At 64.5% G+C, this 57318-nt stretch carries 53 protein-coding genes and 1 pseudogene (1 of these 54 only partly in view); 34 read left to right on the forward strand and 20 right to left on the reverse strand.

What is annotated here, in order from left to right; translation table 11 throughout:
- Positions 1-218: 218 nt before the first annotated feature.
- Entirely contained in the window at positions 219-812 is a 594-nt protein-coding gene (locus AB4Y80_RS10735; RefSeq protein WP_442214111.1) for a YdeI/OmpD-associated family protein, read from the reverse strand.
- A gap of 141 nt (positions 813-953) precedes the next feature.
- Between AB4Y80_RS10735 and AB4Y80_RS10740 the strand changes: the two genes are divergently transcribed.
- Together AB4Y80_RS10740 and AB4Y80_RS10745 are read left to right on the forward strand one after the other, a co-directional pair.
- Positions 954-1493, forward strand: coding sequence for an NUDIX hydrolase family protein (locus AB4Y80_RS10740; RefSeq protein ID WP_442214112.1), 540 nt, complete (start codon positions 954-956; stop codon positions 1491-1493).
- Between the two features lie 68 nt (positions 1494-1561).
- The gene (locus AB4Y80_RS10745) at positions 1562-2275 is read left to right on the forward strand and encodes an SRPBCC family protein (RefSeq protein ID WP_442214113.1); all 714 of its coding nucleotides are present in this window, start codon (positions 1562-1564) and stop codon (positions 2273-2275) included.
- Positions 2276-2372: 97 nt separating this feature from the next.
- Here AB4Y80_RS10745 and mctP read toward each other — a convergent pair whose 3' ends face one another.
- Positions 2373-4073, reverse strand: a complete 1701-nt coding sequence (gene mctP / locus AB4Y80_RS10750) for a monocarboxylate uptake permease MctP (RefSeq protein WP_442214114.1) — start codon at positions 4071-4073, stop codon at positions 2373-2375.
- Positions 4070-4384: a DUF3311 domain-containing protein gene (locus tag AB4Y80_RS10755; protein WP_442214116.1), complete on the reverse strand. Its 315-nt coding sequence runs from the start codon at positions 4382-4384 to the stop codon at positions 4070-4072. Before AB4Y80_RS10755 ends, mctP begins: the two co-directional genes overlap by 4 nt.
- Positions 4385-4601: 217 nt before the next feature.
- On the opposite strand from AB4Y80_RS10755, the gene tgt reads away from it, so the two are divergent.
- Complete coding sequence (tgt, locus tag AB4Y80_RS10760) at positions 4602-5951, forward strand: tRNA guanosine(34) transglycosylase Tgt (protein ID WP_442214117.1); 1350 nt, start codon at positions 4602-4604, stop codon at positions 5949-5951.
- Between the two features lie 152 nt (positions 5952-6103).
- Here tgt and AB4Y80_RS10765 read toward each other — a convergent pair whose 3' ends face one another.
- The 5 genes from AB4Y80_RS10765 to AB4Y80_RS10785 form a co-directional block, all read right to left on the reverse strand.
- Complete coding sequence (locus AB4Y80_RS10765; protein ID WP_442214118.1) at positions 6104-6538, reverse strand: DoxX family protein; 435 nt, start codon at positions 6536-6538, stop codon at positions 6104-6106.
- Between the two features lie 149 nt (positions 6539-6687).
- Positions 6688-7404 carry a queuosine precursor transporter gene (locus AB4Y80_RS10770; protein WP_442214175.1) on the reverse strand — a complete coding sequence of 239 codons (717 nt, stop codon included), beginning with the start codon at positions 7402-7404 and terminating at the stop codon, positions 6688-6690.
- A 409-nt stretch (positions 7405-7813) separates the two neighbouring features.
- A complete protein-coding gene (locus tag AB4Y80_RS10775; RefSeq protein ID WP_442214119.1) occupies positions 7814-8434 on the reverse strand; it encodes a hypothetical protein in 621 nt (206 codons plus the stop codon).
- Between the two features lie 147 nt (positions 8435-8581).
- Complete coding sequence (gene kynA / locus AB4Y80_RS10780) at positions 8582-9436, reverse strand: tryptophan 2,3-dioxygenase (protein WP_442214120.1); 855 nt, start codon at positions 9434-9436, stop codon at positions 8582-8584.
- Positions 9437-9464: 28 nt separating this feature from the next.
- Positions 9465-10220, reverse strand: a complete 756-nt coding sequence (locus AB4Y80_RS10785; RefSeq protein WP_442214121.1) for an alpha/beta hydrolase — start codon at positions 10218-10220, stop codon at positions 9465-9467.
- Between the two features lie 127 nt (positions 10221-10347).
- Between AB4Y80_RS10785 and AB4Y80_RS10790 the strand changes: the two genes are divergently transcribed.
- Positions 10348-11274, forward strand: coding sequence for an NADP-dependent oxidoreductase (locus tag AB4Y80_RS10790; protein ID WP_442214122.1), 927 nt, complete (start codon positions 10348-10350; stop codon positions 11272-11274).
- A 95-nt stretch (positions 11275-11369) separates the two neighbouring features.
- Here the strand turns inward: AB4Y80_RS10790 and AB4Y80_RS10795 are convergent, their stop codons facing one another.
- Genes AB4Y80_RS10795 through AB4Y80_RS10805 form a run of 3 tightly spaced genes read right to left on the reverse strand, consistent with a single transcriptional unit; the run spans position 11370 to position 13749 of the window.
- On the reverse strand, positions 11370-12281 hold the full coding sequence (locus AB4Y80_RS10795) for a ketopantoate reductase family protein (RefSeq protein WP_442214123.1): 912 nt from the start codon (positions 12279-12281) through the stop codon (positions 11370-11372).
- On the reverse strand, positions 12278-12775 hold the full coding sequence (locus AB4Y80_RS10800) for a DUF2127 domain-containing protein (RefSeq protein WP_442214124.1): 498 nt from the start codon (positions 12773-12775) through the stop codon (positions 12278-12280). Before AB4Y80_RS10800 ends, AB4Y80_RS10795 begins: the two co-directional genes overlap by 4 nt.
- Positions 12776-12822: 47 nt before the next feature.
- Positions 12823-13749: a LysR family transcriptional regulator gene (locus tag AB4Y80_RS10805; RefSeq protein WP_442214125.1), complete on the reverse strand. Its 927-nt coding sequence runs from the start codon at positions 13747-13749 to the stop codon at positions 12823-12825.
- A gap of 167 nt (positions 13750-13916) precedes the next feature.
- Here AB4Y80_RS10805 and AB4Y80_RS10810 point away from each other — a divergent pair, with 167 nt between their 5' ends.
- Positions 13917-15302, forward strand: a complete 1386-nt coding sequence (locus AB4Y80_RS10810) for an MFS transporter (RefSeq protein WP_442214126.1) — start codon at positions 13917-13919, stop codon at positions 15300-15302.
- A gap of 138 nt (positions 15303-15440) precedes the next feature.
- On the opposite strand, the gene AB4Y80_RS10815 is transcribed toward AB4Y80_RS10810, so the two are convergent.
- Together AB4Y80_RS10815 and AB4Y80_RS10820 are read right to left on the reverse strand one after the other, a co-directional pair.
- The gene (locus AB4Y80_RS10815) at positions 15441-15815 is read right to left on the reverse strand and encodes a hypothetical protein (protein WP_442214127.1); all 375 of its coding nucleotides are present in this window, start codon (positions 15813-15815) and stop codon (positions 15441-15443) included.
- Positions 15816-15909: 94 nt separating this feature from the next.
- Entirely contained in the window at positions 15910-17859 is a 1950-nt protein-coding gene (locus AB4Y80_RS10820) for a primary-amine oxidase (protein WP_442214128.1), read from the reverse strand.
- Positions 17860-18001: 142 nt separating this feature from the next.
- On the opposite strand from AB4Y80_RS10820, the gene AB4Y80_RS10825 reads away from it, so the two are divergent.
- The 17 genes from AB4Y80_RS10825 (at position 18002) to AB4Y80_RS10905 (ending at position 38778) form a co-directional block, all read left to right on the forward strand.
- The gene (locus tag AB4Y80_RS10825; protein WP_442214129.1) at positions 18002-18592 is read left to right on the forward strand and encodes a TetR/AcrR family transcriptional regulator; all 591 of its coding nucleotides are present in this window, start codon (positions 18002-18004) and stop codon (positions 18590-18592) included.
- 241 nt (positions 18593-18833) lie between these two features.
- The gene (locus tag AB4Y80_RS10830) at positions 18834-19841 is read left to right on the forward strand and encodes a helix-turn-helix domain-containing protein (protein WP_442214130.1); all 1008 of its coding nucleotides are present in this window, start codon (positions 18834-18836) and stop codon (positions 19839-19841) included.
- A gap of 147 nt (positions 19842-19988) precedes the next feature.
- Entirely contained in the window at positions 19989-21398 is a 1410-nt protein-coding gene (locus tag AB4Y80_RS10835; RefSeq protein ID WP_442214132.1) for an aldehyde dehydrogenase family protein, read from the forward strand.
- Between the two features lie 272 nt (positions 21399-21670).
- Positions 21671-22678: a sugar ABC transporter substrate-binding protein gene (locus tag AB4Y80_RS10840; RefSeq protein WP_442214133.1), complete on the forward strand. Its 1008-nt coding sequence runs from the start codon at positions 21671-21673 to the stop codon at positions 22676-22678.
- Positions 22679-22711: 33 nt separating this feature from the next.
- Positions 22712-24226: a sugar ABC transporter ATP-binding protein gene (locus AB4Y80_RS10845; RefSeq protein ID WP_442214134.1), complete on the forward strand. Its 1515-nt coding sequence runs from the start codon at positions 22712-22714 to the stop codon at positions 24224-24226.
- Positions 24223-25263: an ABC transporter permease gene (locus tag AB4Y80_RS10850; protein ID WP_442214135.1), complete on the forward strand. Its 1041-nt coding sequence runs from the start codon at positions 24223-24225 to the stop codon at positions 25261-25263. The genes AB4Y80_RS10845 and AB4Y80_RS10850 overlap by 4 nt, the downstream gene beginning before the upstream one ends.
- Before the next feature lie 109 nt (positions 25264-25372).
- The gene (locus tag AB4Y80_RS10855) at positions 25373-26875 is read left to right on the forward strand and encodes an APC family permease (RefSeq protein ID WP_442214136.1); all 1503 of its coding nucleotides are present in this window, start codon (positions 25373-25375) and stop codon (positions 26873-26875) included.
- Between the two features lie 294 nt (positions 26876-27169).
- Complete coding sequence (locus AB4Y80_RS10860) at positions 27170-28885, forward strand: amidohydrolase (RefSeq protein ID WP_442214138.1); 1716 nt, start codon at positions 27170-27172, stop codon at positions 28883-28885.
- 427 nt (positions 28886-29312) lie between these two features.
- Positions 29313-30047 (forward strand): IclR family transcriptional regulator, encoded by a 735-nt coding sequence (locus tag AB4Y80_RS10865; protein ID WP_442214139.1) that lies wholly within the window; start codon positions 29313-29315, stop codon positions 30045-30047.
- A 237-nt stretch (positions 30048-30284) separates the two neighbouring features.
- Positions 30285-31757 (forward strand): fumarylacetoacetate hydrolase family protein, encoded by a 1473-nt coding sequence (locus AB4Y80_RS10870; protein ID WP_442214141.1) that lies wholly within the window; start codon positions 30285-30287, stop codon positions 31755-31757.
- Positions 31754-32485 (forward strand): GntR family transcriptional regulator, encoded by a 732-nt coding sequence (locus AB4Y80_RS10875; protein ID WP_442214142.1) that lies wholly within the window; start codon positions 31754-31756, stop codon positions 32483-32485. Before AB4Y80_RS10870 ends, AB4Y80_RS10875 begins: the two co-directional genes overlap by 4 nt.
- Before the next feature lie 28 nt (positions 32486-32513).
- Positions 32514-34019, forward strand: coding sequence for a 5-carboxymethyl-2-hydroxymuconate semialdehyde dehydrogenase (gene hpaE / locus AB4Y80_RS10880; RefSeq protein WP_442214143.1), 1506 nt, complete (start codon positions 32514-32516; stop codon positions 34017-34019).
- 25 nt (positions 34020-34044) lie between these two features.
- The gene (gene hpaD, locus AB4Y80_RS10885) at positions 34045-35118 is read left to right on the forward strand and encodes a 3,4-dihydroxyphenylacetate 2,3-dioxygenase (RefSeq protein ID WP_442214144.1); all 1074 of its coding nucleotides are present in this window, start codon (positions 34045-34047) and stop codon (positions 35116-35118) included.
- 116 nt (positions 35119-35234) lie between these two features.
- Complete coding sequence (gene hpaH / locus AB4Y80_RS10890; protein WP_442214145.1) at positions 35235-36020, forward strand: 2-oxo-hept-4-ene-1,7-dioate hydratase; 786 nt, start codon at positions 35235-35237, stop codon at positions 36018-36020.
- A complete protein-coding gene (locus AB4Y80_RS10895; RefSeq protein ID WP_442214146.1) occupies positions 36005-36814 on the forward strand; it encodes an HpcH/HpaI aldolase family protein in 810 nt (269 codons plus the stop codon). Before hpaH ends, AB4Y80_RS10895 begins: the two co-directional genes overlap by 16 nt.
- A 79-nt stretch (positions 36815-36893) precedes the next feature.
- Entirely contained in the window at positions 36894-38372 is a 1479-nt protein-coding gene (locus AB4Y80_RS10900) for an NAD-dependent succinate-semialdehyde dehydrogenase (RefSeq protein WP_442214147.1), read from the forward strand.
- A gap of 115 nt (positions 38373-38487) precedes the next feature.
- The gene (locus tag AB4Y80_RS10905) at positions 38488-38778 is read left to right on the forward strand and encodes an antibiotic biosynthesis monooxygenase family protein (RefSeq protein ID WP_442214148.1); all 291 of its coding nucleotides are present in this window, start codon (positions 38488-38490) and stop codon (positions 38776-38778) included.
- 72 nt (positions 38779-38850) lie between these two features.
- Here the strand turns inward: AB4Y80_RS10905 and AB4Y80_RS10910 are convergent, their stop codons facing one another.
- Positions 38851-40743 (reverse strand): FAD-binding monooxygenase, encoded by a 1893-nt coding sequence (locus tag AB4Y80_RS10910; RefSeq protein WP_442214149.1) that lies wholly within the window; start codon positions 40741-40743, stop codon positions 38851-38853.
- Positions 40744-41366: 623 nt separating this feature from the next.
- Here AB4Y80_RS10910 and AB4Y80_RS10915 point away from each other — a divergent pair.
- From AB4Y80_RS10915 to AB4Y80_RS10955, 9 genes are all read left to right on the forward strand, one after another.
- A complete protein-coding gene (locus AB4Y80_RS10915; RefSeq protein WP_442214150.1) occupies positions 41367-42533 on the forward strand; it encodes an LLM class flavin-dependent oxidoreductase in 1167 nt (388 codons plus the stop codon).
- Positions 42534-42563: 30 nt separating this feature from the next.
- A complete protein-coding gene (locus AB4Y80_RS10920; protein WP_442214151.1) occupies positions 42564-43052 on the forward strand; it encodes a VOC family protein in 489 nt (162 codons plus the stop codon).
- A 23-nt stretch (positions 43053-43075) separates the two neighbouring features.
- The gene (locus tag AB4Y80_RS10925; RefSeq protein WP_442214152.1) at positions 43076-43840 is read left to right on the forward strand and encodes an enoyl-CoA hydratase/isomerase family protein; all 765 of its coding nucleotides are present in this window, start codon (positions 43076-43078) and stop codon (positions 43838-43840) included.
- Positions 43841-43863: 23 nt separating this feature from the next.
- A complete protein-coding gene (locus tag AB4Y80_RS10930) occupies positions 43864-45447 on the forward strand; it encodes a class I adenylate-forming enzyme family protein (protein WP_442214153.1) in 1584 nt (527 codons plus the stop codon).
- A complete protein-coding gene (locus AB4Y80_RS10935; RefSeq protein WP_442214154.1) occupies positions 45444-46841 on the forward strand; it encodes an amidase in 1398 nt (465 codons plus the stop codon). The genes AB4Y80_RS10930 and AB4Y80_RS10935 overlap by 4 nt, the downstream gene beginning before the upstream one ends.
- A gap of 13 nt (positions 46842-46854) precedes the next feature.
- Positions 46855-47211: a VOC family protein gene (locus tag AB4Y80_RS10940; RefSeq protein WP_442214155.1), complete on the forward strand. Its 357-nt coding sequence runs from the start codon at positions 46855-46857 to the stop codon at positions 47209-47211.
- Positions 47212-47224: 13 nt separating this feature from the next.
- Entirely contained in the window at positions 47225-48727 is a 1503-nt protein-coding gene (locus tag AB4Y80_RS10945) for an aldehyde dehydrogenase family protein (RefSeq protein WP_442214156.1), read from the forward strand.
- Positions 48728-48814: 87 nt separating this feature from the next.
- Positions 48815-49426 (forward strand): TetR/AcrR family transcriptional regulator, encoded by a 612-nt coding sequence (locus tag AB4Y80_RS10950; protein WP_442214157.1) that lies wholly within the window; start codon positions 48815-48817, stop codon positions 49424-49426.
- Positions 49427-49483: 57 nt separating this feature from the next.
- Positions 49484-49900 carry a RidA family protein gene (locus AB4Y80_RS10955; protein WP_442214158.1) on the forward strand — a complete coding sequence of 139 codons (417 nt, stop codon included), beginning with the start codon at positions 49484-49486 and terminating at the stop codon, positions 49898-49900.
- A gap of 344 nt (positions 49901-50244) precedes the next feature.
- Here AB4Y80_RS10955 and AB4Y80_RS10960 read toward each other — a convergent pair.
- The 6 genes and pseudogenes from AB4Y80_RS10960 to AB4Y80_RS10985 form a co-directional block, all read right to left on the reverse strand.
- Positions 50245-50466 (reverse strand): annotated as a pseudogene (locus AB4Y80_RS10960) (IS481 family transposase); the annotation flags it as partial.
- Positions 50467-50634: 168 nt separating this feature from the next.
- Positions 50635-51360 carry an ABC transporter ATP-binding protein gene (locus AB4Y80_RS10965; RefSeq protein ID WP_442214159.1) on the reverse strand — a complete coding sequence of 242 codons (726 nt, stop codon included), beginning with the start codon at positions 51358-51360 and terminating at the stop codon, positions 50635-50637.
- Positions 51360-52121, reverse strand: a complete 762-nt coding sequence (locus AB4Y80_RS10970) for an ABC transporter ATP-binding protein (RefSeq protein ID WP_442214160.1) — start codon at positions 52119-52121, stop codon at positions 51360-51362. Before AB4Y80_RS10970 ends, AB4Y80_RS10965 begins: the two co-directional genes overlap by 1 nt.
- Positions 52118-53176: a branched-chain amino acid ABC transporter permease gene (locus AB4Y80_RS10975; protein WP_442214161.1), complete on the reverse strand. Its 1059-nt coding sequence runs from the start codon at positions 53174-53176 to the stop codon at positions 52118-52120. The genes AB4Y80_RS10970 and AB4Y80_RS10975 overlap by 4 nt, the downstream gene beginning before the upstream one ends.
- Positions 53173-54021: a branched-chain amino acid ABC transporter permease gene (locus AB4Y80_RS10980; RefSeq protein WP_442214162.1), complete on the reverse strand. Its 849-nt coding sequence runs from the start codon at positions 54019-54021 to the stop codon at positions 53173-53175. The genes AB4Y80_RS10975 and AB4Y80_RS10980 overlap by 4 nt, the downstream gene beginning before the upstream one ends.
- A gap of 38 nt (positions 54022-54059) precedes the next feature.
- The gene (locus AB4Y80_RS10985; protein ID WP_442214163.1) at positions 54060-55229 is read right to left on the reverse strand and encodes an ABC transporter substrate-binding protein; all 1170 of its coding nucleotides are present in this window, start codon (positions 55227-55229) and stop codon (positions 54060-54062) included.
- 393 nt (positions 55230-55622) lie between these two features.
- Between AB4Y80_RS10985 and AB4Y80_RS10990 the strand changes: the two genes are divergently transcribed.
- The 3 genes in view from AB4Y80_RS10990 to AB4Y80_RS11000 are tightly spaced (at most 41 nt apart) and all read left to right on the forward strand, a layout consistent with a single transcriptional unit that may run on beyond the window.
- Positions 55623-55952 (forward strand): NIPSNAP family protein, encoded by a 330-nt coding sequence (locus tag AB4Y80_RS10990; RefSeq protein WP_442214164.1) that lies wholly within the window; start codon positions 55623-55625, stop codon positions 55950-55952.
- 35 nt (positions 55953-55987) lie between these two features.
- Positions 55988-57088, forward strand: coding sequence for a flavin reductase (locus tag AB4Y80_RS10995; protein ID WP_442214165.1), 1101 nt, complete (start codon positions 55988-55990; stop codon positions 57086-57088).
- A 41-nt stretch (positions 57089-57129) separates the two neighbouring features.
- Positions 57130-57318, forward strand: the beginning of a protein-coding gene (locus AB4Y80_RS11000; RefSeq protein ID WP_442214167.1) for a CynX/NimT family MFS transporter. The gene runs 951 nt beyond the window's last position; the window shows 189 of its 1140 coding nt (coding positions 1-189); it begins with the start codon at positions 57130-57132; its stop codon lies beyond the right edge, outside the window.

Here is a 57318-nt window from a genome sequence, read left to right on the forward strand (position 1 = left end):
CCAAAAAGGGGCCACCCCACAACCACAAGCCGTGGTGCGGCCCCAACTCACGATCCAGCACCGATTCCAACGCGAGGCCAGCGATCCCGCCCCCAGCAGCAGCACCAATCCCGCGCCCACCCAAAATCAAAACGCAACAGGCTCATTTCGCCCATTTTTCGACATCTATTGCGGGTCAGATCCCGGGGTATTGCGGGTCAGCTCCCGGGTATTGCGGGTCAGCTGCCGGGGCGGCGCTTTTGCGGATACGGGGTCTGGCCCGCGGCCAGCATGTCCACGAAGCGGGCGATCTTCGCGGCCCGGGCCGCCGGCGTCTTTACCGTGGTGGTGCGGTAGATCAGGGCGTAACGGTTGACGGCGGTGAGCACGTCGAACATGGCCTGGGCCCGCGGGTTGGCCGCGACGGCGTCGGCCAGGTCCTGGGGCAGCCGGGCGTCGGCCTGGCCCGCGTAGGCCGCCTCCCAGCGGCCGTCCGCCCGGGCCGCGTCCACGGCGGCCTGCCCGGCCGGCATGACCCTGCCCGCGGCGGTCAGCCGGGCAATGTTGTCCACATTGTTCTGGGACCACTTGCTGGTCCGCGTGCGGGGCGTGAACCGCTGGAGGTAGCTGCCGTCGTCGCGCCGGCCGACGACGCCGTCGATCCAGCCAAAGCACAGCGCTTCATCCAGGGCTTGGGCATAGTCCAGGGCCGTGACCGTGCCGCCCTTCTTGTGCAGCACCAGCCGGACCCCGGGGCTGGTGGCGTGGTTGGCGGCCAGCCAGGCACGCCACGCCGCCGCGTCGGGGAGCAGGAGCTCGGGGAGTTCAACCATGGGGCAACACTAATCCCCCGCCGCGCCGACCAACAGGACGTTCCCGGCGTTGCCGCGCGTGCGCAACGACGCCGGCCGCTGCCGCGGCAATGCGTGCGCCGGGAAACACGGGCCGGGGCGTTCATGGGGTACAACTTGTATATGAGCGTCCGCACTCCCGATCCCTATCCCGGCTGGCTGTCCGACGAGGACCTGTACGAGGCCCGGAACCGGCTTCCCATGGTCTACGTCGAAGTCGTGCCCGTCCGGCTCGACCCCCTTGGCTACGTGAACGAGGTGGGCCTGTTGCTGCAGGCCGACGAGGAAGGCAGCATGGTCCGCACCCTTGTCTCCGGGCGGGTGCTGTACCGGGAAACCATTCGCGCCGCACTGGTCCGGCATGTGGAGAAGGACCTGGGGCCGCTGGCGTTCCCGCAGCTGCCCATCAGTCCCGTGCCGTTCACGGTGGCCGAGTACCTGCCCTCGCCCTCGCAAACCGGGTTCACCGACGAGCGCCAGCACGCCGTCGCCCTGGCGTACGTGATCCCGGTGACCGGGGAATGCGAGCCCCGCCAGGACGCCCTGGAACTGACGTGGATGACGCCGGAGGAAGTGCTCAGCCCCGGCGTGCAGGCGGAATTCGTCGGCGGCCGCGGCGCCCTGGTCCGCCAGGCCATCGCCTACGCCGGGCTCGGGCGCTAAAGTACGGCGCAGCCACGCCGGGCGCCCCGCCCTAGCCCGTTGCGGGAAACCCGCGTAGATTACGTTTCATGGACAAGAATCAACTCTCGGTCCTCGTCAACGCCGACGCCGAACAGGTGTGGCTCATGTTGCGCGAACCGGCCAGGATTGCCCAGTGGCACGGCTGGCAAACGGAGGGGCTGGACGCTGAAATTCATCAAATCTACGACGACGTCACGGAAAGCCCCGACCACCTCCGCCTGGAGATGAACCAGGGCGACGTCTTCACCCTGGAGCCCCGCCCGGACGGGACGCTGCTGACCCTGACCCGCGGACAGGCCACCGGGGAATGGGCCAAGTACGACGCCGACATCACCGAGGGGTGGAGCGTCTTCATCCAGCAGTTGAAGTTTGCACTGGAACGCCACCCGCACACGCCGCGGCGGACGATCTTCGTGGACGGCACCAGCGCCAACCACGTGAACTTGTGGGACGCCCTCGGCATTGACACCGGCTGGCTCCCGGATCCCGGCGAGCCGTACGAACTCACCCTCACCACCGGCGCCACCTTAAAAGGCAAGGTGTGGTACCGCGGGAGCACCCAGCTGGGCCTGACCGTGGCCGACTACGCCGAACACGGCGACGGGCTGCTCATCCTGGCCCAGCAGCAGGCCGTCGAGGGCCTGCGCGAACACCCCGGGGCGCAGATCATCGCCTCCACCTACGGCCTGGGCGCGGCCGCCCTGGATGCGATCGCCTCCCACTGGGACGCGTTCATGGAGGCCAACTACCCCGACGCCTGACCGGCGCGCCCCGGTGCATAAGCGCCCGGGGGCGCCAACGCCCCCGGGTGCGCAGATCATGCGGGTGAACCGCACCATCTGCACACCCGAGCCACCGCTAGATGACCGGGCCGGTGGTGTCCACGGACCGGGCGGCAAACGCCGAGACCTCGGGGTCGTCCTCGTTGGCGCCGTAGTCGGAGGTCTTGGTGATGTCCTTGCCCTCGCGCACCTTCAGGGCCCGCAGGATGAACGTGAGGATAACCGCCACGAGGGCGTTCACGACGAACGCGGTGATGGCGATGTAAACCTTGACGTCCGTGCCCGGGATGGCGGCGATGGACCCGCCAAAGTGGGCGTGGGTGACCGGGTTGACGACATTGTAGGCGGCCGCGGTGCCGAAGATGATGCCCGCCGCCCAGCCGGCAAACAGCGCCCACCGGTGGAACCAGCGCGTGTACAGGCCGGTCACGATCGACGGGAACGTCTGCAGGATCCAGATCCCACCCAGCAGCTGCATGTTGATCGCCGTGGACTGGTCCATGGCGATCACGAAGATCAACGCCCCAAACTTCACCACCAGGGAGATCACCTTGGACATCTGGGCTTCTTGGCGCGGGGTGGCGTCGGGCTTGAAGAAGTCCTTGTAGATGTTCCGGGTGAACAGGTTGGCGGCCGCGATGGACATGATGGCCGCCGGCACCAGGGCGCCCACGGCGATGGCGGCCAGGGCAACCCCGGCAAACCAGGACGGGAAGTTGTCCAGGAACAGCTGCGGGACCACCAGCTGGGGGTTGATCGTCTTGCCGTCCAGCTCCACCGGGTGTGTGCCGGCGGCGATGGCCACGTACCCCAGCAGGGCCAGGAATCCCAGCACCAGGGAGTACAGCGGCAGCACGGCGGCGTTCTTGCGGATGGTGTTGCGGCTCTTGGTGGCCAGCACGCCGGTGATGGAGTGGGGGTACATGAACAGGGCCATGGCCGAGCCCAGCGCCAGTGTCGCGTACGCGGAGTAGCTGTCGGCACCGGGAATGAACGGGCCGGGAACCTTGCCGGTGGCCGGGTTCACGGTGGTCATCTTCTCCTGGGCGGCACCGAAAATGTGCTCCCAGCCGCCAAACTTGGTCGGCAGGTAGATGATGGCCACAATCACGGCCAGGTAGATGAGCACGTCCTTGACCACGGCAATCATGGCCGGGGCGCGCAGCCCGGACGTGTACGTGTAGGCGGCCAGCACCACGAATGCGATGATCAGCGGCAGGTCATTGAGGAACCAGTTGCCGGGGCTGCCCACGCCCAGCACGGTCAGCACGGCCTTGATGCCCACCAGCTGCAGCGCAATGTAGGGCATGGTGGCGATGATGCCGGTGACGGCAATGGCCAGCGACAGCGGCTTGCTGCCGTAGCGCCCGCCCACAAAGTCCGCGGTCGTGACGAAGCCGTGCCGCTTGGAGACCGACCACAGCCGGGCCATGAGCAAGAACACGATCGGGTACAAGACGATGGTGTAGGGCACGGCGAAGAATCCGCTGACGGACCCCGCCGCCCACATGGCCGCCGGCACCGCCACAAAGGTGTACGCCGTGTACAGGTCGCCACCGAGCAGGAACCAGGTGATCCACGAACCAAACTTCCGCCCGCCCAGGCCCCACTCATCCAGGGAGTGTAGCCCGTCCGTGCCGCCGCCGCGCCACCGCGCCGCATAGAATCCCAGGACGCCCACCAGCACAAAGAGAACGACGACGACGACCAGCGCGGTCACGTCGACGCCCCGCGCTGCCTGCGTGGCCGTGACCACGGCGCTCGGCAGGGCGCTCACTTCGCGTCACCTTCGGCGTCGTAGCTGCCGTTAATGGTGCCCGCACCCTTCACGTCGGCCCGGCGTCGATTGTCCTCGGTAATCATGAGCTTGTAGGAAATGCCGATTAGGGCCGCACAGATGGGCACCCACATCATTTGGTACCAATAGAAGAAAGGAAAGCCGAAGAGGTGTGGATCGGCATGGGCGTACAGGGGCACGCTCAGCGGCAGGACAATGGCCGCGGCCAGCAGAATTCCGCTGATGACATAGGGGAGCGGTTTGGCCGGGCCGCGGGTAGGTGATTCGTGCGTAGTGTTCGAAATGGACATTGCGGCTCCTTTTGGATCGTCTTTCGGATCGGCGGTCCCCAATTACTTTTTTTGACAGTTCATGGTAAGGACATGCMGGTACGTCGCGATAGGGAATTTGCGAAAAAACTTTCACATCCGTAAATTCACCACCGTTCCTGTGTCCCGATCCGTCCGTCCGTGGTCGAGAACCAGGCGCCATGGGCGGGTCCGGTCCAAAGACTGGCAAAATGGGTGAATGCCCTCCCCAGAAACCCTCACGGACCTTTTTGCCCCGGACCCCGCCACCGTGCCCGCAGCCGTGCCCGGACGTTCCGCTGCGCAGGGCGAGTTCGCCTTCCGGGTCGGCACCCGGCTCAACGATTCGTGCGCGCCCGCGGCAGCCGCCGTCGACCGCAACGGCGGCCCCTTCCTGGGCCGCACCGGAGTCATCACCACCCCGCACGGGACCATCAAGACCCCCGCATTCATCGCGGTGGGCACCAAGGCCACGGTGAAGTCCGTGCTGCCCGAGTCCATGGCCCGGCTCGGCGCGCAGGCGCTGCTGGCCAACGCCTACCACCTGTACCTGCAGCCGGGCCCGGACGTGCTGGATGCCGCCGGCGGGCTGGGCCGGTTCATGAATTGGCCGGGGCCCACGTTCACCGACAGCGGCGGATTCCAGGTCATGAGCCTGGGGTCGGGGTTCAAGAAGGTCATCAACATGGACGCCGCGGCCGCCTCCCCGCACGCCGGCGCGGACGATTCGGTGGCCGCGGGCAAGGAGCGGCTGGCCCACATTGACGACGACGGCGTCTGGTTCAAGTCGCACCTGAACGGGGACATGCACCGCTTCACCCCCGAGGTCTCCATGGCGGTCCAGCACCAGATCGGGGCGGACATCATGTTTGCCTTTGACGAGCTGACCACGCTGCTGAACTCGCGCGCGTATCAGGAGATGTCCCTGGAACGCACCCGGCTGTGGGCACAACGGTGCATCGATGAGCATTTCCGGCTGACCGAAGAGCGCACGGGCAAGCCCTACCAGGCGCTCTTTGGGGTGATCCAGGGCGCCCAGTACGAGGACCTGCGCCGGAAGGCCTCCGTCGATCTGGGCGCGATGAACTTTGACGGGTTCGGCATCGGCGGAGCGCTGGAGAAGGAAAACCTGGGCACGATCGTGCGGTGGTGCGCCGAAGAACTGCCGGAGGACAAGCCGCGGCACCTGCTGGGCATCTCCGAACCCGACGACATCTTCACGGCCATCGAAAACGGGGCGGACACCTTTGACTGCGTCTCCCCCACCCGGGTGGCCCGCACCTCGGCGTTTTACACCCCCGACGGCCGGGCGAACCTGTCCAACGCCCGCTTCAAGCGGGACTTCACGCCCCTCGTGGAGGGCTGCGACTGCTACGCCTGCGCCAACTACAGCCGCGCCTACATCCACCACCTCTTCCGGGCCAAGGAGATGGTCTCGGCCACGCTGGTCTCCATCCACAATGAGCGGTTCGTGGTGAAGATGGTCGACGACGCCCGCCTCGCCATCGAGGACGGCACCTTCTTCGAGTTCAAGGCCGAGACCCTGCGCCGGTACTATCCGGGCCGGTAGCGCCGGGCCGGCCCTGCAGCGCCGCCCGGGACCCCGGGGCGCGGGGGGATGCGAAAGGGGCGCAGGCCTTCCGGACGGAAGGGCCGCGCCCCTTTCTGGTGGAGCTTGTACCGCTGCGCCCGGGCCGCAACCGGCTCCGGGCGACGTCGCGGCTAGGCCAGCACGGCCAGCTTGGAGTTCTTGCGGGCGAACATGGCGTGGTCGAGCGACAGGCGGCCGGGGCCGACCAGCACCACGGCCAGTGCCGCCGCGGCCAGCAGGAGGACCAGCTCAAAGCCGCCGGCCTCGACGAAGACGCCCGCCGGTGCGTGGACCAGGACGATGGCGCCGACCATGTTGAGGGTCAGCAAGGCCGCGATCGGGCGGGACAGGACGCCCAGGACCAGGGCGATGCCGCCGGCCAGTTCCAGTGTGGCCACGACGGGGGCCACGAGGTCGGCCGCGGGGACGCCCATCTGGGCAAAGGCGCCCTGGGTGCCGGCGATGGTGAACTCGTTGTATTTCTGCCAGCCATGGGCGGCAAAGAGGAAGCCGACCACTATGCGCAAGATGGTGCGGGCGGCCGTGGACAGGGCGGGGGTGTTCATGAAATTCTCACCGTTTCGGGGATCGGGGGCTGTCCGGACCGGGTACCGGGCAGCAATTGCTTGTAGCTTCAATAAAATTGTCTCAGCAATTTAGTTGAAGTGTCAACTAATCAATCCGCGGGCCCGTCCCGGTGGCCGGTGCGCCCGGCTCAGGCCCCGTACGTGGGTTCGCGGCGCTTGACCCAGCCGATCACCAGCGTGGTGACGGGGACCAGCAGGTACTCGACGCCGGTCTTGTACAGGAACCCGACAATGACGTAGTTGGCGAACATGCCGAAGCCGACGATGCCGATCACGGGCGCGGCGATGGTGCAAAAGATCAGGGTGTCCACAAATTCGCCGACCCCGCTGGAGCCCATGAGCCGCACCCACAACTTCCGCTCCCCCTGGCGGGCCTTCAGCCGCACCATGATGAGCGAGTTGATGGTCTGCCCGGCCAGGAAGGCCAGCAGGCTGGCCAGCACAATCTGCGGGACCGGGCCCAGTGCGACCTCGAGCGCGTTCTGCTTGGCCACTCCATAGTCGTCGGTGAAGCCGGGCAGCGCGATGATCACCCAGTACGCCAGGGATGCGAAGACGGATAGCGCGAACGTGGTGAAAATGGCCTTGCGCGCCATCTTGAAGCCGTAGATTTCGCTGATTACGTCGCCGAGGATGTACGCGAAGGGAAACAGGAAGAAGCCGCCGTCCGTCACGATCGGACCGAACTGCACCCCCTTGGAGGCGCCGATGTTGGAGAGGATGACGATGACCGCCATGCAGGCGAGCAGGATGCCGTAGTAGCGGCTTCCGACGGCCGCAAACACGGGCCCGGACTTAAGTGCAGGGGCTGGGGCGGGGGAGGAGTTGCTTTGCAGCGAGGACATGGTGATGGTCTCAAATCGTTGGGGGAAGTGGTTCGCCAGCCCCCGCCCCGAGGGGCGGCCGGCCGGCTGTATTATCACTGGGCCCGTCTGCACCCGGGCCGCCACCAATTCTGCCACGGTTCGCGCCGGGCCGCCCCGCGGGCGCCATGAAAGCCGGTGCGCTGCGGCGCTCCCGCGTGCATGGTTGCAATTTCCGGCAGTGCGAGAGAATTCCATCCACGTGCCGCGCACCCTCGGCGGCGAACCATGCCAATGCGGGCACTATGCGCACGGCCCACCGGTGGGTGACGCGCATAGGCAAATTTTTATTCCGCTATGCGCAGGACCGAACGCGAGTATTGCGCAGCGTGGCCACGGGCGCCAGACTCCGCACCGGTCCGGCGCATAAGAATAGTTGCGCACGCCCGATTTACCGCGTGAAGCTGAGCAGCTCCGCCACCTTCGACCAGCCGTCCGCCGCAAGGAACCGTTCGGCCTGGGCGGCGTCGGCCACGAGGTACAGGACGTCGGCGCCGTGCAGGAACGCCTCGTCGCCCAGGGACGCCACCATGGCGGTCTCAAACACGCCCACAAGCTCGTCGTGGCCGTCATAGACCCGCAAGTTGCCCAACACCGCCAACGCCTCTTGGAGCCGGATCCGCCCCTCCGCCACGGGACGGTCAAAAAGGGCCACCTCAACGGCGTCGTAGTTGGGCATCGGGGCCTCGGCGATGTAGGCGTCGGCGGGCAGTACGGGCACCAGATCGAGGTCGTCGGTCAGCGCGCTCAGCAGGACCAGCGCCCCGGACTCGCGCAAGCCATGCGCGGCGGCAAATTGGCGGGCGGCGTAGGAGTCCGCGGTGGCCAGCGTCAGCACGGCTCCGTCGATGGCGGTGATCTGCGCCTCGGCGCCGTCTGCGGGCCAGGCGATCAACCGTTCAGGCACCGCACCGGCGATGGCTACAACCGGGCCGTCCACCGTTGCGTCGAGGTCGCGCACCGCGGCCCAGGCCGGGCCCCATACCGGAAGTGATTCCTGCCATTGCGTCATAGTCTGTATCCYTTGCCTCGGTGCCTGCGGTGGCCGTCGGCCGGCAGGAACGGTCCGGCAAGGGACCGTTTGCCGCGCCATCTCCAGCATATGCCCGCCCCGATCCCCTCATTCGGCGCACCCTTGGCACTGCACCGGGCGCGGCGGCTACCGCCCAATCTCGGTGCGCACCGCGTACAGCTCCGGGAAGAACGTCAAGTCGAGGGCCCGCTGCAGGAAGCCCACGCCGGAGGAGCCGCCGGTGCCGGTCTTCATGCCGATGATGCGCTTGACGGTGCGCACGTGCCGGAAGCGCCACAGCTGGAAGTTGTCCTCCAGGTCCACCAATTCCTCGCAGGCCTCGTACAGGTCCCAATACTCATCGGGCTGTTCGTACACGACGCGGAACAGCTGCACCAGGTCCTCGTTGAACACGTGCGCCTTCGTCACGTCGCGCCCCAGCAGTTCGGCCGGGACCGCGAAGCCTCGCCGGGACAATAGGGCCAGGAATTCGTCGTACAGGCTGGTCTGCCCCAGGATTTCCGCCAGCATGGCGTGCGCCTCCGGGTTGGCTTCAAACACCTTGAGCATGCCGGCATTTTTGTTGCCCAGCATGAACTCCACGGCCCGGTATTGGTATGACTGGAACCCCGACGCCGAGCCCAGGTCACCCCGGAATTGGGCGTACTCACTCGGGGTCAGGGTGGCCAGCACCGACCATTGGTCCGTCAGCGAGCGCTGGATGTGCTTGACCCGGGCCACGCCCTTCATGGCGGCGCGCAAATTGTCGGCGGCCAAATAGGAGCGCACGGCACGCAGTTCGTGCAGCACCAGTTTCAGCCACAGCTCGGAGGTTTGGTGCTGGATGATGAAGAGCATTTCATCGTGGTGGACGGGCCGGCTGACGGGCTGTTGGGCGCTCAGCAGCGTGTCCAGGGCCAGATAGCTTCCGTAGCTCATCTTGTCGCTGAAATCCGTCTCGATTCCAGCCTCGATCGTGCGGGTGTTGTGCGGCATTGCCATCCTTTCCACAAAGCGGTTTCCCCACACTTTACGCCCGCGGAAGATTGGCCAGCACCAGCTCCCGGCACACGGCCCAGGCCTCGGTGGTGACGTCGATCAGCGCGTAATGGTCTCCGGGAACCTCCACATAGGCGGCCGTCCCGCCCGCCGCTGCCACGGCGTCGACGTAACTGCGGCTCTGGGCGGCGGGGACGTCGTCGTCGTCCCTGGCATGGACCGCGTAGACGGGCACGGCCAGGGGCACGGCGGCCAGCGGATCCGCCCGCGCCACGTCCGCACCCAGCAACGCGGTGACGGCGTGGTTGCTCAGGCCCAGCCGCTGCGCCTCGGCCAGGTTCAACAGCCCCGACTGGCTGACGACGCCGGTCACCGCCACCGGGTCCGTCCCGCCTTCCGCCGCTGCCGGCAGGCCCGCCCGGCCCGCCGCCCAGACGGCCAACTGGCCGCCCGCCGAATGCCCCAGGGCCACCACGTGGCCCAGGTCCAGCTCGTGGTCGGCGGCGGCGGCGCGCAGGGCATCGATCCCGTGCGCGACGTCGTCGAACGTCTCCGGCCAGCCGCCGCCGTTGCCCAGCCGCCGGTACTCCAGGTTCCAGGCGGGGACCCCGTGCGCGGCGAGGTCGCGGGCCAGCGGGGCGCCAAGCTCGGCCGTGTAGCGGGCGCGCCAGAAACCGCCGTGAATCACGACGGCCACGCCTTGACGGCTGCGCTGCGCGGGCAGGTACAGCTCCGCCCATTGCGAAGGGTCGGGGCCGTACGCGTAACGTTGCGGTGCCTGGGTCATCTCCGTAGCGTATCCGTTCCAGGCCGCGCCAAACCCGGCACGAGCCCGGCGCAGACCGGGACGGGAATCTTCGCGGCGGCGGCGAGGTTAGCCCCACAGAGCGCACCCACGGGAAAGGGAGATCAGTATGAAGGCCATGGCTTATGCACGGTACGGCGGCCCGGAGGTCCTGGCGCCAACGGAGTTGCCCGCACCCAAGGTCGCCCCCGGGTCAGTGCTGATTCAGGTCAAGGCGGCCGGCGTCAACCCGGTGGACTGGAAGATCATGGCCGGCAACCTCGACGGGATCATGGACACCACATTTCCCGTCGTGCCGGGCTGGGACGTGGCCGGGGTGGTGGCGGCGGTGGGCTTTGACACCCCGGAATTCTCCCCGGGCGACCACGTGTATTCCTACGGCCGGCGGGACACGGTCCAGGGCGGCACCTTTGCCGAACTTGTGACCCTGCCGGTGGCCATGGTGGCACGCAAACCGCGAACCCTCACCTGGGAGCAGGCCGCCGGCCTGCCGCTTGCGGGCCTGACGGCGCAGCGCACCCTTGACGCCCTGAACCTTCAGCCGGGCGAGACCTTGCTGATCCACAACGGCTCCGGCGGGGTGGGGCGCATTGCTATCCAGCTGGCCGTCCACGCCGGTGCCCGGGTCATCGCCACGGCCTCGACGAGGAATCACGGCCGCCTGGGCGAACTCGGCGCAGAGCCGGTGGACTACGGCGACGGCCTCGTCCGGCGCGTGCACGAGCTCGCCCCGGACGGAGTGGACGCCGTGGCCGACTTTGCCGGCGGCGTCCTGGCCGACACGCTCGTACTGTGCAAGCCCGGCGGCAGGCACGCGTCCATCGCCGACCGTTCGGTCGTTGAACACGGCGGCCGCCACATCTGGGTGCGCCCGGATGCGCGCGAGCTGGACCGGCTCACCGCACTCATCGAGGCCGGCACGCTGAGCGTGGACGTGGCCGCCACCTTCCCCATGCAGGACGCCGCCGCCGCCTTCGAGGCCAGCATGGCCGGCCATGGGGGCGGAAAGATCGTGCTGACGGAATTCACCGCCTAGCCCGTCCCGCCCGGACGAGGATATGGACATTCGCTGGTGGTAGACCACCGGCGAATGTCCATATCGGCGTCCCCGGCGAGGCGCGGAGGCTGGATTTACCCGGCCGCGTGCACGCGCAGCTGCATCAGGGCGAGGTCGGCCAGCGGAGTGGCGACGTCCAGGTCCCTGGCGCGGCGGGTGAAATCGCCCAGAATGTGCTCGGTCTCGTTCGGCAGCCCGGCGGTCACGTCCCGGTACAGGGAGGACGTGAACGCGGACCCCGGTGCGGTGAGAAACGCCAGCGACGCCTGGAATTCCGCAGCGGGCACCGGATGGCCCGCCCCGGCAGACACGGCGGCGGCCTCGGCCAGGGCGGCCCGGACAAACGCCCCGCCGCCCGGCACCGTGACGATGGCGCCGACCGGCCCGCGCATCAGGCACGTCACCACCCCGGCGGTGACGATGAACACCCATTTGTGCCACATGGCGGCGAGCGCGTCGGGGATGGCCTGGGCCGTGAAGCCCGGGACGTCAATCTGTGCAAGGATCCGCCGGACGCGTTCGGTGGGTCCGCCGGTCGGTTCGCCGACGTCCCAGGTGGCGAGCGGGTTGAGCTGGAGGATGTCGCCGTCGTCGTTGATGGTGGTGACCACGCGCACCACGCCGCCGAGCACCTTCTCCGGCCCGAACGCCGCGGCCAGCGCGTCCAGGTGGGCCATGCCGTTGAGGAAGGGGATGATCACCGTGTCGGGGCCGACGGCGGGGCGGAGGTCGGCGATGGCGGCGGCCAGCCCGGCGGCCTTGACGGTGACGATCACGACGTCGAACGTCTCCCGCAGCTCGCCTGCCGTGACCAGCCGGGGCGTGACGGTCTCGTCCCGGCCCAGGCCCGTGATCCGCAGCCCGCGCCGGCGGAGGGTCTCGGCCCGGCCCGCCCGCACCAGGAAGGTCACGTCCCGCCCCGCCTGGGCCAGCCGGCCGCCAAAGTAGCCGCCGGTGGCCCCGGCTCCCACGACAAGAATTTTCACGACTGTCCTTCCAGCTTTCGGCGGTGGCGGTGCCGGCCGTACTCGTGCCAGGTCAGTACCACGATCAGGATATCGAACACGGTCAGGGCGATGAGCCCGGCCGACGGTGTGAGCGTGAGTTGGTAGAGCTGGTACAGGATGAAGATGACCAGGACAGCTATCATCCACGGGTAGGCCCACAGCTTGTCCAGCAGCAGGGCCGTTACCAGGACGACCTTGACGATCCCGTGGGCCAGCAGGTACAGCGCCGTGAAGACCACCGCGGCCCCGGTGACGCCGGCGGCCGTGTGCAGGAGGTGGGTGGCGATGAAATCGTCGGGGTCCTCGGAGAGCTCCGGCTGGGTGACGATGACGGCGAGTTCATGGATTCTGGCCGGGGAGATGAACAGCAGCAGCGTTCCGACCACCAGTTCCAGGACGCCGTCCAAGCCCTTCAGGACGATGCCGACGGCGAAGAACCGCTCCCACCAGTCCGTGACCCTGAGCCTGCCCATGCCGCCTCCACCCGGAATTCTGTTTGGAGCCTAGCATCGGGGCCCCGTCATGGCACCGGCTGCCCGCCGGTCCCGGCCTTGAAGGTCTCCACCGTGAAGTCCAGCAGCGCCCGGGCGCGCGGACTGAGGCTGCCGTGCGCGGGCCAGATGCCGCTGATGGTGGTCCGACTGGCCGGCCGGGTGAGCGGCCGGACGGCCACCGGGAGGCCTTCCAACGTCACCGGCGCCCAGTTGGGCCGCGACATCAGCAGCCCGTAGCCCAGACCCCGGCCCACGAGCGCCTGGACCAGGATGATCTGCGGCATGTGGGCCACGATGTTCGGCCGGAGCCCGCGGTCCGCGAAGACCCTGTGCGTGTTGGCCGTGCTGGGGCTGGAGTCATACATGATGAGAGGTTCCGGGGCCAGTTGGGCCAGGTCCACGGTTTCCTGCTGCGCCAGCGGATGGTCGACGGGCAGCACCGCCTGCAGCTCCGTCTCATAGATGGTCCGACGCTCAAAGCCGGTTGGCAGTTCCATGTCATAGACAATGGCCAGGTCCAGCCGGCCGCTTTCCAGCGCGGGCAGCAGCTCGTCGTGGGTGCCCACCACGACCTCCACCTCCACGCCGGGATGGACCTTGGGCATGCCGCCCAAGATCGCCGGCAGCACGCTGGCCGCGAAGCTGGCGAAGCAACCCAGCTTCACGGGCCCCTTCAACGTCCCCGTTGCGCCGCTCATCTCCGCCAGCAGGTCCTCGGCACTGCCCAGCAGCGCCCTGGCCCGTATGGCGAAGTGCTCCCCCGCAGGGGTCAGGTCCAGGCCCCGGGACTTGCGGCGGATGCACAGCTGCTCCCCCACGGCGGTTTCCAGGCGTGTAATGGCCTGCGAGAGCGCGGACTCGGAGAAGTGAAGGGAGGCGGCGGCCTCGCTGAGCGTGGGAAAGTCGGCGAGAGCCACAAACAGCTCCAGCTGCCGGAAGGTGAACCTGGGCATCAGCGCTTCTTTCATAAAACCGTATTAGTTTCCCTAGTTTCATAAGTTTACCCGCGGATGTTTTGGTGTGACACTAATTACACCCCGCCGCCCATGCCCTGCCCCGCCGTCGCGTTCACTCGCAAGCCGGGCCGGCAGCTACCCAAACCCCGTCAAGGACTAAGAACATGAGCAACAATCCAGCCGTGGACCCGCGGCGCACGCAGCGCCGCGTCGCATTCGCGACCCTGATCGGCACCACCGTCGAGTGGTACGACTACTTCATCTACGCCACGGCCGCAGGCCTGGTATTTGCCCATCTGTTCTTTGAACCGGCCGGCGCCCAGATCGGATTGCTGCTCGCGTTTGCCTCGGTGGGCATCAGCTTCCTCTTCCGCCCCCTCGGCGCCTTTTTGGCCGGCCACTTCGGGGACAGGATTGGCCGCCGGGCCATGCTGGTGCTGACCCTGTTGCTCATGGGCATCTCCACCATGTTGATCGGCCTGCTGCCCACGTTTGAGACGGCGGGCGTGCTGGCCCCGGTGCTGCTGCTGGTCCTGCGCATCCTCCAGGGTGTCTCCGCAGGCGGGGAATGGGGCGGCGCCGTCCTGATGGCCGTCGAGCATGCCCCCGCCAACAAGCGCGGGCGGGCGGGCTCGTTCCCGCAGCTCGGCGTGCCGCTGGGGCTGCTGCTGGCCTCCGGGGTCATGGCCCTGATGACCGGCGTCATCGCCCCCGGCGAGGCATTCCTGGCCTGGGGCTGGCGCATCCCGTTCCTGCTCAGCTTCGTGTTGATCGGCGTCGGCTACTTTGTGCGCCGCGCCGTGGAGGAGAGCCCGGTGTTCCTGGAGATCGCCGAAAAGAAGCAGCAGCCCAAGGTTCCCGTCGTCGAACTGTTCCGCAAGCATTGGCTCCTGGTCATCCTGGCAGCGCTGGTGTTTGTGGGCAACAACGCGGCCGGGTACATGGCCACGGGCGGCTTCATCCCCAGCTACGCCACCAACCCCGACGGCATCGTTGGCCTGGCCAAGACGCCCGTGTTGATCGCCATGACCTTTGCCGCGGCCATGTGGCTGATCTTCACGGCTTTGGCGGGCGTCCTGGCCGACAGGGTGGGGCGCAAGCGCACCTATATTGTCGGTTATATCGCCATGGCCCTGACCGTGTTTCCGCTGTTCCTGTTGATCAACACGGGCCAGCTGTGGGCCCTGTACCTGGCGTTGCTGCTGCTCACTTTTGGCCTGGGCCTGACCTACGGCCCGCAGGCGGCCTGGTACAGCGAGATCTTCCCGGCCTCGGTCCGCTTCTCCGGCGTCTCCATCTCCTACGCCATCGGCGCCATTTTGGGCGGCGCTTTCTCCCCCTTGATCGCCCAGTGGCTGCTGCAGGCCACCGGCACCAGCCTGGCCATCTCCAGCTACCTGCTGCTCACCACGCTCATCGGCCTGGCCGCGGTGATCATGCTCAAGGACCGTTCCGGGATCGACCTCAGCGTCACCAACCAGGCCGAGCAGGAAGTGGGTGCCACCATCTTTGACAAGCGCCAGCCGACCGCGGCCGCCGCTGCCCGCTAGCACCCATACGAGTTACGACAGTACGACAGTACGAGGTACGACGGCGGCACCCGCCTTTTGGGGGTGCCGTCGTCGTGCCTCGTCCGGGTTCCGGCCGGCTCCCGGATCCGCCTCCGTGGGCTTGCAGCGTGCCCGCATTTACCGGGTCTCCGGTCCCCGGCAGGCCCGCTCCCGCCGCATCACCCACGCGGCCAACATCGCGACGGCCAGCTCAAGGGCGATAACGCCAAGCATCGAGGCCGCCTGCGGCACGGCAGGGGCCATGCCGCCGCCGCCCGCCGCTCCCATGGAATCCATCGATCCCACGCCGCCATGGACGTGCCCCGTCTGGGAGGCCGGTGCCAGAAGCACGATGGCGTGCACGGCGACCATGGCCAAGGCCATCACGAAGAGAAGCCGCACGCCGCGGTCGTGGGCGCGGCGCCACACGGCCACGACGCATGGAAGGCACGCGGCGGCCATGAGGACCATAAGCCCGCCCTCCCACGGCATGGCGCGGTGTTCCCACGCCATCCAGACATGCGCGCCAACCGATGCCAGTGCGACGGCCGCGCACAGGCGGGCCGGGATCCCGACCCGCCGTGGGCGGCGGACACGGCCTACCGTGTCAGCAATGACACTGGTCGCCACCGTCGGCCTCACCCTGGTGACCCTGCTCGCCGTGGTGTCCGGCTTGGGTACTCGCCGGTACATCCAGGACGGGGCTGCGGTCAAAGAAGCCCTCCGGGCGCAGCTTGAACCCCACGGAGTCGACCGGCATGATCGGCCAGTCCTCCACGCGCGGGAAGTGCGTCAGGCCAAAGGTGTGCCAGAGGACGATGTCCTGGCCATCCAGTTCGCGGTCCGCCTCGATATAGGACGGCAGGCCGGCCCCGCCGCCGTGCTGGTTGACGAAGTCGCCGGTCGGGTAGCGCTCCCCTTCGGCAAACTGCGTGACCCACAGGTCCTTCGTGGCAAAGGCGGCCCGCTGGGCCACCGAGGAAGCCCGATCGGCAAGCAGCATGGGCTGGCCTTGTGGGTGCAACTTGTAGCCCACCGGCTCGCCCAGGCGATTGCGGGACGTCGGGTTGGTGACCACCCACGTCCGCCCGGCGCGCATGTCCGCCTCGCGGACGCCGTCGGACTCCCGGGCCAGGACGGTGCGCTTGCGGGTGAAGGCGTTGCCGCGCTCGTTGCCCTCGCCCATGGGAACGCGCACGATGTCCTCCTCCTCGACGCGGTTGGCCAGCCCGTCCAGGGCCATGTCCAGCCGCGCCCCGAACAGGTGCTGGTGGTACGGCGCGCCCAGCCCAGGGGCGAGTTCCGAGGCGTAGGGGTACCCCTTGCCGGGGTAGGCGCTGGTGAACACCACGCCGGTGGCCTTCGCCTCGAACTCGATTGTGCCGTCCAGGTAGAGGTACCAGTAGAAGCCGTAGTCGTAGTTGCCGATGGTGGTGAAGAAGGAAACCACCAGGCGGCGGTTGCGTCGCGTGTAGTCGATGCCGCTCCACAGGTCCGAGTGCTTGGAAAGGATGGACCAGTCCTCCTCGTGCATGCAGATGCCGTTGCGGATCTCGCGCGGGTTGCCGAACGCGTCGCTGATGACCGGGCTCAGGTAAGTGATCTCCCCGAGGCAGTCGCAGCCCAGCTCCAGCGAGTTGGCGTACTGGCCCACCAGGTATTCGCCCGTGTCAAAGTAGTTTTGCCAGGACCGCACGGGGGACGGGTCGCCGTAGGGCACCACCATTTCGGCGATCGAGGCGCGCTTGATGATGGAGCGGCGGCGCCCGCCGTCGTCGAACGCCAGGTTGTGTAGGATGACTCCCTCGCGCGCGTCAAAGCCCACGTCCAGACTCCACTTCTCCCATTCAACGTGGTTGCCGCCGGTGAGCGTGAAGCTGGGCCCCTCCGGCTGGGTGATGCTGATGGGCCGCTGGGTCCCGCGCAGCGGTCCCGTCAGCTCCGGGTCGGTGTAGTTGCCATGTTCGGCCGGGACGGGAACGACGCCGAAGTCCAGCACGGCGTCGACCGACTTGTTGGTCACGTCGACGTAGGCGACGAGCCCGTCCACCGGGTGCGCCCATGGGCTGTCTTCCGGGAAGTTCTGGACAAACGCCAGCCCGCGCAGGATCCGCCGACCCTTTTCCTCCGGGTATTCAAAGACGCCGGCGGACAGCGGGGCCACACGGACCTTGGCGACGTCGAGCTGGCGTGCTTCCAGGGCCTTGAGCCATTCAGGGTGGCTGGCCAGGATCGACTCCACCACCTCGAACTCCTCCTCCAGCACGGGAAGCTCCCCGGCGGTGGCCGTGTCCAGTTCGACGGCGGATTCCACGGTTCCAAGGGTCACGGAGACCACCGCGTCCCGTGCGGCGGCGCCGGAAACGTCGTGCAGGAATACCCGGAAGCGGCGGTTGAGCGCGGTGGCGCCACGTGGCGGATCCAGCAGGCCGAGGTAGGCAATGCGGGCAGACTCCCCCAACAGCCCGGAAGACTGGAGGATGTCCCGCACGGACGCGATCTCCGCGGCGCTTGCCAGTGAGTGGGGGGCGACGTCGACGTCGGTGGAGGCTGTCATTGCTTCTCTTTTCCTGGCGGGGCGGCCGATATGCGGCAGCTCCTGTTTTTATTCTATGGTTGTAGAGAATACCCACACGTAAGATGCATCACAAGGGGTCAACCCCATGTTTTTGCCGCGACGGCCCGCCAGGAGAACTTCAGTGCCCAAGATTGTCGACCATGACCAGCGCAGGCTTGAGCTGGTGGATGCCACCTGGCGGATCATTGCCCGGCACGGGATTGAGGGCGCCACCATGCGTGAAATCGCACTCGAGGCCGGCTTTGCCAACGGCGCCTTGAAGCCTTACTTCCCAACCAAGGACCACCTCATCACCTTCGCGTTCGGCCACGTCTTCAACCGGACCAACCAGCGCATTGCCCACACTTCCGCCGGCAAGGTAGGCCTGGAGGCGCTGCGCAGCTTCTGCCAGGAAGTGCTGCCGCTGGACGAGGACCGCATCAACGAGGCCCGGATCGTGATCCCGTTCTGGCAAAAGGCCCTGACCGACCCCGTAAAGGCGGAACTGCACGAAACCTCCATGAACCAGTGGCGCTCCGCCATGGAGGGATACCTGCGCCAGGCACGGGACCGCGGGGAGATCACCACCGCCGTGAGCGACGAGGACATAGTCAACCAACTGATGAGCATGCTCTTGGGCGCCCAGATCATCGCGGCCATGTCCCCCGGGGCACACTTACCAGCCCAGCTGGACGCCGCCCTGGACGCTTTCCTGCAACTTCTGGTCCCTTGACGATCCCCACCGTTGCCCCTGGCATACGGTCAAGGACTCACCCGGTCCGCCCGCCAACCGGCCCATGCATCTTTATTCGCCAATTGTCGAAAATAAGTGACAGCGGCCACACGAGCCGCTAGGGTGATGAAAAAGTGTTGTCCGCCACACCTCCGCCGGGGCCCCTGCCAGTCCCTGCGGAGGCCGCCCGGTCGGCACCTTCCCGCCACACAGGCCCCCGCACCACTAGGGAATTTGACACATGACCGCCCCCCTCGACACCTGCTCCCCCGACGCCGCGTACCCCCGCGCTGCCTCGCCTCAAGCCGACGACACTGTCCAGACAGTCGAGGCCCACTCCTTCTCCGCCTGGCACGACCTCATCTCGGAATCCTTTGTGCCGCTGCATGTCCGCTCCGGCGACCCCGCCCACTTCCACGGGCGGCTCCGCTCCCGCGTTCTGGACGAGTTGTCCATCGTCGAGGTCACGGCGACAGGGCACAGCGTGCACCGGACCGCGTCGTTGATCGCCCGTTCGGACCGACTCTACTTCAAGCTGAACCTGCAGCTGGCCGGAACCGGGATCCTGGTCCAGGACAATCGCGAGGCCGTCCTCCGCCCAGGGGACCTGGCCGTTTACGACACACACCGCCCCTACACGCTGGCCTTCGAGTCCGATTTCCGGACACTGGTTCTGATGTTCCCGCACGACGCCCTGGACCTGCCGTCTGGTTCCGTGGGCGGACTGACCGCCACACGGATGGCCGCCGACCAGGGCCTGGGGCGGATGATCAGCCCTTTCATGACCCAGCTGGCCGAGAACCTCGAGGTCCTCTCCGGCCCCAGCGGGCACCGGCTGGCCCACAATGCGGTGGACCTGCTTAGCACCATGTTCGCCGCGGAACTGGACCGGCGCCCGGCCGGCACCGGGCACCCGCACGAGGAATTGTTGGGCCGGATCCGCCGCTTCATCGAGGCGAACCTGGCCGATCCCGAGTTGTCCCCGGCCAGCGTCGCGGCGGCGCACTTCATCTCCACCCGCCACCTCCACAACGTCTTCCAGGAGGCGGGCACCACGGTGGCCCAGTGGATTCGCACGAGGCGGCTGGAGAACTGCCGGCGCGAACTGCGCGACCCACTCCAGGCCCACCGCGCAGTCAGCGCCATTGCGGCCCGCTGGGGCTTTGTGGACGCCGCGCATTTTAGCCGCATCTTCCGTGCCGCCTTTGGCGAGCCGCCCAGCAGCTACCGGCGGCCGGTCCGCGCCTAACAGACGGACAGCCAGCCGGCCCGCCGCATCCGTTCGCCGGGGGTCAACAGCCCTACGCTCATTGACAAGCCGGCGCAATGGCGGGACGGCAACACTGGAGGGAGAGGCATTCATCTGCCCCACCAACCGAGACGAATTGGAGTTTTCATGGAAACGTACGCCGACATCCTTACGTCCATTACCCCGGCCCCCGGAACAACACGGACCCTGTTGGATCCCGCCACGGGTGAGGCCGTCGGCGATGCGCCCGTGCACACCGTGGAAGATCTGGAGCGCGCCGTCGCCGCCGCCACTGCCGCCCAGCCGGCCTGGGCGACCCTGGGCCACGAGGCCCGCAGCGCCGCGCTCGTGCGGGCGGCAGACGCCGTCGAACGATCCGCCGAGGCCCTGGCCGTGCTGCTCTCCCGCGAGCAGGGCAAGCCGCTCAACGGCCCCAACGCCCGCTTCGAGGTGGGCGCCTGCGCCGCCTGGCTGCGCGCCACTGCCGCCACCGAGCTGGCCCCGGAGACCGTGGTGGACGACGGCGAAACGCACGCCGAGATCCACTACCGCCCCATCGGCGTCGTCGGTGCGATCGGACCGTGGAACTGGCCCATGATGATCTCGGTCTGGCAGCTCGCCCCGGCCCTGCGCATGGGCAACGCCGTGGTCCTCAAGCCCTCCGAGTACACGCCCCTGAGCGTGCTGGCCCTGGTCAACGTGATCAACCAGGAACTCCCCGAAGGAATCCTCTCGGTCATCTGCGGCGGCCGCGAGGTGGGCGCCCGCCTGGCCGAGCACCCGGCGATCGGCAAGATCATGTTCACCGGCTCCACCGCCACGGGAAAGGCCATCATCCGCTCCTCCGCCGATACCGTGAAGCGGCTGACCCTCGAGCTTGGCGGCAATGACGCCGGGATCGTCCTCCCGGACGCGGATCCGGCGGCCATCGCCGAGGACCTGTTCTGGGGCGCGTTCATCAACACCGGGCAGACCTGCGCGGCCCTCAAGCGCCTCTACGTGCACGAGGACATCTACGACGCCGTCTGCGAAGAACTCACCAAAGTCGCGGCCGCCATGCCGATGGGCGTGGGGCTCGACGAGGCCAACGTGCTGGGCCCGCTGCAGAACAAGGCGCAGTTCGACATCGTCTCCCGCCTGGTGCAGGCCGCCAAGGACTCCGGGGCGCGCGTGCTCATGGGCGGGGACCCTGTGGCGGACCAGCCCGGCTATTTCTACCCCACCACACTTATCGCGGACATCGAGAACGACAACCCCCTGGTGACGGAGGAACAGTTCGGCCCGGCCCTGCCGATCATCCGCTACAACTCCGTCGAGGAGGCCGTGGAGATGGCCAACGCGCTCGACGTCGGGCTCGGCGCCTCCGTCTGGTCCTCCGACCCCGCCCAGGCCCGCGCCGTGGCCGCCCGCATCCAGGCCGGCACCGTGTGGATCAACAAGCACGGCGCCGTGGACCCCCGCATCCCCTTCGGCGGGGCAAAGCAGTCCGGCTACGGGCTCGAATTCGGGGCCGAAGGCCTCAAGGCCCTCGGAGTCCCCCAGGTCATCAACAGCTAGGGCACTCTCGCACCAGGTCCGGGGATCGTCGCCACACGTGTGGCGACGGTCCCCGCGTCTTGCGGCCACCTCCTGGAAAGTCCTGCACGGTTAGTCAATTCCGGTGCCGGGAACAACAAGCCAGCGCATGTGACACGTGCCACACTCAAGACAACAAATCATATTTCTATGGATGTAGAAAGAAGGCGGGTCCCGCGAAGTCCGCACCAAACTTCGGCAGACCTGCCATACAGCCCAAAATCCAGGCACAACTCACGAAAGGTCCAGCAAGAATGAAGACTAAACGAAAAGTATTCGGGATTACCGGAATTGCCATGTCCGCGGCGCTGATCCTGAGCGCGTGCAGCACTACTGCCGGCGACACCAGCGGAGCTGAACTGACCGGAGCTCCCAACCATGCCGTGAAGAAGGTCCTTTTCGACTACCCCTTCACCGCACTTCCGGTCTACAGCCTCGTGACCAAATTTGCCCAGAAACGGGCTGACGAGACGGGTGTCAAACTTGAGCTCACCAACGACAATATGGACCTGGGACAGCAGGTGACCAACCTAAACACCTATTTGACGTCGGATGTGGACGCCGTCGTTTCATTCCCTGCAGACGCCGCCAGCCTCGAATCCATTTCCAAGCAATACATGAACAAAGGGAAATACTGGGTAAGCTACGGCGGCGATTTGAGCAACCAGGATTCCAGCATAAAGTTCAGCTTTTACCAGTCGGGAAAAACGCTTGGAGAATACGCGGGCAAATGGGCCAACGAGCACCTCGGCGGAAAAGGCGAGGTCCTGATGATCGTGGACCAAACCATTCAGCTCGGCCAAGAACGAACCAAGGGACTCCTCGACGGATTCAGGGCCACCGCCCCGGGCATGACCATCGTTGCGGAGCAGCAGGGCATCACCCCGGACCAGGGACTGTCCGTCACCAACGCCGTCCTGGCCAAGCATCCGAAACTCAACATGGTCCTCGCCGCTGCCGGCGACGCCGCGCAGGGAGGATATCAGGCCTTGGTCACGTCGGGCCGACCCACCAACGACGCCTCCACGTTTGTGGGCGGCTTGGACGGCAACGAGTACGAGCTCCAGCAAATTAAGGCGGGATCGTTCTTCCGCGCCGCCGTAACCGTCGATGCCGAGCAAGTCGGCAATGCGATTATTGACGTTCCACTGGCCTTGGCCAAGGGGCAAGGCGCGAAGGCGAGTCTCGACCTTCCGGTAACCCTGCTCGACTCCTCAAGCCCCAAACTGGACGCTTTCATCGATCAGCTTGGCGGCAAGTGACCACCTCCGAAAACACAAATGATAGGAGGGCCCGTGACAGTCACCGTCAGTAACCTAACGAAGCGGTACGGAACAACCCTGGCCCTGGATTCAGTGGACTTGTCCCTGCAGGCAGGCAAGGTGCATGCGTTGCTGGGACACAATGGAGCCGGCAAGTCTACGCTCATCAAGTGTCTGGGTGGCGGCATTCGTCCTACGGGTGGTTCAATCACCATTGGGGACGAAATGTTCACGGGACTGGATCCACATGCCTCCATCAAGAATGGTGTTTCTGTTATCTACCAACACCTGAGCCTTATCGGCTCATTGACGGTTGCGGAGAACCTCTTCTTGGGTCAAGAGCTCACACGGAATGGACTCTTATCCCGCGGCGAGCAAAACGAGATCGCGAAGTCGTCACTGGAGCGGGTCGGCTCTTCGGTTTCGCCGAACGCAAGAACGGGTGACCTGCCCATAGGCCAGCGTCAACTCATCGAAATTGCCAAGGCTCTTCAACGCCATGCAAAACTCTTGGTTCTCGATGAACCCAGCGCGGCACTCTCGCCCGTGGAGGCAGGTCGGCTTGGGGAACTGGTCATCCAGCTAAAAACTGAAGGTTTGGCAATCCTTTATGTCACCCATCTGCTAAACGAGGTCACTCGACTGGCCGATGACACTACCGTTCTTCGGGATGGCAGGGTCGTTTGGACCTCGCACATGAGCGGCGTGACCAAGGGCGAGCTGGTCGAGGCGATCAGCGGGAAGGACACCGGCACCATGGGCGCGCGGGAACACGTGCCCATGGACGCCGGGCTGCCGCCGGTGTTAAGCGTTACGAAGCTGGCTGGACCGGGGCTGGGCCCCGTCAGCCTGGACGTGCGTCCGGGGGAAATCGTTGCCTTGTACGGGCTTATCGGATCCGGCCGCACGAGGCTGCTGGAAACGCTGTTTGGCGCCCGTAAGGGTACCTCGGGAACTGTCCGGCTCGACGGAAGGCCCATAACGGTCAACAACCCGAACAACGCCTTGAAACAGGGCATTGCACTGGTACCCGGCGACCGGCACAGGCAAGGGCTTTTTGGCAGCCTCTCGGCCCTGGATAACGTCACCGCCCGTGATATGTCCACTGTTGCGAGGGCCGGAGTCCGGTCACTTCGGCGGGAGCACGCGCTCTTCGATGACACGGCCCGCCTGATGTCGCTCAAACCAAACAATCGCTCACTACCAGCCGCGGGGTTCTCCGGCGGAAACCAGCAAAAGCTCCTGATCGGACGATGGGTTAACCCGGCCTCCCAAGTGCGGGTGCTGCTCCTCGACGATCCAACGCAAGGAGTAGATGTGGGTGCACGGGAAGAAATTTACTCGGTCATCCGCGACCTGGCCCGCGAACGCTCCATCGCCGTCATCTTCGCTACCAACGAGCCGGAAGAGGTGCTCGAACTCGGCCACCGTTGCCTTGTCATGGAACGTGGCCGAATACGCCATGAACTTGAAGTGGCCCGCACCAGCGAAGAACAACTTCTTGCCCACATTCATGCAAGTCCGACCGGAAAGGAGAGCGGGGCATGAACCAGCTCGGAACTTACCAGCGAGTCACCAAATTCTTGATAGAGAATCCACTGCTAGTACTGCTTATCGTGATGGTCGGCGCGATCCAAATCGCGACCGGATCACAGCTCACCTGGATGAATCTCAGGGGAATCTTCCTCGACGGTGCCATTATTGCCATCGTTGCGGTGCCGTGCGCGATGCTGATCATCGCCGGTTACATTGACCTGTCAGTGGGGTCAACATTGGCGCTGGGCGGAGTTGTGGCCGGAAAGATCATGGCGGGAGGGGGGAATGCCGGCGTCGCCATTCTCGCGGCTGTCGCCGTCGGGGTCGTGGTCGGCTTCGTCAATGCAATTGTCACTACACGATTCGGGCTGTCGGCGTTTATCACGACGCTGGGGATGCTCACGGCCGTCCGTGGGGTCGCCCAGCTGGTCAGCCCCCTCCCCGTCAACACTTTCGGATCGGCCTTCGGTTTCCTCGGGGTGGGAAATATCGCCGGTATTCCGGTCGCCGTCTGGATTGCAGGACTTTGCCTGGTTGCGGCAGCAGTATTTTTGACGCTCACTCCTTCTGGACGGCACGTTTACGCATTGGGAGTCAACAAGGAGGCCGCCTATCTGTCCGGCATCAACATCAAGCGGCTTCCATTTGTTCTCTATATGTTCTCGGGCGGAGCCGCCGGGCTCGCGGGAGCTGTCACGGTTGCCCGGCTTAACAGCGCCCCGGCCGGGCAGCTGGGCATCGGCTTCGAACTGACCGTGCTGACGGCCGTGCTGCTCGGAGGAGTCGCGCTTACCGGCGGAGAAGGCAATATGTTCGGAGTGATCGTCGGCGTTCTCTTCCTGGGGTTCCTTAATAACGGACTGACCCTGCTGGGGGTGACGACATTTTGGCAGAATGTTGCCAGTGGCATCGCCCTCATCGCAGCCATCGGGATCGCGGCTCTCACGTCCGGGGTCCGCCACAAGTTCGTCCGCCCCGACAAACAGGTCGCCGCGGTTCCCCCGCAGAACGAACTGGTAGCTGCTCTTCCCACCATGCCCCCTCAGTAGCCATGCCAAGTCCTGCACGGGCAGACAAGGACGGTGCAGCGAACAGCAATACGCCACAGTCGATAACTGCCCGACTCAAGGCATCGTTATTCTCCCAATGGAGGTTCAAATGTCACAGGAACAAACCCTCCCACACACCGGCGCCGCCGCCGGCAGCGGGACCAACCAAGGACTGAGCAAGCGCACGCTCGGCGTGCCCGCCCTCGTCTTCATGATCATCGCCGCGTCCGCCCCGCTGACGGTGGTGGCCGGCGGCATCCCCAGCAACTTTGCCGTCACCGGGAACGTCGGCATCCCGCTGTCGTTCATTGTCCTCGGCGTGTGCCTGGTCCTGTTCGCGGTTGGCTACGCGGCCATGAGCGCCCACATCCGCAACGCCGGCGCGTTTTACGCCTACATTGCCCAGGGTATCGGCCGGGCCACCGGGGTCGGTGCAGCGTGGGTTGCCCTGATTTCCTACAACGCGATGCAGATCGGCATCTACGGCCTCTTCGGCTTCGCATCGGCCTCCTTTGTGAATTCCAAGCTGGGGCTCAACGTCCCCTGGTGGGTGGCGGCGCTGGTCGGCTTCGTCATTGTCGGCTGGTTGGGGATCAACAAGGTGGACCTTTCCGCCAAGGTCATCGGCGTTCTCGTGGGGCTGGAGTTCGTGGCCGTCATCGTCTTCGACATCGTGGCCTTCGCCGTGAGCCCGGAAGGCGCCAGCGGTGCCGGACTGACGCCGTCGAACCTGTTCACGGCCGGCGTCGGCGCGGCCCTGGCCTTCAGCATGGCGGCCTTCATGGGCTTTGAGTCCGCGGCCATCTACAGCGAGGAGGCGAAGGATCCCGACCGGTCCATCGCCCGGGCCACCTATATTGCCGTCGGCATCATTTCCCTCTTTTACGCATTCTCCGGCTGGGCCATGACCGTCGGCACGGGCCCCAGCCAGATCATTGCGGAGTCGCAGAAGTATGGGCCGGACCTGCTATTCGTCTTCCTGTCCGGCCACGGCGCCGTGATCGTCTCCGACGTTGCCCAGGTCCTGTTTATCACGAGCCTGCTGGCCGCCCTGATTGCATTCCACAATGCGGTGGCACGGTACGTGTTCTCGCTGGGCCGCGAAAGCGTGCTGCCGCGCGGCTTTGCCCGGGTCAACGCCCGGCACGCCCCGGTTGCCGGTTCGCTGACCCAGTCCGTGCTGGCCCTGGTCATGCTGGCCGTGTTTGCCATCGCCGGGATTGGCTCCCCGCTCGGGGAGCTGTACCCGGTCCTGACCTTCTTCACGTGGTTGACCAACACTGCGGCCTTTGGCCTGGTGCTGCTCCTGGTCCTGATCTCGGTGGCCGTCATCGGCTACTTCCACAAGCACGCGGCCGGGTATTCCCTGTGGACCCGGGTCATCGCACTGGCCCTGGCCGCCCTGACGCTCGGCACGGTGTTCGTGCTGATCGTGGTCAACTTCAATGTCCTGATCGGCTCGGACGGATTCTCTCCCCTGTCTTGGATCCTGCCGGCGCTGGTCCTGGTGCCCGGCATTGCCGGGCTGTTCTGGGGCCTGCGGCTGAAGAAGGAACGTCCGCAGATCTATCGGGGCATCGGCTTTGGCGGGGCTCCGAACACTTCCGCCTGACGTTACTTTCGCTGGCCGCAAAACCGATGAAAGTTCGCAGCCAGAACCGAACATTCTCTCAGGGTTGTGCCCACGTCGGGCCGTGCACGGAAGTCCAAGGCAGGTGCGCCCAAGTCATAGTCAGCGGCATGCGAGAAAGTCCATGCTGAAGGAAGCCTCCCGATGCGGAGTAGACGGGGCTGAAGGGCCCAATGATGTGAAGCAACTAGAGTAGCGGCACTGCCAGAATCAAAGTGACAGCCACTTCGCGGTTGCTTCCGGATGCAGCGCCCAGTCCCCAGAGAAGAGGAAGTCATGTTACCTGCAGATTTTGTTTTTACCAACGGTAAAATCTTCACCGTCGATGATCAGTTCACCGTGGCCGAGGCCCTTGCCGTGCGCGGCGACTCAATTGTCGCTGTCGGCACCTTGGAGGAAGTGAGCGAGTATGTGGGCCCGCAAACGGAGACGATTGATCTCGCCGGCCAATCGGTCATCCCCGGGATTAATGACTCGCATCTGCATGCCATCGCGTTCGGGCTTGACACTCCCCCCTTGTCCCTGGATCTCTCCTACCCAGCTGTCAAGTCCCTCGCTGATATCCGCGAACTCGTCCGCAATGCTGTGGCTGACGCGCCATCCGGAGAGTGGATCATCGGCACCGGCTGGGATGATGGATATCTCGAAGAATGCCTCGCCGAACCGGGACGAGCGCCGAACCGCCACGACATCGACGACGTCTCCCCCAATAACCCGGTGTTCCTGCAGGACTATTCGCGGCATACCTCCTGGGTCAACTCTGCCGCACTCAGGATCGCCGGCGTGGACGAGTCGTCGACGGTGCCCGACGGCGGCGTGGTTGACACCAACGTCGACGGATCCCTCACTGGAGTCCTGCGGGAGGGAGCGCAGTCCCTGGTGCAGCGTGTTCTCCCGGCACTGACGCGCGAACGCCGCGAACAGGCGATCCTTTCCGCCGTCGCCAAGCTCAAGGAGCTTGGTATCACGAGCTTCACCGACCCCGCTCTGGGGCCGGGCGGGGATTCAATAGCCGGCGGCGCCGCGGGGGAGGAAGGATTGGGGGTCTACGCGGACTTGGCGGCTCGAGGAGAATTGGGCGTCCGAGTCAGCACGCTCCTCCTTCCGTCAGGCATGTCGGGGTCAGTGGATGAGTTTGAGCGGAACCTGGAGCAACTCCAGGCCCCGGCCGTCCAGGACAAGCGAAGCTTCCAGGTGCTTGGTGTCAAAGTATTCGCCGACGGGATCCCGCCCAGCGGCACGGCCTGGATGCACGAAGACTACGTAGGGGGAGGATGCGGCTCATTGTGCGTCAGCGGCGACACTGATGAGAAGCGAGTGACGCAGGTCACCGGAATGATTCTCGCCGGACACAAGGCAGGCTACCAGGTGGGGGTCCACGTAACCGGCGATCGTGCCATCGACACTGTTGTCGACGCCATCGTCGCCGCCCAGGAGGCCCACCCTCGACCGGACACCCGCCACTATCTCATCCACGGTGACTTCGTCAGTGAATCGACCCTAAAGCGGATGGCCGCCCACGGCATCGGCGTGAACATGAAYCCCACCATCAAGTGGACGATTTCCGACCTCGAGGTGGGGGTGGTTGGTGAGGAACGCGCCGCCTACGAGTGGCCGTACGCCAGTGCACTCAAGGCGGGGGTGATGTTGATGAGCAGCTCCGACGCCCCTGTCACTGCGCCGGATTGGCGACAAGGCCTGTCAACCATGATTCTCCGTAAGGGCAAGGCCAGCGGCGAGGTCAGCGGTCCCGAACAATGCATCGGGTTGGAAGCCGCCTTGCGCACGTATACGATCAACCCTGCTTGGCAGGACTTTGCGGAAGAGTGGAAGGGGTCCCTTGAAGCCGGGAAGGTCGCAGACCTCTGCGTTCTGGACGCCGATCTTGAACGCATCGACCCGCATGAGATGCCGAACATGCGCGTGGTAATGACCATGGTCAACGGTACGGTTGTCCACCGGGCAGCCACTGGAGTGGCCGCGAGCGCCTAGGACTCTCTCTCCGTCCATGCGTGCGGGCAGGTTGCGGGCGCACTGCACGCCGCCTGCTTTCGACGGCCCGCAGGACGGGGTTCGGCCCCTTCTGTCATTCCAGGATGACAGAAGGGGCCGAACCGTTGTCCACCCATGTCAACCCTGGAGGCAGGATCCGCGCCATCCCGCGTACCGGTGACAAGAAGCTCCGGCGCGGTTGCCGACGCTTCGGGGCTTGGTCAGCACCGGCATGGCGTCACCATTGCGGAAGTCGCGGTCCGCGACGGTGCGCAAACAACCGACCCGGCGTTGGTGGCCAGAAGCACGGACCACGAGCCTCTGTTCTATATCTGAGTCAACTGTCCCAATATGGAATAATCTTAGGATGCCAGCACAAGCGCAACGGCGGTCCGGCCGCCGCCCGGCGACTGAACAGGAAGATGACGTGAGCACAGCTTCAGCAAACAGCGGCGCGGCAACGGCAACGGCACCGGCCCATTCGCAAACGCTTTCGCGCGGCATCCGGGCCCTGGAAATCCTGGCCGACGCCCAGTCCCCCATGACCATTGCCGAGCTGTCGGAAGCCTTGGGCGTGCACCGCTCCATCGCCTACCGGATCCTGCGCACGCTGGAGGACCATTCGCTGCTGATGAGGGACGACGCCGGCCGCGTCCAGGCCGGCCCGGGCCTGGCGGCACTGGCCCGCGGCGTCAACCGCGACCTCCAGACGGCGGCGCTGCCGGAACTGACGGAACTGGCCAATGAACTGTCCATGACGGCGTTTATCGCCGTCTGGGACCATCGCGATTCCGTCACGCTCTTGACGGTGGAGCCCCGCCATTCGGGAGCCACCCTGGCCCAGCGCCCGGGCACGCGCCATTCCTTCAGCTCCGGCGCACCCGGCATCGCCATCCAGTCCGCGATCAGCGAGGACGCCTGGGCGCGACTGGCGCCGGGGCTGCCCTACCGCCCCGAGGCGCGCGTCGCCCGGACCGTCGGATTCGCCACGAGCCACGACGAGGTCCTCCCCGGCGTCTCCGCGATCGCCGCACCCATCCACATCCCCGGCGGCATGCCGGCGGCCATCTGCGTGGTCTCCCTGGGGCCCAGCGCTGATCCGGCGGCCATCGGTGCGCGACTGGCCGCCAGCGCCCGCACCATCGAGGCGCAGCTGCAGTAGGCCAGTCGTTGAGATGACAGTACCCGCGGGTCCGGCATCGTCGAGATGACAGCACCCGCGGGTCCGGCATCGTCGAGATGGCAGCACCCGCGGGTGCCCGCTCTCAAAAAAATCAAGGGATCCGGCCCAGGGGTTGACGTGACGGGGACAACACGACTACGGTGATCGTATACGATTTCGTACTTGATAGTCGGCGTCCGTCCGGGGCCCGCAAAACAACCCACCCAGGAGTGTCCCGTGGAACACGTCACTGCAGCCACGCTCAAGCAGGCCGGCAAGGTCATCGCCGTCCATCTGGCCTACAAGTCGCGGGCCGACCAGCGCGGGAGAACCCCGGCCAAGCCGTCCTACTTCCTGAAGGCGTCGTCCTCGCTGAGCCTCAGCGGAGCCGACATCGAGCGCCCGGCAGGCTGCGAGCTGCTCGCCTACGAGGGCGAGATCGCCCTGGTCATCGGCACCGCGGCCCGCCGCGTGAGCCCGGAGGACGCATGGTCGCACGTCGGGCACGTCACCGCCAGCAACGATCTGGGCGTGTACGACCTCAAGTACGCGGACAAGGGCTCCAACGTCCGCTCCAAGTCCGGCGACGGGTTCACGCCCTTTGGCCCCTCCCTCATCCCGGCGTCCGACGTCGACCCCGCCGCCCTGCGCGTGCGCACCTGGGTCAACGGCGAACCCGTCCAGGAGGACACCTCGGCCGGCCTGATCTTCCCGTTCAGCCAGATCGTGGCGGACCTGTCCCAGCTGATGACGCTGGAACCGGGGGACGTCATCCTCACCGGCACCCCCGCCGGGTCCTCCGTGGCCGTCCCCGGCGACGTCATCGAAGTCGAGGTCGACGCCCCGGCTGCCGGGCTGAGCACCGGACGGCTGCGCACCGCCGTCGTCCAGGGAACCAGCGAGCTGGCGGACTTCGGCAACGCCCCCAAGGCCACGGACGCCGACCGCGAGGACGCCTGGGGATCGGCGGAGGCGGCCGGCCTGGCGCCGACGGGCCTTAGCGCGGAACTCCGGCGCAAGCTGACCAGCGTCGGCACCGCCACGCTGAGCGCCCAGCTGCGCAAGCGCGGCCTGAACAACGTCAGCATCGACGGGCTGAAATCCACCCGCCCCGAACTGCGGATCGCCGGCACCGCACGCACCCTGCGCTACGTGCCCAACCGTGAGGACCTGTTCAAGACGCACGGCGGCGGCTACAACGCCCAAAAGCGCATCATCAACACCCTCAACGAGGGCGACGTGCTGGTCATGGAGGCCCGCGGCGAGCCCGGCACCGGCACCGTCGGGGACATCCTGGCCCTGCGCGCCCAGGTCAAGGGGGCAGCGGCCATCGTGACCGACGGCGGCGTGCGCGACGTCGCCGCCGTGGCGGCGCTGGAGATGCCCACCTTCTTCACCGGCGCGCATCCGGCCGTCCTGGGCCGCAAGCACATTCCGTGGGACACCGACCTGACGATCTCCTGCGGCGGCGCCACCGTCCAGCCCGGCGACATCATCGTCGGCGACGCGGACGGCGTGCTGGTGATCCCGCCGTCGCTGGCCGAGGAAGTGGCCGACGATTCCATCGCCCAGGAGCACGAGGAAACCTTCATTGCCGAGATGGTCGCCGACGGCAACAGCGTGGAAGGACTGTATCCGATGAACGCCGCCTGGAAGGTGCGGTTCGCCGAGTGGGCCGCCACGCATCCGAACCCGGCGGCCCAACCGTGACCACCCCGCCCGCGGGCACCGACGCGGAACAGGCGCCCGGCAGCAAGTCCGAGCGCGCCTACGCCGCCATCAAGGATAAGATCCTCGGCGCCGAATTCACCCCCGGCTACCGGCTGGTGCTCGCCAAGCTGGCCAAGGACCTCGGCTTCAGCGTGGTGCCCGTCCGTGAGGCGATCCGCCGGCTCGAGGCCGAAGGGTTCGTCACGTTCGAGCGCAACGTCGGCGCCACGGTGGCCGGGATCGACCCCACCGAATACCTGTACACGATGCAGACCCTGGCCATCGTGGAGGGCGCCGCCACGGCACTGTCCGCGCCGCTGATCACCCCGGGCGACATAGCGCGGGCGCGGGCCGTCAACGAGGCCATGCGCGAGTCCCTGGAGCATTTTGACCCCGTGCGCTTCACGTCGCTGAACCTGGAATTCCACAGCGTATTGTTTGAAAACTGCCCCAATCCGCACATCCTGGACCTGGTCCACCGCGGCTGGAGCCGGCTGCAGGCCCTGCGTTCCTCCACCTTCAGCTACGTCCCGGGCCGCGCCCGCGAGTCCGTGGCCGAACACGAGGCCCTGCTGGGGCTGCTCGAAAGCGGGGCCGGCCCGGACGACGTCGAACGTGCCGCCCGGGCCCACCGCGCGGCCACCCTGGACGCCTACCTGGCCCGCAGCACCCCCGGACAGCATCCCGGCGTTCGTCGTGACAGCGCCCCGCTGGCGCACACCTACTAAACCACCTGTGAAGAAAAGGATCTTTCCCATGGCTGAGCACTACCTTCCGGACAACCTGCCCACCCACATCCAGCACTACATCGACGGCCGCTTCGTCGACTCCGTGGGCGGGGAGACCTTCGACGTCCTGGACCCCGTGTCCAACAACAACTACGCAACGGCCGCCGCCGGCCAAAAGGCGGACATCGACCTGGCGGTCGCCGCCGCGTCCAAGGCCTTCACCGACGGCCCCTGGCCGCGCATGAAGCCGCGCGAGCGCGCCCGCGTCCTGAACAAGATCGCCGACGCCGTCGAGGCGCAGGAGGCGCGGCTGGCCGAACTGGAAACGTTCGACTCCGGCCTTCCGATCACCCAGGCCCGCGGCCAGGCGCTGCGCGCGGCCGAGAACTTCCGCTTCTTCGCGGATTTAATCGTGGCGCAGTTCGATGACGCCATGAAGGTCCCCGGCGCCCAGATCAACTACGTCAACCGCAAGCCGATCGGCGTCGCCGGGCTCATCACGCCCTGGAACACGCCGTTCATGCTCGAGTCCTGGAAGCTGGCCCCGGCCTTGGCCTCCGGCTGCACCGTGGTGCTCAAGCCGGCCGAGTTCACCCCGCTCTCCGCCTCCCTGTGGGCCACGATCTTCGAGGAAGCCGGCCTGCCGCACGGCGTGTTCAACCTGGTCAACGGCCTGGGCGAGGACGCCGGCGACGCGCTGGTCAAGCACCCGGACGTGCCGCTGATCTCCTTCACGGGCGAGACCACCACGGGCCAGACCATCTTCCGCAACGCGGCCGCCAGCCTCAAGGGCCTGTCCATGGAACTGGGCGGCAAGAGCCCCTGCGTGGTGTTCGCCGACGCCGACCTCGACGCCGCGATCGACTCCGCCCTCTTCGGCGTCTTCTCCCTCAACGGCGAGCGCTGCACGGCCGGCTCCCGCATCCTGGTGGAGCGCGCCATCTACGAGGAATTCTGCGAAAAGTATGCCGCCCGGGCCAAGAACATCGTGGTGGGCGACCCCCACGACCCCAAGACCGAGGTCGGTGCGCTGGTCCACCCGGAGCACTATGACAAGGTCATGTCCTATGTGGAGCTCGGCAAGTCCGAGGGCCGGCTGCTGGCCGGCGGCGGCCGCCCCGCGGGACTGGAGACGGGCAACTACGTGGCCCCCACCGTGTTCGCGGACGTGAAGCCGGAGGCGCGGATCTTCCAGGAGGAGATCTTCGGCCCCGTCGTGGCCATCACCCCGTTTGAGAACGACGACGAGGCGCTGGCCCTGGCGAACGGCGTCAAGTACGGCCTGGCCGCCTACATCTGGACGCAGAACCTCACCCGGGCGCACAACTTCGCCCAAAACGTGGAGGCCGGCATGGTGTGGCTGAACAGCCACAACGTCCGCGATCTGCGCACCCCGTTCGGCGGCGTCAAGGCCTCGGGCCTGGGCCACGAGGGCGGCTTCCGCTCGATCGACTTCTACACGGACCAGCAGGCGGTGCACATCACGCTCGGCACCGTCCACACCCCCAAATTCGGCGCCTCCGCCGCCAACTGACCCCCTACTCAACGAGGAGCATCCCATGACCGACTTCATTCCCACGCCGTCCGTGCCCGCACCGGACATCGTCCGCTGCGCCTACATGGAAATGGTCGTCACCGACCTGGCCAAGTCCCGCGAATTCTATGTTGACGTGCTGGGCCTGCACGTCACCGAGGAAGACGAGAATACCGTCTACCTGCGCTCCCTGGAGGAGTTCATCCACCACAATCTGGTGCTGCGCCAGGGCCCCGTGGCCGCCATCGCCGCCGCGGCGTTCCGCGTCAAGTCCCCGGCAGAGGTGGACGCCGCCGAGGCCTACTACCAGGAACTGGGCTGCCGCACCGAGCGCCGCAGGGACGGCTTCGTCAAGGGCATCGGGGACGCCGTGCGCGTGGAGGACCCGCTGGGTTTCCCCTACGAGTTCTTCTACGAGACCACCCATGTGGAACGCCTGACCCGGCGCTATGACCTCTACTCGGCCGGCGAGCTGGTCCGCCTGGACCACTTCAACCAGGTCACCCCGGACGTGCCCCGCGGCCGCAAGTACCTGGAGGACCTGGGCTTCCGCGTCTCCGAGGACATCAAGGACTCCGACGGCGTCACCTACGCGGCCTGGATGCACCGCAAGCAGACGGTCCACGACACCGCCCTGACCGGCGGCGACGGACCCCGCATGCACCACATCGCCTTTGCCACGCATGAGAAGGCCAACATCATTGCCATCTGCGACAAGATGGGCGCCCTGCGCATCTCGGACCGGATCGAACGCGGACCGGGCCGCCACGGCGTCTCCAACGCCTTCTACCTGTACATCCTGGACCCGGACGGCCACCGCGTGGAGATCTACACGCAGGACTACTACACCGGGGACCCCGACAACCCCACGGTCACCTGGGACGTGCACGACAACCAGCGCCGCGACTGGTGGGGCAACCCCGTGGTCCCGTCCTGGTACACCGAGGCCTCCCTGGTCCTGGACCTGGACGGCAATCCGCAGCCGGTCACCAAGCGCACCCACGCCTCGGAAATGGCCGTCACCGTCGGCGCCGACGGCTTCTCCTACACCAGCGAACCCGGCGAGGAACGCGGCTTCAAAATGGGGACCCAGCTCTAGCACCACCCACAAAGGCGGGTGAGGCATTGGCCCCCGGGAGCGGCTTCGGGCGCCCGCGAAGCGGGCGGGGGGCCATGCCTCACCCGCCGTCGAGGACCAGCGACAGAGGAGAACACATGCTTGATGACGAAACGATCGCATCCATTGCCGACGAACTCGTGGAGGCCGGGCGAAGCCGCGTGCCGGTGCCCCGGCTGACGGCGCGGTACCCGGAGATGACGGTGGAGGATTCCTACCGGGTGCAGGGGCTGTGGCGGCGGCGCGGCGAGGCGGCCGGGCGGGTGCTGGGCGGGCACAAGATTGGCCTGACGTCCAAGGCGATGCAGTACGCCACGGGGATTACGGAGCCGGATTACGGGGTCATCTTCAAGGACATGATCCTGGAAAACGGCTGCACGGTGACGTGGAAACAGTATTCGCATCCGCGCATCGAGGTGGAGCTGGCATTCCTGCTCAAGGAGGACCTCAGCGGACCGGATGCCACGATCTTCGATGTCCTGCGCGCCACCGAGTACGTGGTCCCGGCCCTGGAAATACTGGATTCCCGGATCGAGATGGAGGGCCGGACCATCGTGGACACCATCAGCGACAACGCCGCCATGGGCGCGATGGTGGTGGGCGGGACCCCGGTGAAGCCGGACGCCGTGGACCTGCGCTGGGTCTCGGCCCTCCTGTTCAAGAACCAGACCATCGAGGAGACCGGGGTGGCGGCCGGCGTGCTGAACCACCCGGCCCAGGGCGTGTCGTGGCTGGCCAACAAGATCGCCCCGCACGGCGACTCGCTCAAGGCCGGGGAACTCATCCTCGCCGGCTCCTTCACCCGGCCCATGTGGGTCAATGAAGGGGACACCGTTTTTGCCGACTACGGAAAGTTGGGGACCATCACATGCCAGTTCGTGTAACGCCGGAACCGTCCTTCAGGGACGCCCTGGCCCGGGCCGGGCGCCCGCTGGCCGGCATGTGGGTGTGCTCCGGCAGCCCGCTCGTGGCGGAGATCTGCGCCGGCGCCGGCCTGGACTGGCTGCTCATCGACGCCGAGCACAGCCCCAACGGCCTGGAGGGGATCCTCGCCCAGCTCCAAGCCGTCCACGGCTACCCGGTCACGCCCGTGGTGCGCCCGCCCGCCAATGACGTCGTGCTCATCAAGCAGTACCTCGACCTGGGGGTGCAGTCGCTGCTGATCCCCATGGTTAACACGGCCGACGACGCCGCTGCCGCGGTCTCCGCTGCCCACTACCCGCCGCGCGGGGTCCGCGGCGTCGGCTCGGCGCTGGCCCGGTCGGCCCGATGGAACCGCATCCCGGACTACCTGGCGAAGGCCGCCGAAACCCTCACCGTAATCGTCCAGCTCGAGTCGCGCGAGGCCGTGGAAAACGCGGCGGAGATCGTGGCCGTGGACGGGATCGACGCCGTCTTCATCGGCCCGTCCGACCTCGCCGCCTCCATGGGCGTGCTGGGACAACAGGAACACCCGGACGTCGTGGCCGCCGTCGAGCATTGCATCAGGGTCGCCAAGGCGGCCGGGAAACCGGTGGGCGTCAACGCCTTCGCGGAGGCCACGGCCCGGCGCTACCTGGCGGCCGGCGTGGACTTCATCCTGGTGGGCGCGGACGTGGCGCTGCTGGCGCGCGGCAGCGAAGCCCTGGCCGGCAGCTACGTCCCGGCCGCCGGCGCCGGCCCCACCGCCAGCTACTGACCCCCCACCCCACTCGCGGCGCGACCCAGGGCGCGTGGGCTCACCACGCCCGCACCACACCTTCACAAGGAGCACATACATGACCATCACAGTTGACCGCGAAGCGGAGCTGCTGGCTTCGGTCCCCACCGGGCTGCTCATCAACGGCCGGTGGCGCGCGGCCGCCGGCGGCGGGACCTTCGACGTCCACGACCCCGCCACCGGCCAGGTCCTGGCCTCCGTCGCCGACGGCGGCAGCGAGGACGCGCTCGCCGCCCTCGATGCGGCGTCCGCGGCGCAGGCCGGCTGGGCCCGGACCGCCCCGCGAGTGCGCGGGGAGATCCTACGCAGGGCCTTCGAGCTCGTGACGGAACGGGCCGAGGACTTTGCCCTGCTGATGACGCTGGAAATGGGCAAGCCGCTGGCGGAGGCCCGCGGCGAGGTGGCCTACGGCGCCGAGTTCCTGCGCTGGTACTCGGAGGAGGCCGTGCGCGACTACGGCCGGTACGTCAGCACGCCCGAAGGCAAGAACAAGATCCTGGTCCAGCACAAGCCGGTGGGCCCGTGCCTGCTCATCACACCGTGGAACTTCCCGCTGGCCATGGCCACGCGCAAGGTGGGCCCGGCCGTCGCCGCCGGCTGCACCATGGTGCTCAAGCCGGCGAAACTGACCCCGCTGACGGCCCAGCTTTTCGCGCAGGTCATGCAGGAGGCCGGCCTGCCCGATGGCGTTCTAAACGTGGTGTCCGGCTCCAGCGCCGCGGCCATCTCGGGCCCGCTGCTCCAGGACTCGCGCCTGCGCAAGATCTCCTTCACCGGATCCACGGCGGTCGGCAAGCATCTCATGGCCGACGCCGCCCACAACGTGCTGCGCACCTCCATGGAACTGGGCGGCAACGCCCCGTTCCTCGTGTTCGAGGACGCCGACCTGGCGGCGGCCGTCGACGGCGCCATGGCGGCGAAGATGCGCAACATGGGCGAGGCCTGCACCGCGGCCAACCGCTTCCTGGTGCACGAATCCGTCGCCGGGGAGTTCACCGCCAGGCTGGCCGCCCGCATCGGCGCCCTGACCGTGGGGCGCGGCACCGAGGCCGGCACCGACGTCGGGCCCATGATTGAGGAAAAGGCCCGCGACGGCATCCACGCGCTGGTGACGGCCGCCGTCGCCGAGGGCGCCGTCGTCCTGGCCGGCGGCGACGTAGCCGCCGGTGACGGCTGGTTCTACCAGCCCACGGTCCTGGGCAACGTCCCCAACGGAGCCGCCATCCTGGCGCAGGAGATCTTCGGCCCCGTGGCCCCCGTGACCACGTTCACCGACGAGGCCGACGCCATCCGGATCGCCAACGCCACCGAATACGGCCTGGCCGCCTACCTGTATACCCGCGATTTCTCCCGCCTGCTGCGGGTCAGCGAGCAGCTGGAATTCGGCATGGTGGGCTTCAACGCCGGCGTCATCTCCAACGCCGCCGCGCCCTTTGGCGGGGTCAAGCATTCGGGCCTGGGCCGCGAGGGCGGCTCCGAGGGCATTGCCGAATACACCAGCACCCAGTACATCGGCATCGCGGACCCGTACGCGTAGGCAACGGGCACCTCGTTGGGCACTAGCGGGCGGTCTCCGGTGTGAAAGCCGGGGCCGCCCTGCTGTAGCGTGGAAGGACAAGCGGTCCGGCGGATCCGGGCCCGGAGGGAGCACCGTGTCAATCGTTGTCATCAATGCACTGAAAGTCCCGGTTGAGGCCGGGTCCGAACTGGAGGCGCGCTTCGCGGCCCGCAAGCACTCCGTGGACGGCTCCCCGGGATTCGAGGGGTTCCAGCTCCTGCGCCCCGTCGCCGGGGACGACCGCTACTTCGTCTACACGCAGTGGGCCACCCGGGAAGATTTTGAGAATTGGCGTGCCCAGCGGGCCGGCCACGACCATTCGGCCCAGGCGCCGGTGGCCAGCGGCATGGACCTGCTGGAGTTCGAGGTCGTGGACCTGGGCTGAGCCCGGAACGTTCCTCACACAAAACGGCAGGCCCCGCAGTGAAACCGCTGCGGGGCCTGCCTTCTGCCGCTGCTAGACGCGCGCGCCCGAGTGGATCCGTGCGAAGAATTCCCCGAGCTCGGCGGTGGCCCCGAGCGGCAGGATGTTCGCCACGTACTGGTCGGGGCGGACCACCACGACAACGCCGTCGCGGCTCAGTCCGCGCACGTCGAAGATGTCCTCCCCCGGAACGGTCCCGTAGACCTTCTCGTAGTCGGTCAGCCTGAACGGCCCGACCTCCGGCTTGAAAACTGCCGGAACGGCGTTGATGTCAATGTCCTCGTGCGGCTGCTGGTAGATGACCTTGACATCGAACCACGCATCGGAGTCCAGCCCTTCCGGCGTGGCCGCCAGCGGCGACTCCGGCGCCGTGGACAGCCACTGGGCAAGGTCCGCGACGGGTGAGGCGGCACCGGCGGGAGACTGGTCGGCGAAGACGTAGATGCGCCACCGCCCGTCCGCCGTGGCCTGGTGACCGAGGTGGAGCGGGTTGGTGTCACACACCCGTGAGGCCAATGCCGACTTGAAGCGTTTGCCCAGCGGGAACCCGGCGGCCAGGTCCTGGTGCGTGGCCTCGCCCGTGATCAGGGACGGCGCGTACTCGGTCATGAAGCCCGCGGGGAATTCGGCGGTGCGCACGTAGAAGTCCTCCAGGTCCGACGGGCTGTCGAACTCCTCGGGCTTCTTGGCCATCATCGTGGACCATTCCTTGTCGAAGTCGATGAGGTTCTTCGCCACGACCTGGCGCTCGGCCGAGTAGGTGGACAGCAGTTCCTCGGGGCTGCGGCCCTCCAGCACGTGGGCGAGCTTCCAGCCGAGGTTGAAGCCGTCCTGCATGGAGACGTTCATGCCCTGGCCGGCCTTGGCGGAGTGCGTGTGGCAGGCGTCGCCGGTGATAAAGACGCGCGGGGTCCGGGCGCCCATCTGCTCGGGCCGGACGTCGTCGAACCGGTCGGTGAGGCGGTGGCCCACCTCGTAGACGCTGTGCCAGGCGACGTTGCGCACGTCGAGCGTGTAGGGGCGCAGGATTTCGTTGGCCTGCTCGATGATGTGCTCGATGCTGGTCTTGCGCACCGCGCCGTTGTCGTCCTCGGGCACCACGCCCAAGTCGACGTACATGCGGAACAGGTGCCCGCCCTCGCGCGGGATCAGCAGAATGCTGCCGCCGTCGTGGGACTGGATGGCGCACTTGAGCCGGATGTCGGGGAAGTCGGTCTTGGCCAGCACGTCCATGACGCCCCAGGCGTGGTTGGCCTGGTCCCCGGCCATCGTGCAGCCGATCGAGGCGCGGACCTTGCTGCGGGCGCCGTCGCTGCCGACGACATACTTGGCATGCACCGTCTTCTGCATGCCCTCGTCGGGGCCGGCGCTGCGCACGAGCGTGACCTTCACCGGGTAGTCGCCGTCGTCGGCGACCTCCAGGCCCAGGAAACCCCAACCGTAGTCGGGGGTCAGGCGCGCCGGCGCGTAGGCCGCGAATTCGGCAAAGTAATCGAGCACGCGGGCCTGGTTGACAATCAAGTGCTTGAACTCGCTGATGCCCGTCGTGTCGTCGACGGTGCGGGCGCCGCGGACAATGTGCGTGGGGTTCTCGGTGTCCGGGCGCCAGAACGCCATCTCGGTAATCCAGTAGGCCTCCGCAATGATCCGCTCGGCGAAGCCGAAGGCCTGGAAGGTCTCGACGCTGCGCGCCTGGATGCCGTCGGCCTGGCCGATCTCCAGGCGCCCGCCGCGGCGTTCGACAAGGCGAGTGGTGATCCCCGGGAACTGGGCCAACTGGGCGGCGGTCAGCATGCCCGCGGGGCCCGAACCGACAATGAGCACGTCCACCTCGTCGGGAAGCTCCGCGGGACGGTCGATGCCGGTCCCGGCGGCCGGTTGGATGCGCGGATCGCCAGATACGTATCCGTGGTGGTGGAACTGCACAGGAATCTCCTCATTGCGCTGTGGGCGGTGCGTTCACCACCATTTCGAAAATTCGCTATCTGAACACGTAGTTCTAATAGCGCACACTAAGCATAAGGGTGTGCGCCACCTCACGCAACTGGTTCGCGCTTCCGGCTGCGCTTGGCCCAGTGTCCGGGCCCCGGGAAGCTCCCGGGCCGGCCCCCGGTGCGACGCACCTGGCTTTCCCCGTGCGCAGAACCGGCGTTGAGTTTCGTGCATTTTCCCCGGTGGCGTCGGGTCTGGGAAATTTCACTACCGCCATGCGCAAAACCCGGCCTGAGTTCCGCGACGGAGAAAATTTCAGACCGCCAGGCGCGGAACTCGCCACGGGTTCCGTGCCGGTGGCCAAGGGGAGCAAGACTCGGCTCGAGTTCAGCGCAGGGGGATGCGCGCGCCGAGCGTTCCGGCCCCTACTCGCCGCCGAATGGACCCCCACGCACGGCCCGGGTAAGCGGCCGCGAGCTCTACTCCCGGCGACAGGCCCAACAACACTCGATCCAGGTTTCACCCGATCCGCGCAACCCCTTGACAGGACCGTCATTGACGCATAAATTTACTAATCAGTCATTCACTTACTGATCAGTTAGTAAAAAGGAGAAGTCATGCGTTTTGGATTCATCAGCGAAGGCGAGACCGAGGCGGGGACAACGCATCGTACGCGGTACATGGAGCTCATCGATGAGATGCTGCTCGCGGAAAAGGTCGGATTCGACTTGGTGGGCACCTCCGAGCAGCACTTCGCCATCGGTGGGATCTCCGTTTCGGCCCCGGAAACCCTTTACCCCTATGTCATGGCGTTGACCAGCCGCATCAAGTTCATTCACGCGATCACCCTGATGCCGAAAAACTTCAACCATCCTCTTCGCGTGGCCGAGCGCCTGGCGACTGAAGACATCCTCTCCAACGGTCGTGTTGAACTTGGCACGGGGCGCGGCAACACCACTTTGGCCCTGCGGGCATTCGAAGTCGGCGTCGAAGAGAACAAGGCACAGTGGTCCGAAGGCGTCGATCTGCTCCGTGCCGCGTTCCTCAATGATCCGTTTCACTTTGAGGGCGAGTTTTACAAGGTGCCCCCGCGCAGCCTGACCCCGAAGCCGGTGCAGTACCCCCACCCTCCGATTTCCGTTGCGGCAACGAGTCCGCAAACTCACCGGGAAGCAGCCGAGAAGGGCATTGGAGTCATCAGCTCCTCCAGTTTCATGGGTTTTGAGTACCTTAAGAATGCGTTGGCCCTCTACGATGAGACGTTCGCCGCGACGACTCATGATTTCCCCACCCAGCAGAGCAAATCGGTCATGATCTTCGGAACCGCCATATGCCTGGAGACGATGGACGAAGCCCTCAAAGAAGTGGGCCCAGCCATGGAATATGCCAAGAACGCGTTGGGTGCATATGAGAGGCTGTCGAAACTCTCCGAGGATTACGCCTACATGGGCGCTGTCAACGGCGTGGACTTCCACGACAGGGACTTCATGCTCAACGAGTCCGCCGGCTTCATCGTGGGCGACCCGGCCGAGTGCATTCGCCAGGTGCAACGCTACGCGGATCTCGGCATCGATACGCTGCTGCTGCGGATCGACTCCATTCCCCACGATGTCATCATGCGCACCATCGAAATGTTTGGAAAATACGTGATCCCCCACTTCACGGCCCCCCAAAACATCGTCAAGTCGGCAGACGACGCCCTCGAAGAAATTCGCGCGCTGCGTCCCATCCATGAAGCGAACCTCAGAGCGCTCGAAGAAAAAATGGCCGGACAGTTGCAATAGATTCCCATCGACACACACCCAGAAGGAAAAATGGCTAAAATTACCGAATTCCTCACCGTCAATATCGCCGTTGAGTCCCTGGCACATTCCATTCCCCAATATGAGGCCCTCGGTCTTGGTCATCTGCCTGCAGCCCCATGGCCGGAACCTCCCATTGAGATGACGGATGTGACGTTTGAGATTCCGCCCACTCCCGCAGCATTGTCGCTCATTGAACCTTGGAAAGGCGGGGGCGCCGTTGGGAAATTCATCGAGAAACGCGGGCCCGGAGTCTACTCCATTGCCGTGCGGGTGGATGATCTGGAAGCGGCCATGCGGGATTGGTCAGCGGCGGGCATGGAGTGGGTAATGGAGGTTCCTGCCGAAGTTCCGGAAGGTCGGGCTGCACGGTATGTAGCAGACCGAGTTACCGTCAATTGGGTCAAACCCAAGTCATTTGGCGGTGTCCTTCTGGAAGTTTTTGAAATCAAAGGCAATGTTCGCCTGCACCCCGACAGCTCGGCCGCCAACAACGGCTGAACCGAATCATTGAAAGGACCTTTATGTTGCATGTTGAGCGCAAAAATGACATCGTCTGGTTGACCATGGACAGACCTCCGGCCAACGCCTTGGACAATCAGACGCTTCGTGAAATTGTGGGAATTCTGGAAGAGATTAACCAAGACCTTGGCGTGCGCGGTGTTGTTGTCACCGGCGCGGGAACTAAATTCTTTTCCGCTGGCGGAGACGTCAAAGAATTTTCAAGTATCACCCAGGAGCAGGGGCTTGAACGTGTGCGCCTCGGATCCAGGCTCAAGGCGTCATTGGGAGCGTTGGAATGCCCATTGGTTTGTGCAGTCAACGGCGCCGCGATCGGCTCGGGGATGGAGATGGCAGCATTAGCGGATTTCTGCGTCGCGGCCGATACAGCTCGTTTCGGCATGCCTGAAATTAACCACGGCTTGCTGCCGATGGCCAAGGGTATTCAACAACTGGTGAACGTAATAGGGCTAAAGAATACCAAGGACGTCCTATTCAGCGGCGAGATTTTCGGCGCTGCCAGGGGCAAGGACATGGGTCTGGTCCACGAGATCGTCAAGCCTGATGAATTGATGAATCGGGCGGACGAGTGGATCTCCGACATGGCCAGCAAACCGTCCGAGCTGTTTAGGGCACTCAAGCGCACCATCGTCACGGGCATGCACCTGAGCGACGAGGAACTCGAACGTATGACCGAGCGCGACTTCCTGCGCTATTTCGGCGCAGAGGAAGCCACCGCTAGTCTAACGTCATTCATAAATGTTTCGGAGACCCGCACCGCGGTGTAGGCACGCTAAGGAGTGATTCATTGATGGACATGCGAACCATGCTCCTGCAAGCTGCAGAGCGAAACCCTGATACGGTCGCGCTTTCCGAGGGCCAAGAACGGCTGACCTACCACGAATGGAACCTTCGGGTTGTCGCCCTGGCGGACAGCCTGCACCGTCGCGGCATCCGGCATGCGGACCGTGTGGCGATTGGCATGCGGAATTCTATCGACCACGCAACAGCGTTCTTTGCCACGCAGATGCTGGGCGCCGTGGCGGTTCCGTTTAATTTCCGCTTCAAAGAAGACGGCATTTCATACATACTGGCCAATTCAGGGGCCCGCGCCGTCATGGTCGATGAAAACCTTAACACTGAAAAGATTCGGTCATCGTCCCGGCTGTCGGATGATATCCTCTGGATTCGTTCGACCGGAGCACTTGCCGATTACGAAGTCAGCATGGAGGAAATGATCAGCAGCGGTGGTGAAGAAATTCACAACCGAGTTGACTCCGAGGACCTCAGCGCAATTATCTATACGTCCGGAACCACGGGCCGGCCCAAGGGTGTTCCCATCACTCACGGAAATTCGTACTCCCGTCTGGTCACATACATTATGACCGCGGGTCCGGCTTTCGACAGCGGAGCCCGCACTCTGGGTGCTGCTCCGCTTTACCACACGGTGGGCATGCACTGGGTTTTCCTGCAGACGGTTTTTGTGAATGGGACGTACTTTCCGGTTGCCCGCGTGGACGAGCACACGCTCCCCATGATCCGGGACGAACGGCTGACCTTCCTGTTCGGATCACCAACGTTGTTCCGGCAACTGCTGAGCTCGACCCCGGGCGCAGACCCCATTGAAACAGTCACGGAAATTGCCTACGGTAGCGCCCCAGCCGAGCCGGAACTCCTCCAGGAAATGTCCGATCGTTTCCCCAACGCCAAAATTTCCGAGGTGTACGGCACTACCGAGTTGTCCATCCCCTTTGTCACTGGAAGCATGGCCGGGCGCCTGCCCGGAACCCTACGTCCAACGGGTGACTTTAGAATTCGCCTGGTAGAGCCCGGCGGCGGGCCAGATGAAACGGTCTCGGGTGAAAACGTCGGCGAACTTCTGGTCGAAATGTCGAATCCCGGAATATTCAAGTCCTACTGGGGTGATGACGGAGAAAGCAAAACCGCCGAAAAAGTGGAAGCCGGATGGTTTCATACCGGAGACGCCTTCTGGCGTGACGAAGACGGAAGCTACTATTTCAAGGGCCGTCTCGATGACATGTTCGTCAGCGGTGGGGAAAACATCCAACCTGCCGAAGTCGAGAACATGCTCAACGGCCATCCCGGCATAAGCGAAGTCGCCGTGATCGGCACACCGGATCCAAAATGGGGTCAGGTGGTGACGGCATTCATCGTCCTCGCAGACCGGACCCTGACCGAGACCGCGATCGATGCCTACGCTCGGCAGAGCACGCTTGATGACTTCAAACGGCCTCGCAAATTTGTCTTCCTGGACGAAATTCCCCGCAATCCAAGCGGCAAGATCGTGCGCCCGGAACTGAAGTCCATCTTCTACTCCGGACAGGCAGGCACAGATCCCGATCTTGGACAGCACGCCGCAAAGGTCAGCCAGTGAGAGAAGGATCAGTCACACAGGAACAGGGCACCTGGACCTTGAGCGCGGGCGAATTGCTCCGCCTCTACGCAAGCGGCGATCTTTCCCCTGTGGAAGTGGTCACCGAACAGTTTGAGAGGATTGAACAGCTTAACCCGCAGCTCAATGCCTACCTTGCAATGGACCCCCAGGGAGCCCTCGAAGCGGCAAGAACAGCAGAGGGTCAATGGCGAGATCGCCGTCGATCCACCGAGGTCCCGCCCCTTTGCGGCGTCCCCGTTTCTGTCAAGGACACGGTGGAAATCGCGGGTATGCCGACAACCTACGGCTCACTGGCGTTCAAAGGGCATAGGGCACAGGATTCTGAGATCGGTCGTCGACTGCGACGGGCAGGCGCAATCATTCTCGGGAAAACGAACACCCCTGAATTTGCCCTGTCCACCTACACCATGAACCGCCTCGGCCCACCCGCCGCCAGCCCCTGGGATGTCCAACGAAGCGCGGGCGGATCCAGTGGCGGGGCGGGCTCGGCCGTCGCTGCGGGATTGGGGCCCATCGCCATCGGCACTGACTCCGCCGGATCCATTCGCCTCCCGGCGGCTTATGCCGGGGTACTCGGTTTGAAACCAACCTTTGGCTCCGTTCCTGTCGTTCAAGCCTGGCGCGCATCTCCAAACCGGTCACACTCCGGAGTTCTGACGCGGACAACAGGGGACGCCCGCATGGCGATGGAAGTTCTTACCGGTGCGATCCCAGGTCCTGCCTCCGTTCACCGGAAATCCATAGTGGGCGCCAGAGTCGCTGTCCTACCGCACGATCCCAACTATGGCGGCGTTGTAGAGAAGGCCGCCGCCATCTTGCAATCATCAGGCGCACAGATAATAGAGGCGCCACACTTGCCCCTGAATRCTGCCCCGGCTGAATTGGAAGAGGGCGTCTGGGCCTTTTCCGGCGAACACTATGCTGCTGCGGAAGCGCTCCGTCCGGACTTTTGGACCCAACACGCCCAAGATCTTACCGAATACTCCTACCCAATCTACGAGGCCGGGCAGCGGGCAAAAGCTTGGCAATACCGACGGGTGCTTGACCTGAACGAAGTGTTCAAGCGCAATGTCCAGGACTGGTTTGAACCGTTTGATTTTGTATTAACATCTGTCAGCCCAAGCGCCCCCGTTCAGCCCGTCAGTACCGCCCAAGGAGGACTCGGGCCCCGATATCCTCTTCTCTCGGCCTGGAATATCACGGGCAATCCAGCAGCCGCCATACCCATGGGTTTTGATGACCACGACTTGCCGATCGCAGCGCAGATTGTCGGTCATCTTGGTCAGGACGCCGCTGTATTGGACGTTGCCGAGGTCTTTGAAGCAGCACAACCCTGGAAGAATCTGTGGCCGCCGTTGGCCACCCGGCATTAGGAGTTGAGATATTTTGACAGTCAATGAGGCAAATCTTCGCGGGGTCATTCTCTCCGTTGATGACATGGATGCCCAATGCGCGTTCTACCAGCAACTATTCGGTCCGCTGAAGATCCGCGACGGCGATAAGTGGGCAGCCTTGGAAGTTGGAGGCACCACGCTAAGTTTCGCCGGGGCTGACGAGCAGACTGGCCAGGCGATGGCGCTAAGCGTCAAAGTCGACGACATAGATGTGGCATTGGATGCCGCACTCGCCGCCGGGGGCGTCCTGGCGTCGGCACCGGCGCACGGCGCCCACGAGATCCGCGCATCGGTGACAGATCCGGCCGGTCACCTGATTGTTTTCTACAGCGCATTATCCCCCGCATAACTTGAGGAACACGATGACCACTATCGACCAGACACCCGGCAATTTGACCGCCCTGCTACCTTCAGTGATGAAGTTTCTTGACCGTGAGCCGGCACTTCTCATTGACGGCCGCTGGCAGCCGGCCCGGTCGGGGGAAACTTTCGTCTCCCGCAACCCCGCAAACGGCTCGACGCTGGCCAAAATTGCGTCCGGCGACGCAGAGGACGTGGATCTGGCTGTCAAAGCCGCCCGCCGCGCTTTCAAATCCGGCCCGTGGAGCCGCACCAAGTCGTCGGACCGGGCTCAAATGCTGTGGAAATTGGCCGATTTGATCACGGAGCACGCGGACGAGCTTGCGCAGCTGGAAACCCTGGACCAGGGGAAGCCCCTGAACGTCTCCCGCGGCGCCGACATCCCCGGTAGTGCTGAGACGTTCCGGTACATGGCAGGATGGGCGACCAAATTGACGGGCAAGACCATCCAGGTGGGTGCGCCAGGTGATTTTCACAGTTACACGCAGCTCGAACCTGTTGGCGTGGTGGGTCAAATCGTGCCTTGGAACTTTCCGCTGGCCATGGCCGCATGGAAACTTGCCCCGGCCCTCGCGGCGGGCTGCACAGTGGTGCTCAAACCCGCAGAAAATACGCCTTTAACGGCTTTGCGCCTCGGCGAACTGATCCAAGAAGCAGGGTTCCCGGACGGCGTCGTCAATATTGTGACCGGTTTCGGTGACACGGCCGGCGCCGCCATCGCACAGCATCCGGACATCGACAAGGTCGCCTTCACCGGCAGCACTGGCGTTGGCAAGAGTATTGTCCGTGCGGCGATCGGGAACCTCAAGCGAGTTAGTCTGGAACTCGGCGGCAAGAACCCCAGCATAGTCATGGAGGACGCCGATCTGGTGGCCGCGATCCCCGGCCTCATCCAGGGGTCCTTTGCGAACTCCGGACAGGTATGCACGGCGCCCTCACGGATATTTGTCCATGGCAGCGTCTTTGAGGATGTGCTTGCCGGACTCAGTGACGGCGCACGAGCATTGAAGGTCGGTCCGGGGTTGTCCCCGGGGAGCCAGATGGGCCCGGTGATCTCCGAGCGACAACTTGTGAGTATCACCGAACATATCGAGGGCGGAGTTACCGCCGGGGCCAAGGTTACAGCCGGCGGCGGACGATTGGGGACAGAAGGCTATTTTGTGGCACCCACTGTCGTGAGCAATGTCAGCAACGAAATGCCGATCGCCCGCGAAGAGATTTTTGGACCGGTGGTCGTGCTGTCTCCCTTCCGCGAAATCGACGACGTCCTTCATATGGCCAATGACACGCAATATGGCTTAACCGCCCAAATCTGGACGCAAAATGTTTCGAATGCGCATCGCATGGCTACCCGTATCGATGCCGGATCCATCTGGGTCAATGGCAAATCCATGGACATCGCCCTGCCCTTCGGCGGATTCAAGCAGAGCGGCTGGGGCCAAGAGAAGGGGGTGGAAGGTGTTGAGATGTACACCCGTTCGAAAACCGTTGTCGTCGCGTTGTAGATCGTCAAGGGGACAATTCGATCGATCGTTCAGTAGAATGAATCTCAGCTTGTAGTTGAACGCATTGCTGACGAACGGATACTCACCATGAACAAGGCGTCTTCGCCTCGCACCAAAGAGGAACGCTACGAAGAACGGTTCGAGGAACTCATAGCTGCGGCAGCGACCGTCTTTGCGGCCAGGGGCTATGCCGATACGACCATCCAGGCGATAGCCCGAGAGATGAATATGACGGGAGCCGCGCTTTACTACTATGTGACGAGCAAGGATGAGCTGCTGTATGAGATTTGGAAACGGGCTGGAGCGAAGCTGCAAGCAGCCATCGATGAAGTACGGACTGAGGACCTCTCCGCCGAAGAAAAGTTGAAGCTGGTTTTTCAGAGGCATCTGGAGGTAATTATCCGTGACAAGCCAATCTTTGAGGTTCTTATCCTCCAGCGTTCGCGTCTTCCCGAGTTTCGAAGAGAGTACCTGGAAGAAGACGAACGTCGCTATCAAGAATCCCTCACCGAGCTAATTGAAGCAATCCCCGCGGAGCGTATGCGCCTACCAGACTCCAAGGTTTTGGCGCTTGGGGTGCTGGCGCTCCTCAACGGCGTAATCCGCTGGTACTCCCCCTCAGAGCGGCTCTCCCTGCAGGAAATCTCGGAACTTTACTTCGAAATGTTCGCTAACGGTGCACTCAAGTCTCCCTTGTAGGGTCTGACCCTCCAGTTCGTCTTTCGCCCCAATGATGCACAGAAAAGGTGTGAGTCCATGTCAACCAAGACGCCAAGCCCGATGGCTGCTGCGCCAGTACGGGAAGCAATCCATACTGTGAACGCCCCGCCGCCGGCAGGCACCTATAGCCAAGCCATCAAGAGTGGCGGTCTCGTCTACATTTCCGGTCAAACGCCACGTCGGCCCAATGGCGATCGGGTGCTGGACGAACCTTTCGAGGTGCAGGCGGAGCTAGTCATGCAAAATCTGCAAGCAGTTGCCGTTGCCGCCGGATCTTCAATTGGAAACGCGGTACAGGTCACCGTTTTCCTAAAGGACCCCCGCAACAGCGCTGCCTTCGATGCCATTTATAAGAAATGGGTCGGCAACCCGGCACCCTCTCGCACATTGGTTCAGTCCTCTCTCACAATAGGCGAACTCGAAGTCAACGCCGTCCTGGCTGTCGGCCCATAGCGACTGCCCCGACATTCTTGGCCGCATCGAGCCTCGGTCCGTCGTCACGGGCGCGGGTAACAGAGACTGAACTGTCCTCCCACGCTGTTAGGTAGTGAAGGTGTCTCGTCATGGCTCGGCGTTCCGGGCCGTGACGAGCGTGGACTCCAAATCCAGGATGTGCGGGGCAAGGGCTGTTGCTGTCACTCGGAGTGCGGTCCACGGCAGCAGTCAACCAATCCTGCCCCCTGCTGGCTGCCTATGGGCGCTTTCTCTTCGGCTAGTTGTATTACCCACGGAGGTTGGGGACGCGGATGGCTGGCGCCAGGCCCTTGAGGTGTGGCCTCGCTGAGGATCCGGATCTTGTTGCGGTTCCCGGCGGCTTTGTGGCCGCCACCGTCGGGGATCAGACGGAAGTTCTTGATGTCCACGCGGATCATGTCCCCGGGGGCGTCGTGTTCATAGCGGCGGATCACCCGCCCGCTGGCCCGGTCCAGCCAGGCCAGCTGCGCCAGCCCGTACCGACTGAGGACATTGTGCACGGTGGAGGGATGGCGGCCCAGCAGATAACCGATCCGGGCCGGCCCCAGCACCGGTCCACCCGCAGCGCCGGCTGCAGGCGGCCGCGGGGCCTGAGAATCGCATTACCTTGGGACAAGAAGACCTCCGGTTGAGAAATGGTTATCTAGACAATTTCCACTTCACCCGGAGGTCTTCTTTATGTCCCCTGGCCACGCCGCATGTCACTAACGGATCTATATTTCTGATTCCGTGTAGCTTGCCATCAGCGCCTCGCGACCAAGAATCTGTCCCGCCTCGCCCGAATGGACAATCTGTCCATTGACCAGCACAATATTTCGGTCGGCCACAGAGGCGGCAAAAGCATGGTGCTGTTCAACAAGGACAATGCCCATTCCGTCATTCCTCAGCGCCTCCAAAGCCCTGCGAAGGATGTCGAAGACCTGAGGGGCCAGACCTTGGGTTGGCTCGTCAAGCATCAAGACGGTCGGGTCGCCGGCTATCGCTTTGCCCACGGCAAGCATCTGCTGCTCCCCTCCGGACATATCTCTCGCCCTTTGCTCCATGCGATCGGCCAGGACAGGAAACAATTGGGTCGCCTTCGCTATGAGTTCATGGCGCCGATCCTCAGGGGCGAGCCGCGAGCCAAGCAGAAGATTCTCCCGGACGGTCATCGTCCCGAATAGACCACGTCCTTCCGGGACAAGGCGGAGCCCCGCACGGGCTCGCCTGTACGCAGGCAGACGATCGATGGATTTGCCCCGAACCGAAATCGCCCCTTCACCGGCGACAATCCCGGCAATCGAGCCCAGCAGGCTGGTTTTCCCGGCACCGTTGGGCCCCAGAACCGTCACAATCTCTCCGGCTCCGACACTAAAGTTCACCTCACGGCATACCCTGATGTGGCCGTACCGGGCCGAGATGCCCGAGCACTCAAGAAGTATTTCTGCGTGTTTTGTCATCAGCTCTCCTCCTTGCCCAAATAGACCTCCACCACGCGGGGATCCTCCTCAATGGCCTCCGGTGCTCCGGAAGCCAGAAGCTGCCCTTGAGCCAAGACAGTGACCGATTCGCAGACACTCTTGATGAATCCGAAGTTGTGTTCGACAATCAATACGCCGACGCCCGAGTCCCTGAGACTTCTCACATGTTGGGCCAGCATTCGGCGCTCGTTTTCATCCGATCCCGCGGCAGGTTCGTCAAGAAAGACATACCGCGGGCTGATAGTCATGCAGCGGGCAATCTCCATAACCCGTAATCTCCAGAGCGGTACATCCGCCGCGCGTTCGTCGGCAACCTCCTCCAGGCCGAAACGCGAAATCAATTCCTCGGTTTTCCGCTGCATATCCTTCTCTTCGCGGCGCTGTCTTGGCAATCCGAGCATCGTGGAGACTATTTTGGATTTCGCATGCGGGTAAAATCCGGCCAGCACGTTCTCGCGGACGGTGGCGTGCGGCACAAAACGAGGCGTCTGAAACGACCGAGCCACCCCTCCCCAGGCCCTCTTGTGGGAGGGTTCCCGAGTAACGTCTTTCCCGTTGACCGAAATGAGGCCGGCGGTCGGTTGAACAAAACCTGAAAGTACGTTCAGCAGCGTGGTCTTGCCGGCTCCATTGGGGCCGATCAAGGCCTGAACTCTCCCCTGCCCTATCTCGATATGAACGTCCTGCAGCGCCTGCAGTCCGCCAAACCTAACGCTTATGCCGTTCGCTAGAACACTCACTGTGCATCTCCTGCCGGAATCTTGGTCGACAACTCGTCTACGCGCGCCTCCGCGCCCCGTGTGTGCTCGGAGGCATTGGGCGGCGTGCCAATGCCGCGACGGAACCATCGCCGCCACCGTGCCCTCCAGTCCTCGCCCAGCACGCCCTCGGGGAACACAAGCAGGGCGATGATCAGTCCCACCCCGTAGAACATGCCGTGCACTTCGCTACCTGGTACCGAGTCCTGCAGGAGAACAACCAAGACGACGCCGATAATCGGACCGAGCAGCGTCCGTCGTCCGCCGACGATTACAGCAATGGCAATCATGAAGGATAGATCAAGCGAAAGCGACGACGGAGCCATGTAACTTCGCATATGCGCGTAGTACCATCCTCCCAACCCTGCCAGTCCCCCCGCGAGAGCGAACGCGGCCGACAAGCGGGCCGTGACGGGAATGCCAAGGCTTGCGGCCAAGACGGAATCGGTGCTGATCGTGCGAAGGGCGCGGCCCTGATTGGAGGTTCGCAGCCGGACGTAGATGACCAGGACCACTGCCACAAGAAACCAGCCGAAAAGATGCCCCCAAAACAGGTTCGGCAGGAAGGGGATGGGCGGGATACCCGAGAGTCCCACGTAACCACCGGTCAGGTCCCCGCCCTCGTTGACCAACAATTGGATCAGCTGGCTAAATGCCAGTGTCGCCAATCCAAGTGCAAGCGGCGACAGCCGGACGATCAGTCTGGCCATGCAGAAGGCGAGCACGAGTGGAACGGCGATGGAGAATATCAACCCGATGAGGGGGGACACTCCCATGTTCATGGTGACAATGGCCGTTGCATAGGCGCCCAGTGAGGCGAACGTCGCCTGAGCGAACGAGAGCATCCCGCCAAGACCGTAGCTGAGTCCAAGTGAGACGGCGATGACTGAAAAAGTCGCGATGGTTACAGACGTGTCCAGGTAGCCCGGATTTCCGGCTATGAACGGTGTGACCGCCGCGACCAGTATTATCATCACCACAACAGGGGAAGAGCCGTTGTTGAACAGGTGATTCCGACGCGCCATTTGTGTAGTCATGGTCGCGCTCCCACTTCTAGTTTAAAGCGCCCGGTCATCAATATGACGAGGATGAACACCAGTGGAACCATCGAAGCGAAGGAGGCGGGAAAATATCCGGCACCCATCGCTTCCACCGCACCAATGACCATGCCCCCGGCAAAGACGGCGATCAGCCCCTTGGCGCCGAATACGATCATGGCTCCAAAGGCCGCGATGGTAAGGGTCAATCCCAGGCCGTATGACATTCCCCGTGTAAACACCATCAGTACCCCGGCAATACCGGCCAGAGCGCCACTGATGGCAAAAACAGACAACTGGACCCGCTTTACGGGAATACCGGTCAATTCCGCGCTCCGGGCGCTGACCGCCGAAGCCCGTAACGTCTGCCCGAGCGATGTCTTATACATAATCCAGATCACGGCTCCAACCAGCGAGAGAGCAACGGCGATATTGAAGACCGATTGCCGGTTGACGGACACTCCGCCCAGCGCCCAATTCCCGGAGAGGAGCGCAACATGGCGAGGGTTCGTGCCAAATGACCACAGAACCAGCGACGTGGCCGCGAAGAGTATTCCAATACTGGCAAAAGCGGCAGAAATGGAATCAGTGGCACCCTTCTTCTGGAGGGCGAGAAATATTGTTCCCATCAGCAACGCCATGGTTGCGGCCGCGCCAATGCCGGCCAGGATTCCCCACGGCAGGCCCACCGCCGCAGCCACCATTCCACCCACCGCCGCATAGGCACCTACACCGAGGTCAAGCATGGTTGTGGTCTGCAAGATCAGGCCCATCGACGTCGCCAAGAGGCCATATATGGCCCCCAATGCCAAGCCGATGATGATGAAGTTGATTAGTGTTGTCATGGATCCTCCAACATGGAATTAGTCCTTATCCGGCCAGGTCAGTCCGCGGAGACAAACTTTCCGCGGTCAACCGTTGTCCAAACCAACGCATTCGAAGCCAAGCCGTCATGGTTGTCGGCGCTATAGCGATACGGTTGAATCGCCCAGGCCACATACTCTTTCCCGTTTTCCAAGGCATCCCGCAGGCCTTCACCACTCACTGTCGAAGCTTCCTTCAGGGCAGCGGCCGCAACAGCGATGGAGTTGGCACCAAACAGATCGGCAAACCCTCCTGCCGGTTCGTTTCCGGCTTTCCGGATCAAATCGTAAAGCTTCTGTTGTTCTACGGTGGGAGCACTGGGATTGATCATGTTCGCTACGATGAGACGTTTGCTGGCCTCTTCGCCGGCATTCTTGATAATGGCATCCTGGGCTACGGCCAAAGCACCGTACATGGGGACATTTAGTCCAAGTTCATGAGTTGTTCGCAGGAATGAACCACCGACACCGACCGAAGAGAGCGGCAGGATTACGGCATCAGGTTTGGCTTCGCGGATTTTCGTCGCCTGCGCTGAAACATCGGTCGCCTCCAAGGGCACGGCGGCAGCTGAAACAATTTCGAACTGGTCATCCTTCGCGTCCATCTTCTGCAGCAGCTCCGCGGAGAATCGACCTAAGGCGTCTTCCTGGTAGAACACGGCGATCTTGCGGTGGCCATCTTTCTTCGCCCGCTCAAGGAGAGCAGGGATGGTTACCGTGTCGCTGACAGAAGTGCGAAAGACCCAGGGAAAGAAGCTCTGAGCAGGGTCCGTTACCCCGATGGTACCGTTCGGGGCCAAGACCGGAACTTTGTTCTGAGCCGCCACGGGAGCCATCGCAAGCGTCCCGCTGCCGGTACTCGATCCGACAATCGCCACCACGCCCTGGGAGGAAATCAACCGTTGGGCCGCCCGAGCCGCTTCTGTTGGATTTGTCTTATCATCGGCAACCACCAGTTCCAGTTGCCGACCCTTGATGCCACCTTCGGCATTGACCTTGTCCACGGCAACCTGCGCTGCGTTGCGCTCTGGAATGCCGAATGCTGCCGCCGGACCAGTCAGGGAAAGGACGGCTCCGATCTTGATCGGTTGATTGTCGTTGCTGGCACTTTGTGCCGGACCGCCACAGGCTGTCAACAGAAACGACAAGCCCACCATCCCAGCCCATACTGCCTTTGGCATTTTTCTCATTTGGGGTCATCCTTACTCATCGTTGGACACGGGCCGAACCGGCCCAGATCCGAAACTGATCCTGTATTGCGGTGATTTTCGTTTTTTCCTTGAGTCACCCGGACACCCCCAGCGCGGCCGACCAAGGGCCAGCCACGACCATTCCGACCTCATCGTGGGAAATCTAATAAACAATCATTCAAATTGTCTATTGAGCAGTTAGTCAACCACGGGGAGCGACGACTGTCAACGGATTTTTTCCGGGCATCAGCTGGCAAGCACGCCGGAGCGGTGTCTCCACCCGGTCCACCGCATCCATTAGCGCAAAGGGTTGACGTGGACCGTAATTCTATTGAATGATTAGTCAAACAAACGGAGCTTCTTCCGACATCAGCTGCACTGAAAGGCAGACAAGTGATCTACGAACTGCGTCACTATGTGGCATGCCCAGGCAAGGCCGAGCAACTCGAGGAACGGTTCCGGGTCGCAACCCTCCCGCTGTTCCAAAAGCACAACATGCATCTGGTCAATCTGTGGAGGGAATCCGGTAACGAAGATGAATTCTGGTACCTCCTGAGATTCCGATCCCCTGAGCAGCGGGACGACGCTTGGAAAGCGTTCGGCAAGGATCCCGAGTGGCAGTCGGCGAAAGCTGCATTTGAAGCTCACGGGCCCCTCGTGAGCCACCAGGAGAGCCGCCTCTTGCTGGCGGCCAACACCACCTCGGGCGACGTCCACCCTTGACTCGGTCTAATCCACCTGCACTAAGGAGCACCCAAATGAACACCCAAATGAACGCCATCGACGGCGCACGTTTCCGCGAGGTCCTTGGCCACTACCCAACGGGCGTGTCTGTTGTCACAGCCACAACACCGGCCGGCATGCCAGTGGGTATGGTGGTCGGCACTTTCACCTCGGTATCCCTCGAGCCTCCTCTCGTCGCCTTTCTCCCCGACAAGTCCTCGACCAGCTGGCCACTAATCCATGAATCCGGCTCATTTTGCGCGAATGTCCTCAGTGCAGACCAGGAAGTCCTGTGTAGGAAGTTCGCCAAGAGCGGCGGCAACAAGTTCGAAGACGTTGAGTGGACTCCAAGCGCATCTGGATCTCCCATCTTGAATAACGTGGTGGCCTGGGTTGACTGTGATATTGAGCAGGTGGTCGAATCCGGGGATCACTACATCGTCATTGGCCGCGTTCGCGATCTGGACGTTATGCAGCTGGCAAGTCCCCTGGCATTCTTCCGTGGCCAGTTCGGCCAGATATCCCCGCAACCGGCAACCAGTTCCATGGAGGTGACCGACAATTCACGATCGGTGGCCGAGCAAGTGGCCGCCTTGTTTGCCGAGCGAGGCCCACGCCGAACCATGGCAAGGGAAATCGCCAACCTGGCAGGAGAATCGGCGGATCGATTTGATGAACTCTTCCCCTCGCGGGACCAAATCGTTGACCACCTGCTCACTGACTATCTGCAGACCCTCCTGGATCGTTACAAGGAAGCAGTCAACATACCGGGGGGCAGCGCGCAGACCCTGTCCGCATTGATCGGCGCCATGCTTGCGTCCGTGGACGACCATCGGGCAGCCACGGTCCTTTTTCAAAATGAACGGGCAAATATTTCAACCGATGCAAGCTCGACCGTCCCTGCCCTCGAACACGAGATGCGGGAGCTTTGGACCGCTGTCATCAGTGAGGGAATGAAAACAGGGGCGTTTCGATCAGATGTCGACGCCTCAATGGTCTACTACTTCATCCGAGACGCGGCCTTCATGGCCGCTCGATGGCATCGTCCCGAGGGCCGCTACACCACAACCGAACTCGCGGGTCAGTACACTCGCCTGATACTTGACGGAGTTGCCACGAACCGGCCTTCCCGTTGACTCAAACTTTGCGGCCGGAACGGTCCAGATCACGGACGGCCATGTGGACCACGATGGGGGTGGTGCTGGTTGCCGTCAATCTTCGCCCGGCCATCGTCGCGGTTGCTCCCGTGGTAGGTGACCTAAGGACGGATACCGGACTCAGCGGGGCATCCATCGGGGTCCTCACGGCAATCCCCTTGTTGTGCTTTGGGTTGCTCTCGCCGATGATGCCCCCCATCGCACGACGG

The sequence above is a fragment of the Specibacter sp. RAF43 genome, from assembly GCF_052114065.1.
GTDB lineage: Bacteria > Actinomycetota > Actinomycetes > Actinomycetales > Micrococcaceae > Specibacter.

What these genes read in the sequence shown, in the direction of transcription:
- kynA (WP_442214120.1), bottom strand. Translation starts at nt 9,436, where the DNA reads ATGGCAATGCCGCACAACACCCGCACGATCGAGGCTGGAATCGAGACG.
- AB4Y80_RS10925 (WP_442214152.1), top strand. Translation starts at nt 43,076, where the DNA reads ATGTTGCATGTTGAGCGCAAAAATGACATCGTCTGGTTGACCATGGAC.
- AB4Y80_RS10770 (WP_442214175.1), bottom strand. Translation starts at nt 7,404, where the DNA reads ATGTCCTCGCTGCAAAGCAACTCCTCCCCCGCCCCAGCCCCTGCACTT.
- AB4Y80_RS10790 (WP_442214122.1), top strand. Translation starts at nt 10,348, where the DNA reads ATGAAGGCCATGGCTTATGCACGGTACGGCGGCCCGGAGGTCCTGGCG.
- AB4Y80_RS10985 (WP_442214163.1), bottom strand. Translation starts at nt 55,229, where the DNA reads ATGAGAAAAATGCCAAAGGCAGTATGGGCTGGGATGGTGGGCTTGTCG.
- AB4Y80_RS10835 (WP_442214132.1), top strand. Translation starts at nt 19,989, where the DNA reads ATGGAAACGTACGCCGACATCCTTACGTCCATTACCCCGGCCCCCGGA.
- AB4Y80_RS10800 (WP_442214124.1), bottom strand. Translation starts at nt 12,775, where the DNA reads ATGGGCAGGCTCAGGGTCACGGACTGGTGGGAGCGGTTCTTCGCCGTC.
- AB4Y80_RS10765 (WP_442214118.1), bottom strand. Translation starts at nt 6,538, where the DNA reads ATGAACACCCCCGCCCTGTCCACGGCCGCCCGCACCATCTTGCGCATA.
- hpaH (WP_442214145.1), top strand. Translation starts at nt 35,235, where the DNA reads ATGCTTGATGACGAAACGATCGCATCCATTGCCGACGAACTCGTGGAG.
- tgt (WP_442214117.1), top strand. Translation starts at nt 4,602, where the DNA reads ATGCCCTCCCCAGAAACCCTCACGGACCTTTTTGCCCCGGACCCCGCC.
- AB4Y80_RS10840 (WP_442214133.1), top strand. Translation starts at nt 21,671, where the DNA reads ATGAAGACTAAACGAAAAGTATTCGGGATTACCGGAATTGCCATGTCC.
- AB4Y80_RS10930 (WP_442214153.1), top strand. Translation starts at nt 43,864, where the DNA reads ATGGACATGCGAACCATGCTCCTGCAAGCTGCAGAGCGAAACCCTGAT.
- AB4Y80_RS10920 (WP_442214151.1), top strand. Translation starts at nt 42,564, where the DNA reads ATGGCTAAAATTACCGAATTCCTCACCGTCAATATCGCCGTTGAGTCC.
- AB4Y80_RS10945 (WP_442214156.1), top strand. Translation starts at nt 47,225, where the DNA reads ATGACCACTATCGACCAGACACCCGGCAATTTGACCGCCCTGCTACCT.
- AB4Y80_RS10815 (WP_442214127.1), bottom strand. Translation starts at nt 15,815, where the DNA reads ATGGCGTGGGAACACCGCGCCATGCCGTGGGAGGGCGGGCTTATGGTC.
- AB4Y80_RS10785 (WP_442214121.1), bottom strand. Translation starts at nt 10,220, where the DNA reads ATGACCCAGGCACCGCAACGTTACGCGTACGGCCCCGACCCTTCGCAA.
- AB4Y80_RS10850 (WP_442214135.1), top strand. Translation starts at nt 24,223, where the DNA reads ATGAACCAGCTCGGAACTTACCAGCGAGTCACCAAATTCTTGATAGAG.
- AB4Y80_RS10900 (WP_442214147.1), top strand. Translation starts at nt 36,894, where the DNA reads ATGACCATCACAGTTGACCGCGAAGCGGAGCTGCTGGCTTCGGTCCCC.
- AB4Y80_RS10810 (WP_442214126.1), top strand. Translation starts at nt 13,917, where the DNA reads ATGAGCAACAATCCAGCCGTGGACCCGCGGCGCACGCAGCGCCGCGTC.
- AB4Y80_RS10775 (WP_442214119.1), bottom strand. Translation starts at nt 8,434, where the DNA reads ATGACGCAATGGCAGGAATCACTTCCGGTATGGGGCCCGGCCTGGGCC.
- AB4Y80_RS10980 (WP_442214162.1), bottom strand. Translation starts at nt 54,021, where the DNA reads ATGACAACACTAATCAACTTCATCATCATCGGCTTGGCATTGGGGGCC.
- AB4Y80_RS10965 (WP_442214159.1), bottom strand. Translation starts at nt 51,360, where the DNA reads ATGACAAAACACGCAGAAATACTTCTTGAGTGCTCGGGCATCTCGGCC.
- AB4Y80_RS10950 (WP_442214157.1), top strand. Translation starts at nt 48,815, where the DNA reads ATGAACAAGGCGTCTTCGCCTCGCACCAAAGAGGAACGCTACGAAGAA.
- AB4Y80_RS10820 (WP_442214128.1), bottom strand. Translation starts at nt 17,859, where the DNA reads ATGACAGCCTCCACCGACGTCGACGTCGCCCCCCACTCACTGGCAAGC.
- AB4Y80_RS10805 (WP_442214125.1), bottom strand. Translation starts at nt 13,749, where the DNA reads ATGCCCAGGTTCACCTTCCGGCAGCTGGAGCTGTTTGTGGCTCTCGCC.
- AB4Y80_RS10745 (WP_442214113.1), top strand. Translation starts at nt 1,562, where the DNA reads ATGGACAAGAATCAACTCTCGGTCCTCGTCAACGCCGACGCCGAACAG.
- AB4Y80_RS10915 (WP_442214150.1), top strand. Translation starts at nt 41,367, where the DNA reads ATGCGTTTTGGATTCATCAGCGAAGGCGAGACCGAGGCGGGGACAACG.
- AB4Y80_RS10995 (WP_442214165.1), top strand. Translation starts at nt 55,988, where the DNA reads ATGAACACCCAAATGAACGCCATCGACGGCGCACGTTTCCGCGAGGTC.
- AB4Y80_RS10755 (WP_442214116.1), bottom strand. Translation starts at nt 4,384, where the DNA reads ATGTCCATTTCGAACACTACGCACGAATCACCTACCCGCGGCCCGGCC.
- hpaD (WP_442214144.1), top strand. Translation starts at nt 34,045, where the DNA reads ATGACCGACTTCATTCCCACGCCGTCCGTGCCCGCACCGGACATCGTC.
- AB4Y80_RS10830 (WP_442214130.1), top strand. Translation starts at nt 18,834, where the DNA reads ATGACCGCCCCCCTCGACACCTGCTCCCCCGACGCCGCGTACCCCCGC.
- AB4Y80_RS10975 (WP_442214161.1), bottom strand. Translation starts at nt 53,176, where the DNA reads ATGACTACACAAATGGCGCGTCGGAATCACCTGTTCAACAACGGCTCT.
- AB4Y80_RS10740 (WP_442214112.1), top strand. Translation starts at nt 954, where the DNA reads ATGAGCGTCCGCACTCCCGATCCCTATCCCGGCTGGCTGTCCGACGAG.
- AB4Y80_RS10855 (WP_442214136.1), top strand. Translation starts at nt 25,373, where the DNA reads ATGTCACAGGAACAAACCCTCCCACACACCGGCGCCGCCGCCGGCAGC.
- hpaE (WP_442214143.1), top strand. Translation starts at nt 32,514, where the DNA reads ATGGCTGAGCACTACCTTCCGGACAACCTGCCCACCCACATCCAGCAC.
- AB4Y80_RS10895 (WP_442214146.1), top strand. Translation starts at nt 36,005, where the DNA reads ATGCCAGTTCGTGTAACGCCGGAACCGTCCTTCAGGGACGCCCTGGCC.
- AB4Y80_RS10735 (WP_442214111.1), bottom strand. Translation starts at nt 812, where the DNA reads ATGGTTGAACTCCCCGAGCTCCTGCTCCCCGACGCGGCGGCGTGGCGT.
- AB4Y80_RS10955 (WP_442214158.1), top strand. Translation starts at nt 49,484, where the DNA reads ATGTCAACCAAGACGCCAAGCCCGATGGCTGCTGCGCCAGTACGGGAA.